Annotated in this window: 47 protein-coding genes and 2 pseudogenes (1 of these 49 running past the window's edge); 31 read left to right on the top strand and 18 right to left on the bottom strand. The window is 44.4% G+C overall.

All coding sequences use genetic code 11. The features are described 5' to 3' along the window. From ACSV5M_RS18715 to ACSV5M_RS18725, 3 genes are all read left to right on the top strand, one after another. Positions 1-380, top strand: a 380-nt coding sequence (locus ACSV5M_RS18715) for a hypothetical protein (RefSeq protein WP_439178077.1), incomplete at its 5' end; no start/stop codon positions are given. 10 nt (positions 381-390) lie between these two features. Next, complete coding sequence (locus tag ACSV5M_RS18720) at positions 391-798, top strand: hypothetical protein (RefSeq protein WP_439178079.1); 408 nt, start codon at positions 391-393, stop codon at positions 796-798. Then, positions 795-2,342: a conjugal transfer protein TraG N-terminal domain-containing protein gene (locus ACSV5M_RS18725; RefSeq protein WP_439178081.1), complete on the top strand. Its 1,548-nt coding sequence runs from the start codon at positions 795-797 to the stop codon at positions 2,340-2,342. The genes ACSV5M_RS18720 and ACSV5M_RS18725 overlap by 4 nt, the downstream gene beginning before the upstream one ends. Here ACSV5M_RS18725 and ACSV5M_RS18730 read toward each other — a convergent pair whose 3' ends face one another. Further along, a complete protein-coding gene (locus ACSV5M_RS18730) occupies positions 2,343-2,573 on the bottom strand; it encodes a hypothetical protein (RefSeq protein ID WP_439178082.1) in 231 nt (76 codons plus the stop codon). A gap of 447 nt (positions 2,574-3,020) precedes the next feature. On the opposite strand from ACSV5M_RS18730, the gene ACSV5M_RS18735 reads away from it, so the two are divergent. From ACSV5M_RS18735 to ACSV5M_RS18750, 4 genes are read left to right on the top strand one after another with little or no spacing between them, the layout of a single operon-like run. Beyond that, a complete protein-coding gene (locus tag ACSV5M_RS18735; protein WP_439178084.1) occupies positions 3,021-4,121 on the top strand; it encodes a patatin-like phospholipase family protein in 1,101 nt (366 codons plus the stop codon). A gap of 16 nt (positions 4,122-4,137) precedes the next feature. Then, entirely contained in the window at positions 4,138-5,181 is a 1,044-nt protein-coding gene (locus tag ACSV5M_RS18740) for a cyclic GMP-AMP synthase DncV-like nucleotidyltransferase (RefSeq protein ID WP_439178085.1), read from the top strand. Next, positions 5,181-6,881: a ThiF family adenylyltransferase gene (locus ACSV5M_RS18745; protein ID WP_439178086.1), complete on the top strand. Its 1,701-nt coding sequence runs from the start codon at positions 5,181-5,183 to the stop codon at positions 6,879-6,881. Before ACSV5M_RS18740 ends, ACSV5M_RS18745 begins: the two co-directional genes overlap by 1 nt. 22 nt (positions 6,882-6,903) lie before the next feature. Then, the gene (locus ACSV5M_RS18750) at positions 6,904-7,392 is read left to right on the top strand and encodes a Mov34/MPN/PAD-1 family protein (protein ID WP_439178088.1); all 489 of its coding nucleotides are present in this window, start codon (positions 6,904-6,906) and stop codon (positions 7,390-7,392) included. 91 nt (positions 7,393-7,483) lie between these two features. Here the strand turns inward: ACSV5M_RS18750 and ACSV5M_RS18755 are convergent, their stop codons facing one another. The 6 genes from ACSV5M_RS18755 to ACSV5M_RS18780 all read right to left on the bottom strand — a co-directional run bounded on the left by ACSV5M_RS18755 (position 7,484) and on the right by ACSV5M_RS18780 (position 11,567). Next, a complete protein-coding gene (locus ACSV5M_RS18755; RefSeq protein ID WP_439178089.1) occupies positions 7,484-8,359 on the bottom strand; it encodes a hypothetical protein in 876 nt (291 codons plus the stop codon). 643 nt (positions 8,360-9,002) lie between these two features. Next, positions 9,003-10,079 carry an RES family NAD+ phosphorylase gene (locus tag ACSV5M_RS18760; protein WP_439178092.1) on the bottom strand — a complete coding sequence of 359 codons (1,077 nt, stop codon included), beginning with the start codon at positions 10,077-10,079 and terminating at the stop codon, positions 9,003-9,005. Between the two features lie 66 nt (positions 10,080-10,145). After that, positions 10,146-10,424, bottom strand: a complete 279-nt coding sequence (locus ACSV5M_RS18765) for a hypothetical protein (protein ID WP_439178095.1) — start codon at positions 10,422-10,424, stop codon at positions 10,146-10,148. Positions 10,425-10,434: 10 nt separating this feature from the next. After that, positions 10,435-10,662, bottom strand: a complete 228-nt coding sequence (locus tag ACSV5M_RS18770; protein WP_439178097.1) for a hypothetical protein — start codon at positions 10,660-10,662, stop codon at positions 10,435-10,437. 48 nt (positions 10,663-10,710) lie between these two features. Continuing rightward, positions 10,711-11,187 (bottom strand): SLATT domain-containing protein, encoded by a 477-nt coding sequence (locus ACSV5M_RS18775; RefSeq protein ID WP_439178098.1) that lies wholly within the window; start codon positions 11,185-11,187, stop codon positions 10,711-10,713. Positions 11,188-11,315: 128 nt separating this feature from the next. Continuing rightward, positions 11,316-11,567, bottom strand: a complete 252-nt coding sequence (locus ACSV5M_RS18780) for a hypothetical protein (protein WP_439178101.1) — start codon at positions 11,565-11,567, stop codon at positions 11,316-11,318. An 815-nt stretch (positions 11,568-12,382) separates the two neighbouring features. Here ACSV5M_RS18780 and ACSV5M_RS18785 point away from each other — a divergent pair. Both ACSV5M_RS18785 and ACSV5M_RS18790 read left to right on the top strand, forming a co-directional pair. Next, the gene (locus ACSV5M_RS18785) at positions 12,383-13,618 is read left to right on the top strand and encodes a fibronectin type III domain-containing protein (RefSeq protein ID WP_439178103.1); all 1,236 of its coding nucleotides are present in this window, start codon (positions 12,383-12,385) and stop codon (positions 13,616-13,618) included. Between the two features lie 301 nt (positions 13,619-13,919). After that, positions 13,920-14,036, top strand: a pseudogene (locus ACSV5M_RS18790) (IS481 family transposase); the annotation flags it as partial. Positions 14,037-14,366: 330 nt separating this feature from the next. On the opposite strand, the pseudogene ACSV5M_RS18795 reads toward ACSV5M_RS18790, so the two are convergent. Together ACSV5M_RS18795 and ACSV5M_RS18800 are read right to left on the bottom strand one after the other, a co-directional pair. Further along, positions 14,367-14,489, bottom strand: a pseudogene (locus ACSV5M_RS18795) (transposase); the annotation flags it as partial. Positions 14,490-14,612: 123 nt separating this feature from the next. After that, positions 14,613-15,383 carry an IclR family transcriptional regulator gene (locus ACSV5M_RS18800; RefSeq protein ID WP_439178105.1) on the bottom strand — a complete coding sequence of 257 codons (771 nt, stop codon included), beginning with the start codon at positions 15,381-15,383 and terminating at the stop codon, positions 14,613-14,615. A 252-nt stretch (positions 15,384-15,635) separates the two neighbouring features. Here ACSV5M_RS18800 and ACSV5M_RS18805 point away from each other — a divergent pair, with 252 nt between their 5' ends. From ACSV5M_RS18805 to ACSV5M_RS18855, 11 genes are all read left to right on the top strand, one after another. Then, positions 15,636-16,400, top strand: coding sequence for a phytanoyl-CoA dioxygenase family protein (locus ACSV5M_RS18805; RefSeq protein WP_439178107.1), 765 nt, complete (start codon positions 15,636-15,638; stop codon positions 16,398-16,400). A gap of 86 nt (positions 16,401-16,486) precedes the next feature. Continuing rightward, positions 16,487-17,569, top strand: a complete 1,083-nt coding sequence (locus ACSV5M_RS18810; protein ID WP_439178110.1) for a 6-bladed beta-propeller — start codon at positions 16,487-16,489, stop codon at positions 17,567-17,569. Positions 17,570-17,766: 197 nt separating this feature from the next. Continuing rightward, positions 17,767-18,819: a UDP-glucose--hexose-1-phosphate uridylyltransferase gene (locus tag ACSV5M_RS18815; RefSeq protein ID WP_439178111.1), complete on the top strand. Its 1,053-nt coding sequence runs from the start codon at positions 17,767-17,769 to the stop codon at positions 18,817-18,819. An 11-nt stretch (positions 18,820-18,830) separates the two neighbouring features. Continuing rightward, a complete protein-coding gene (gene galK / locus ACSV5M_RS18820; protein ID WP_439178112.1) occupies positions 18,831-19,988 on the top strand; it encodes a galactokinase in 1,158 nt (385 codons plus the stop codon). A gap of 60 nt (positions 19,989-20,048) precedes the next feature. Then, the gene (locus ACSV5M_RS18825) at positions 20,049-20,969 is read left to right on the top strand and encodes a 2-dehydro-3-deoxygalactonokinase (protein ID WP_439178173.1); all 921 of its coding nucleotides are present in this window, start codon (positions 20,049-20,051) and stop codon (positions 20,967-20,969) included. A 60-nt stretch (positions 20,970-21,029) separates the two neighbouring features. Continuing rightward, entirely contained in the window at positions 21,030-22,124 is a 1,095-nt protein-coding gene (locus ACSV5M_RS18830; RefSeq protein WP_439178114.1) for a glycoside hydrolase family 117 protein, read from the top strand. Positions 22,125-22,360: 236 nt separating this feature from the next. After that, positions 22,361-23,191, top strand: coding sequence for a hypothetical protein (locus ACSV5M_RS18835; protein WP_439178115.1), 831 nt, complete (start codon positions 22,361-22,363; stop codon positions 23,189-23,191). A gap of 22 nt (positions 23,192-23,213) precedes the next feature. Continuing rightward, entirely contained in the window at positions 23,214-23,546 is a 333-nt protein-coding gene (locus tag ACSV5M_RS18840) for a hypothetical protein (protein ID WP_439178116.1), read from the top strand. 35 nt (positions 23,547-23,581) lie between these two features. Beyond that, the gene (galE, locus tag ACSV5M_RS18845) at positions 23,582-24,616 is read left to right on the top strand and encodes a UDP-glucose 4-epimerase GalE (protein WP_439178117.1); all 1,035 of its coding nucleotides are present in this window, start codon (positions 23,582-23,584) and stop codon (positions 24,614-24,616) included. A gap of 283 nt (positions 24,617-24,899) precedes the next feature. After that, positions 24,900-28,745 (top strand): TonB-dependent receptor, encoded by a 3,846-nt coding sequence (locus ACSV5M_RS18850; protein WP_439178119.1) that lies wholly within the window; start codon positions 24,900-24,902, stop codon positions 28,743-28,745. Between the two features lie 199 nt (positions 28,746-28,944). After that, positions 28,945-30,510, top strand: a complete 1,566-nt coding sequence (locus ACSV5M_RS18855; RefSeq protein WP_439178121.1) for a tryptophan halogenase family protein — start codon at positions 28,945-28,947, stop codon at positions 30,508-30,510. Between the two features lie 41 nt (positions 30,511-30,551). Here ACSV5M_RS18855 and ACSV5M_RS18860 read toward each other — a convergent pair whose 3' ends face one another. The 3 genes from ACSV5M_RS18860 to ACSV5M_RS18870 are packed head-to-tail and all read right to left on the bottom strand — an operon-like array spanning position 30,552 to position 34,047. Further along, positions 30,552-32,078: a tryptophan halogenase family protein gene (locus ACSV5M_RS18860; RefSeq protein WP_439178122.1), complete on the bottom strand. Its 1,527-nt coding sequence runs from the start codon at positions 32,076-32,078 to the stop codon at positions 30,552-30,554. Positions 32,079-32,119: 41 nt separating this feature from the next. Continuing rightward, positions 32,120-32,926 carry an alpha/beta hydrolase gene (locus tag ACSV5M_RS18865; protein ID WP_439178123.1) on the bottom strand — a complete coding sequence of 269 codons (807 nt, stop codon included), beginning with the start codon at positions 32,924-32,926 and terminating at the stop codon, positions 32,120-32,122. Between the two features lie 5 nt (positions 32,927-32,931). Then, positions 32,932-34,047, bottom strand: a complete 1,116-nt coding sequence (locus ACSV5M_RS18870; protein ID WP_439178124.1) for a Zn-dependent alcohol dehydrogenase — start codon at positions 34,045-34,047, stop codon at positions 32,932-32,934. A gap of 173 nt (positions 34,048-34,220) precedes the next feature. Here ACSV5M_RS18870 and ACSV5M_RS18875 point away from each other — a divergent pair, with 173 nt between their 5' ends. From ACSV5M_RS18875 to ACSV5M_RS18895, 5 genes are all read left to right on the top strand, one after another. After that, positions 34,221-35,081: a helix-turn-helix transcriptional regulator gene (locus ACSV5M_RS18875; protein WP_439178126.1), complete on the top strand. Its 861-nt coding sequence runs from the start codon at positions 34,221-34,223 to the stop codon at positions 35,079-35,081. A gap of 289 nt (positions 35,082-35,370) precedes the next feature. Next, a complete protein-coding gene (locus ACSV5M_RS18880; RefSeq protein WP_439178128.1) occupies positions 35,371-37,782 on the top strand; it encodes a beta-galactosidase in 2,412 nt (803 codons plus the stop codon). A 122-nt stretch (positions 37,783-37,904) separates the two neighbouring features. Next, positions 37,905-38,255 carry a glycoside hydrolase family 3 N-terminal domain-containing protein gene (locus ACSV5M_RS18885; RefSeq protein WP_439178130.1) on the top strand — a complete coding sequence of 117 codons (351 nt, stop codon included), beginning with the start codon at positions 37,905-37,907 and terminating at the stop codon, positions 38,253-38,255. Between the two features lie 186 nt (positions 38,256-38,441). Then, complete coding sequence (locus ACSV5M_RS18890; RefSeq protein ID WP_439178131.1) at positions 38,442-40,799, top strand: alkaline phosphatase D family protein; 2,358 nt, start codon at positions 38,442-38,444, stop codon at positions 40,797-40,799. Positions 40,800-41,068: 269 nt separating this feature from the next. Then, a complete protein-coding gene (locus ACSV5M_RS18895; protein ID WP_439178132.1) occupies positions 41,069-42,511 on the top strand; it encodes a carbohydrate-binding protein in 1,443 nt (480 codons plus the stop codon). 110 nt (positions 42,512-42,621) lie between these two features. Here the strand turns inward: ACSV5M_RS18895 and ACSV5M_RS18900 are convergent, their stop codons facing one another. Then, a complete protein-coding gene (locus tag ACSV5M_RS18900; RefSeq protein WP_439178175.1) occupies positions 42,622-44,892 on the bottom strand; it encodes a multiheme c-type cytochrome in 2,271 nt (756 codons plus the stop codon). Between the two features lie 173 nt (positions 44,893-45,065). On the opposite strand from ACSV5M_RS18900, the gene ACSV5M_RS18905 reads away from it, so the two are divergent. From ACSV5M_RS18905 to ACSV5M_RS18915, 3 genes are all read left to right on the top strand, one after another. Further along, positions 45,066-46,409, top strand: a complete 1,344-nt coding sequence (locus tag ACSV5M_RS18905) for an AraC family transcriptional regulator (protein ID WP_439178133.1) — start codon at positions 45,066-45,068, stop codon at positions 46,407-46,409. Between the two features lie 162 nt (positions 46,410-46,571). Continuing rightward, positions 46,572-48,023, top strand: coding sequence for a sulfatase-like hydrolase/transferase (locus ACSV5M_RS18910; protein WP_439178135.1), 1,452 nt, complete (start codon positions 46,572-46,574; stop codon positions 48,021-48,023). A gap of 13 nt (positions 48,024-48,036) precedes the next feature. Next, positions 48,037-49,491: a sulfatase family protein gene (locus ACSV5M_RS18915; protein WP_439178136.1), complete on the top strand. Its 1,455-nt coding sequence runs from the start codon at positions 48,037-48,039 to the stop codon at positions 49,489-49,491. Between the two features lie 54 nt (positions 49,492-49,545). Here the strand turns inward: ACSV5M_RS18915 and ACSV5M_RS18920 are convergent, their stop codons facing one another. The 4 genes from ACSV5M_RS18920 to ACSV5M_RS18935 form a co-directional block, all read right to left on the bottom strand. Further along, positions 49,546-50,796: an NAD(P)/FAD-dependent oxidoreductase gene (locus ACSV5M_RS18920; RefSeq protein WP_439178137.1), complete on the bottom strand. Its 1,251-nt coding sequence runs from the start codon at positions 50,794-50,796 to the stop codon at positions 49,546-49,548. Positions 50,797-50,859: 63 nt separating this feature from the next. Further along, a complete protein-coding gene (locus ACSV5M_RS18925) occupies positions 50,860-51,168 on the bottom strand; it encodes a 2Fe-2S iron-sulfur cluster-binding protein (protein WP_439178138.1) in 309 nt (102 codons plus the stop codon). A gap of 48 nt (positions 51,169-51,216) precedes the next feature. Beyond that, positions 51,217-52,386 carry a cytochrome P450 gene (locus tag ACSV5M_RS18930; protein WP_439178139.1) on the bottom strand — a complete coding sequence of 390 codons (1,170 nt, stop codon included), beginning with the start codon at positions 52,384-52,386 and terminating at the stop codon, positions 51,217-51,219. Positions 52,387-52,804: 418 nt separating this feature from the next. Beyond that, positions 52,805-53,743 carry a sugar kinase gene (locus tag ACSV5M_RS18935; RefSeq protein WP_439178140.1) on the bottom strand — a complete coding sequence of 313 codons (939 nt, stop codon included), beginning with the start codon at positions 53,741-53,743 and terminating at the stop codon, positions 52,805-52,807. Between the two features lie 212 nt (positions 53,744-53,955). On the opposite strand from ACSV5M_RS18935, the gene ACSV5M_RS18940 reads away from it, so the two are divergent. Then, complete coding sequence (locus ACSV5M_RS18940; protein ID WP_439178141.1) at positions 53,956-54,879, top strand: hypothetical protein; 924 nt, start codon at positions 53,956-53,958, stop codon at positions 54,877-54,879. Positions 54,880-54,926: 47 nt separating this feature from the next. Here ACSV5M_RS18940 and ACSV5M_RS18945 read toward each other — a convergent pair whose 3' ends face one another. Then, positions 54,927-56,810 carry an agarase gene (locus ACSV5M_RS18945; RefSeq protein WP_439178142.1) on the bottom strand — a complete coding sequence of 628 codons (1,884 nt, stop codon included), beginning with the start codon at positions 56,808-56,810 and terminating at the stop codon, positions 54,927-54,929. A gap of 25 nt (positions 56,811-56,835) precedes the next feature. Between ACSV5M_RS18945 and ACSV5M_RS18950 the strand changes: the two genes are divergently transcribed. Beyond that, positions 56,836-57,135 (top strand): hypothetical protein, encoded by a 300-nt coding sequence (locus ACSV5M_RS18950; RefSeq protein WP_439178144.1) that lies wholly within the window; start codon positions 56,836-56,838, stop codon positions 57,133-57,135. Positions 57,136-57,321: 186 nt separating this feature from the next. Next, positions 57,322-57,671, top strand: the 5' portion of a protein-coding gene (locus ACSV5M_RS18955; protein WP_439178146.1) for an MFS transporter. The gene runs 1,228 nt beyond the window's last position; the window shows 350 of its 1,578 coding nt (coding positions 1-350); it begins with the start codon at positions 57,322-57,324; its stop codon lies beyond the right edge, outside the window.

Below are 57,671 nucleotides of genomic sequence, written 5' to 3' on the forward strand. Positions count from 1 at the left end.
CCGTCATCCAGGCGCTACGTGAGGAACCGGCTCCGGAGCGTGCCTTGTTAGCCAATCGGCTGGCGACGGAAATTGCGCTGGCCCGCACGATCGAGAAAGCGCTGGTGGCGATTGATTTGTTGCGCGCCGGCCAGCAGGAAGCGAACGTCGCGGCGAACGCGGAAGCGCAAACGGCAATCAATACATCGATTCAAAAATTGCAAAGCGAGATTGATGGCATCCTGTATGAAAAGCATGTGCGTCAACAGGTTCTCGCCAGCACGGCGCGGGTACTGACGGAGCGTCATGAGCAACGTGCGGCTGGAGCGGATGCTGCCAATATCAATCCAGCACCGCCTTCAACACCGCGCATCCGCGATGGCGGCATTGAGTTGAATTGAGGTGGCTGAGATGACGGAACAATCCACCGTGACGGTGTCACCATCGGCTCCGACAAAACCGCGGTTAGCCTGGTTCAAGAAATGGTTGTATCGATTGCTGTTTCTCGTGGGTGCTCTGGTCGTTCTCGGGTTGCTGGGTTTGTGGCTGGCTCAGCGTCCGGGTGCTGTGCTGAATATCGGTAACCTGGTTCAGGATCATTTTTGGTTTCTGACGGGTTTTCGTTGGTTGTGCTACGGCGGTTTCCTCCTTGTCGTATGGCCAAAGATTGCCACCTGGTGCGGGCAACGCGATGGTGTGACTAACGCCGAACTCACACATACGATCATGTCATGGCGCCGATCATTTTTGCGCATCTTTATCGTGTATGAGCTGTTCTTTCCGTTTGATGCACTCCAGTTGATGGGGCGTTTTCTGTGATCGTGTCCAGCAGCATAGAGCTGTACACCACGGTGCTTGGCTGGTTCATGTTCAACAGCCTGTGGGACCTCTTGACAGGCACCGGCGTTGCCCTGATTCCCTTCGCGTTTATTGTGATCCGCAATCTCATTGAGGCAAGGAAAAGCCGTGATAAAACCGATATTGGTGTGCAGGCCTTTGCGCGCTCGGAGATCGAGTTATATGTCGCGTTTTTTGTATTGATTCTCTGCTGCAACCCGGCGATCAATCTCGCTCCTCAAAGCGTCAGGGCCAATATCCATCAATGCGAGGTCAATGGCGATAGTCTGACCCAAACTACCCGAGAGATCCGCATAGGACAGACAGGCACGACCTACGATCGCATCGACGCCCTGGAGTTGGACGGCCGTACACCGAAGGTGCCGATCATCTGGTATATCTGGGATTTTTTCTCATCAGGCTTGGCGACAACGGCCGCTGGCATCTTGCCGTGTCAGCCGGATCTGCGTCGTATCTCTACCGAGCTGGCCACCTTGCAAATCCACGATAAGCAGCTGCGTGATGAGACAGCGATGTTTTATAGAGATTGTTGGCGGCCCAGCCTCAACCGGTACCTGCGGGACAAGCCGCCGGCGCCCCAGGATATCGAGGATATCGACCAGGACATCATGTGGCCCGGCAGTCGCTTCTTCCTAGGACACAGTAGCTACTACGGTCACTACCGCACGACCGAAGGCCTCTGGAGCATCCGGTACGACCGCGACCGTGACAGCAACATTGTCACCCCGGAGTACTCCGATGGGCGAGGGTTTCCCTATTGCCGGCAATGGTGGTTGGATGAATCCGATGGGCTGCATGGACGGCTGCTGGATTATTTCGCGGATGAGTTAGGCAACAGCGAGGAACAGAGCACCTGGTCGGCGATCCTCCAGGTGCTCACCCGTACTAGCCAATCGACACGGGACGACCTATTACGGGCCTTGCTCTCGGCGAATACCGACATCCAGCGGCTGCAGATCAATAACAACTACCCTCGGGACGGCTTCTGGCGCGGGGCGGCTGATGCTGTCACATCGGGTGTCGCGGCAGCGATGTCGGTCCCGGATCGGACCAAGGCACGTATGTATCGGGACGCCGGACCGATCATCCAGGCCGTTATCCTCATGTTCTTTACGGTGGTGACGCCGTTGCTGCTGGTGCTATCCGGTTATCGCCTGGATGTCTTGGTAACCGCGCTGGCGGTTAAGTTCAGCGTGTTCTTCTGGACCTTCCTGTTCGCCGTGGCGGTGTGGATGGACAACTTCTTCCTCACGGCCGTCACCCAATGGGGGGATCATAGCGACCCGACAACTCTCCTTGGGGTCAGGTTTAGCAATGATTCAGGGCTGGATATAACGGTGGAGGTAATACGCTACGTGATTCGCTCCTTGTTTCTCGTACTGCCTTTGCTTTTTACGATGCTGGTCGGGATGGCGGGAATCAACGGTGGGAGGTTTGCTAATACACTTATGGATGCAGGTGGAGGGGTAGCCAATGCTTCCGACCCCTCAAGATTGGTGAAGTGACTAATCGCCAAAGCCGGACATTCTGTACTTGTTGTCCGCGTCTGTTGTTCTGTTCGGTGCATGTATCTGCTGAGCGTCGTCCCTCTCATCGGGACGACCGCCCATCAAGCCAATCGCAGTAACCGCCGCTTTCAGCAGTATCCACGCCACACTCGCGACGAGCACGACGGCTGCCACAGGGATTTTAAGAATTTTTGGGATTTTCATGTTCATGACTTCGCTGTCCAGCAATTTAGATTCCTGCCTTTAGTCTACGACATGGTGCAAAGGTGATCAACTTGTGAGGATGCAGGTTCATCCTGCCGGGGGCGCTATAATCGAATGTTGCGGCCCTAATGTCGCAGATCGGCCAAAAGCGGAAGCTGAGATGGCAAATGTCTGGCGGAATGCCCGTCGACACTTAAGCATGTGGCGTACCATCTAAATAATAGATGATGAGGGTAATAATATCCCCCAATTACCGGCTAGTTTGTAATGCGTCAATAACGCAGTCACCAGATCATCCCTACCAGCCCAATTTTAATTAAGAACTCCTCTCAAAACCGCTTTCACTCGTAGGGGAGCTATTTCAGTGATTTTGTGCCCTCAAGTCTTTTGATAACATTTTTTGATCAATATGGTTGAAATAGAAGCCATTGACCCCATATATCGTGAGCCGAATCACAATGGAAATGATAAATGACAACAGAAAGTCCGTTTCGCGTTTTATGTCTGGATGGCGGGGGTATGCGTGGCGTATACCAATCGGCCTATTTGAATACGTTCGCCTCTCGGCTTGCATCGCTTAATAACATAAGCGAGGCATTGGATGTTGGCACAGCCTTCGATCTCATAGTCGGAACCAGCACGGGTGGCATTGTCGGTTGTGCACTTGCCGCAGGTGTACCCTTAAAAGATGTCCGTGACCTATATTATAAAGAAGGTAAAAAAATATTCCCTTTTCAAGCTGTTCGTCATTTCCCAATTTTAGGTGATATTTTAATTCGCGGTTTGGGTATTGGATTAGCAAAAGGTAACCACGCGCTCAAAGACGCGTTAACAAACGCATTCAAAGAGCAAACTGTTGGTGACATTTATAGCGAGCGAAAAATCGCATTAGCAATTCCAACACTTGATATTAACCGCCACTCCTCGGTTGTATTTAAGACACAACACCTCTCCCGATCCAATGGACGGGATAATTCACGAACACTCGCTGATATTTGTCTTGCAACATCTGCTGCCCCCATGCTGCGTTCCATGGCGAAATTAGTCGAACCAAGTGGTACAAGTTCTTCAACTACTGCTGTGTATGTGGATGGCGGATTGTGGGCAAATAATCCAGGTGCGCTTGGTATGATTGAAGCGAGCGAGATTCTCCATGATCGAGGTGAGACCTCGCGCCCCATTCATTTATTCATGTTGGGTTCGCTGCCCTCACAGGGCGGTGAAGAAATTTCTGATAGAAAGCTCAATCGAACCTCGTTGGGCTGGAAAGTTGGCATAAAAGCAATTGAAGCAAGCCTCAATGCCCAAGCTGTTGGCTACGACTATATCGCTATGAAGATAGCGTCACTGCGTAACGATGGCAGCTTCGCTTATCGAATGCCAGCTCAGTGTCCATCGAATGAGCTGAGAAACTATTTAAAAAATCTTGATGATGCACGAGATAAGGCACTAAACGCTTTGGAGCGCCAGGCAATATCTGACGTTGATTGGGCATGGTCACAAATGAATTCAAATAATCCCACGAATTACATGCAGTCTTTCAGGGATGCATTACTAACTACACTAAATTGATCAGGAGACTGATGTAATGACAGATAACAATTGCAACAAAGATCTTGTGGCATATCACAATGAGAAAGTAACACTGGGTAAAAGCAGCCAAGATGCGATGCGTACACACCGTGATGCTGGGCGTACTCGATTGAAAAACGGGTTGGATAGGTTGGAAAAACCTCAACCACAGCAAGTCGATTCGCAAGGTTCATACAGCATGAAAACGATGGTGCAGGATGACGCGTATGAATACGATATTGATGATGGAATCTATTTCAAACCTGAAGATTTAACAACTTTATTTGGAATCCTAAATCTAACTCCACTAGAAGTGCGTCAGAGAGTTTGTGATGCGCTGTCTGATGATGACCGTTTAAAGAGCCCTGCTGAAGTAAGATCTAATTGCGTTCGTCAGACTTATGCGATGGGATACCACATTGACTACCCTGTTTATCGGATTCAAACAGAAGATATTGATGGAAAAGATGAAGAGTATTGTGAGCTTGCGAGTGGTGATGAATGGGTTCGCTCTGACGCACGCGCCGTAACAAGCTGGTTCAATGGAAAAGTCATTACCCTAAATTCGGGTGATGTGGTTGACGGCAGTCAACTTCGCCGAGTGGTACGGTACACGAAAAAATTTGCGCGAAGCAAAGCAGAGTGGAAAGAAAAAACTGTTTCAGGTATCACCATAACAAAGTTGGTAGTAGATCATTTCGAATCTAGCGACGGAAGAGACGATTTAGCGATACGTAATACATGGAAAGCTATTAAAAAAGCATTAGATACATCCACTGAAGTAAAACATCCGGTGCTGGAGGGCGTAAACCTGGCAGATAAGGATGACCCAGCAGTAAACTTTTTGAAGGATAAGCTAACGTGGGCCTTGGATCAGTTAAAGACGCTGGATGAATCTGACTGTTCTCAAAAAAATGCATTGGAAACCTGGGATACTATTTTTAATACGGACTTCTTTGCTGCACGTGCTCCAAAGGAAACTATCGCACAAAAATCCGCATTTGTAGTGACTTCATCGAAAGTTTCAGAACGCAACGACGACGGTAGCCGATTCGGTTAATGAACTACGAATTGGTTTTGCAACGTATCCAAAGTGAATTGGATAGTCAATTATCGGGGCGATGGTCGTTAGTTCCACCAACGACCAAGTCCCGTGATCGATTGCCTTTAAATTTATTTGCCGCTGTCTGGCGAATTGAATTGCGTGAAGGAGATGTGAATTATCCCAACATAACGTTCTTATATGTTGCAATAGACAAACATTTTCCACGCACACAACCGGTGCTCTGGCTTCCTGAATATAAACACGGAAAAAGTAAATATTGGCCACATATCAATGACCTTGGAGGGCTCTGCCTTCCGCGCAGCTCGATGAAAGATGATCCGGAAAAACGGATTATTCAACATCTGGCATGGGCGCAAGAGTTATTAAATATGGACCCGGTTGCACGCCGCAAAGATTTTGCACTTGAGGCGTTAGCCTATTGGACCCAATCCCACAGTAATCCAGAACATGTTCATAGCTTACTTTCGTTGAAAGCTGAAAGCCGACTAATCGCTTATTCAACAGATATTTATAGGAAATATTTTGTAGCAGATACGGCTGAAGAACTAGCGAAGTACTTTATGCATCTTCGCAATAACACCAACTCAGCAACTATCTACCGAGGCTATTTAATATGGCTGGATAGTCCTTGGAGTCCAGATGAGTTTCCAGAATTTGGCAATCAGCTGCTCCAGCTGGTTCCTATAGAGGTCCAAGATAGAATTTTGGTCGCAGGTAGAGACTGCCTCATTGTGATTGGTGCACATTCCAAAAACGGTGTCGTTTTTTTCTCTGCTTTATTGAAAAGTAAAAAGTTAGCAGACGTACGACGTGGTTTTAGAACAGGAACACTTTTACCAGCCCCGGTTGTGCGGCGAGCATTCCATGGGAATAGAATTTACAAAATAGATGTTGCAAGAATTGACGGTTCTTGGGTCCACGGCCGCGACCATGATTTAAATTATGAAAACTTGCGCAACAAAAAGGTTGTAATCTGTGGCTGTGGTTCACTTGGTGCGTCAATAGCTCGGTTGCTAGCACAAGCCGGAATAGGAACGCTTCACTTAATCGATGGGGATAAATTAGCTTCTTACAATGCATCCCGCCATTTGCTTGGTGTTGGTTATACTGGAGCCAAAAAAGTTGAAGCGCTTCGCACATTATTGCTAAGTGATTTCCCTCACATGCAAGATGTGACTGCCCATTATAAAAAGGTCGAAACATTAAACGAAGAAGAATTAGCGCTAATTCAAGAAGCTGATGTCATTGTAAGTGCGGGTATAACTATACTCGGTGATCTGTATTTGGATGATTGGAGAAGAGCAAACAATACTAACCTGGTACATGTTTGCGCCTGGGTCGAAGCATTTGCCATTGCCGGTCACGCTGTAGCATTGTTCGGAACTGATACTATTAATGATATGTTCGATGACAACATGGAGGTCTCTTTTAGATTATGTGACATCCCTGCTACTGCAAACCATATGGTTACTATGGCAGGCTGCGGAGATACATTCCAACCTCACGGTGCGGTGGAACTTCAATCTACAGTTAACATTACTGCGCGACTCGTGATTGATATCCTTACCAATCAAATTTCTGTATCAATGAGGCGTACGTGGTTTGGTAGTTGTAACGAAGCCCATCGACGTAACCTGGTGCCAAGAACTGAGTTTGATAATGAGTTATGCATTAAGGATTTTTTGTGGCCATGAGACTACAGACTGAGCTTAACGTATGAGCAGCCTCCAACTAATAAGTGATAATTTTATACAAGATATATTTATTGAATCACAAGTCGTGGAATATTTGATTAGAAATCGCCAACGCCATGCATGGTGTTCTGAGGCCGGAGGACAATTATTCGGTGTAATATCTGCGCAAACTCTTACTATTAAATGTGCCTCAGGTCCATATCCAAAAGATGATAGAGGTCCGCGTCATTACCGCTCACACCCACAGAGTGCACAACGAGAATTAGTTCGTCAAAATAAATTGGGAAATGTTTATCTTGGCGAATGGCACACTCATGCCGAAAAGAAACCAAAAGCCTCTCAAGATGATGCGGATGCCATGAAGAAAATTTTGGAGAACTCCAAACTCGCAACAAATGGTTTGCTATTAATAATAGTGGGGCAAGACTTATCATGTAACGCTATAAGTATTTTTTCATATATGAATCACGATCTGATCAAGTGGAGGCATTACGAATCTCTCAATCTGTAAAGTTTGGGAAGCACAAGTGCTGTATCTAATTTAGGTTTCATGAAATGTTGTTTTATTAGCTATGACAACTATTTAGCTTTTGCCGAGTAATCTATTTCGCTTTTGATATATACCAATTTGATAGTATTGAAGGCCGAATGACCTCCGCTATTTTTTCAGGCTCAGTTTGAAGCGTTAATGCCAGACCCTGCAAATACTTCTTTTCCATTGACCGGTGTTTGTCTCTAAAGTAAATCTGTTCTTTTTCAAAAAAATATCCCATCACCTCAATGTTATCGGGATCATTGTCAGCAATATCATTGATAAAGTTTCCGTTGTAAAATGGAACTGTTTTATTCAATGACTTACCGAAGGCTATGCTTTTAAGAGGATAAAGATCCATTACTTCATTCAAGCCTTGGTCAAACGTCAAAATGGCAGGAAAAAAATACCTAATATCGCCTTTTGAAGCCAATACAAAATTTTCTTCAAGTTGCCAAATATGGTATAGGTCCCACACCATACTATTAATTTTGGTAAAAAGTTTTCCCTGTTTTTTCTGTATATTTCTGAAGAATTTAAATTCTTGACCTAGTTCAAAATACTTTTTTGCTAGCAATATTTCGCGATAAGAAAGCGCCTTTAAGTCATTATGACAAAACTTTAAGTATTCCATAATTTTATTTTTATTCGAGCGTTTCGGGTTCTTCGATTGAATAGCTGCCATCTTTACTAGTTGGCAGTAAATGATCAAATATTTTATGGCCATCCATTCGACGGCCTTCTTATTTCTTCGATTCTTAAACATCGAGGCTACCAGCTTATGGGTATTTGCCTCAAGACCTTTGTTCGATAGCGTCGTTTGTATTTCCTGGTTCTGCTTTAGCTTCTCAACGTTTAACTTGCGCAATATTTCATATGCTCGCAGCCGATTTCGTATCTTTCCTATGTCTTCGCTTGGGTTAAGGTTGTGTAGATTTTCATTCATGTAAGGCTGCGGATCAACAAAGACTTTAGGTCTTGAATAAATTGAAAAACCTCAACCATGTCACTGGGAACTTTAGATACCTTTTCTTCAAAAAATGGTTCCAAGTAGCTTAATGCTTGATTATCTAACGAAATTGAATAATCAATCCTGAATTTTGATTCACCTTCTGACATCTCCCACAGCGTCTTTGTGTCTAAAATCTCTTTCAGTAGGAAACAGACTTTTTACACAGGCTGTTTTGCTAAATTGTTTATTAACTACGAAACCTGGCACCGCTCCTGTTTCTGATGAAAATATAAACTTTTATGATTGGACTTCAGGCGATGAATTTTTGAAATTTTGAATCGCCTGCTCTAAAGAAGGAGCACTTCCTATGCATTCGATTTGTCGATCACGTTCAAAAATCGGATCAATCTCATCGATATAAGGCTGATGCCTTCTGGGGACAGCTGAATAACATCCGTTGCTGAAAATTCATTATTACTCATACTGATTTTCATCCAGTTGCAGATCTCTTTAAAATAGATGCCGGAAACACGAAATCGGCCATTTGCAGACATTCCTTATGCGAAATGACTCAAATCGGCGGAAGCTCACCATCCGTTTGATTGTTAGGTATTTCACACGGAAAGTTTCCCCAAGCTCAATATTCAACTGGCCCAAAATGCCCTTGGTAACCCACTTGTGTAATTATCAGTCGATTGATAGAGTCTATTTTCACTAACTCAGCTTGTAAGGGGTGTCCAAACAACGCAAAGTTTTCGATTGTGTAAGCCCCCACGTATTTTTCTCTCTCAGGATGGTATCGCCTCAAAGAAAGACCATAGCTGGTTTCGAATGGATGACCTCCTGTTCGCATCAAACTGAAAAATGAAGGGTAAATGACTCCATCAAATCCCGCGTGTTTCGCTGCCTTTGCTATAGCTCGACATATTTCATACGAATGAGACTTGGCAAGAAACAACATGTGTATAGCCATGTCTAAACTTTCAAACTCCGTATTATCTTCCTCTAAAATATGTGTTAGATCTAAAAGACGTAACTCTCGCACAGTTATAAATGTAGCTACATATATATCATCATCTGCTGATGCGCGACACTCATGGATACAGACATCAATATCCTGCGAGCCGTACATAACTGAGAACTCAGTAGAATCCAAACGTCCACGGCCTGAAAACTCAAGTGGTGGACTATCGTATTCCTCGGGGGCAGCAGGATTATTAGGATTCACTCTGAGGCGATAGAACTTAGTGCCATTGGCAAATAATTTTTCTGGATATTCTTGTAGCACACGTTCAATAATCTTGTCACGACTGCTTTCTTGTTGGAGATCTTTAAGCGGTTCAACTTCGCCGACCATCCATAGGCGTGGCCCGTAATGAAAGAAACCGATTTTCGCAGCCTCCTCAATCAGCTTAATATCATTCTCTAACCACGCTGATGGGCTAATATCACTTTTCCCATAGTGATATTCATTGCATTGAATTACTGGTGCTGCCCCATACTCACAGCGGATTGTTGTTCCACTTACAAAAAATCGCCAAGCCAATTCTTGTATAAGCTGTTGTGTAAGTTTTTTACCACTTGAGCTGTTACAGTTTGGGCATTCTTCTGATGATTCAACACCGATTTTGTTTGAATCTATTCTTAGCCCTTCATCTCTAAAGCAATTAGAGCAAAGTAGAATTGAATCATCATCTAATATTTCTTCGGGCATCCTTCTGTTCCTTTTTTCCTGGCTGCGTAAATTCTATCCGGTGGAGCGACGCGATCCGTTTGATTGTTAGGCTGATGCAGAAATGGCTATAGACCAGTCAAACCAAAGCTCTTCTGGTGTGCTTGATATTCCTACCCAATTTACAAGAGCACCCTTTGCAGCTGCGCGAGGTGTTCGTTCCGCTTCCTCAGTATTAAATGATGATTCCTTTAAAGAAAACGGATTCAGCAATGAGAGAGCACCAAAAGTGTAAAAGTTTGTTGCCCAATAAGGCGGAAACTGCACGTGATAAGGCACAGGACCCTCTATACCATGTATTTTTATCTGGGCGAGCACGCCATTCACTATTAAAACCCTAGATTCTTTCCAGTTTAGCAACGAAACCAAATGCTTCTGGGTTTCCTTCCTCAACTAGGTCTTCGTCATAAACGAATACTTCTATTTTTTCTACTGGACCAAGCTCTAAAAGTTTTTCCCTATGCAAAGAATAATAACAGTCATCATCCTCAGCTCCGCTTAAGCCACAAGCATTTAAATCACACCAAACCATTGGTAACTTTTTTGGCGGTGGGGTGCCCTCCATACTTTGTAGCCTTAACAGCTCAATAGTGCGGACCTCTAGGTCCGCATATTAGTTTTTAGGCAATATTTTTAGCTCTGCAGCTCCGGCCTTTCTATAAGTTTTTAGCGGAATGCTTGGAGATTCTATAGCTAGCTCATTTAGTGCCTGCCGTAATGCTTTTAGGTCTCCCTCCGTGATCTCATTGCCTTGAACGCGGAAGCACTCCAGCTCTCGGCCCAAAGCACCATATTTGGCTGCGGCAGTACGATGCTTTTCGCTTCTCTCTGCATCTCCTAGGAAAGTTTGAAGTCCAGAAAGCAACGCGGCTGCGACACTGGCAAGGCCGACAAGAACTTGAATTGAATAGTCGGGCTCTTTCTGTATCGCTGCAAAAACGGAGGTGCCTACAAGTGTAGTGAGTATGACAGTAGGAACGCCCAGGAAATATTTCCTGGAACTGAAATTTCCAGCTGAATAGTAGTGAGCTGCCTGAGTCACAGACACTCTTCTATACCACTCTTCTATAAGTTCTTTCTTATTATGCATAAGTTCGGTTTTTGCTGCCCTTCAAACACTCGTTTTATATCGGAGATCTACATTCTCTTACTTCATTACGCCAATTGTAACGGGCCGCAACGGAGCGGGGCGTAGTTGGCGTACCGTTGACCACATTGTTATGTGTTGTTCCGACTGTTGAAATAGAATGCAGTAACACTGCCAATCAATGTGCCCGCGAAGGCGAGAAACTCGGGAAAATGCGAATTTTTACTGAGCGCCAGAACGAACACGAAGATAAGAACCAGAAATACGATCCCCATGGCCAGCAACGGCTTGGTTCGTTTATTTAATCGCTCAGTCATCGGCTCAGACTGCCCCAGCCCGCCACAAGTACCGCATGCCAGTCCAACGAATTCTTCTCCCTTCAAGTCGTGATACTTTGCACAGGCATGGCAACTCGAACCATTCAGGCCAGACTTGCAGACACCCGTTTCCTCGCAGTGCCGACAAGGGTACAAATTAGATCTTACTTCCTGCATTCAGATATTTCCTTGCACACGTAACGCCGCGTTAAATTGTGGTTTTGGAGAGGGTTTTATCAAGTGAGCAATTGATTTCCTAATGGCTTACGAAACTTCTTGATCCTAAGATACGCTGTATTAAAGCGGAGCCGCGCTTTTGACGCCACGGGTAATTGCGGGTCAGAAAGAATTATTTGTTATTAATTTCTCAACTCTTATATAACTGCTCGCGTTTATCGTAATGTCAATTACACGAGAATACAGATAATCATTTCATGGCTTGCCCCGCACATGCAGCTCACAAGCCTGGGACTAGGTGGCTGATCGTGCCACTCTGTCAGCGTTGTCCTACAGAAACTACCGTGTTTTTCCACTGGCACCCATAGGCCCACGGCATATCATATCTTCGTTTCGCTAAGGAGCGTCTGCTATGACAGAGCAGGGTGCGCGGAAACGGCACCAATTAACTTTGAGATTATTGGGAGTGGATACGGCGAATTCGTCCTGGAAGAAATATTTCGATCCACCCGCCTTTGCTGATAAAACAGGCACCAGAATTGAGGCTTGTATATAGTATCTATTTCATTTGAGGATCTATGGAAATCGGGGATAGATGTTGTGGTTTATCAGGTGTACTAAAAATGATGTTTTGAGTGTATGGGCGTTGGATCTATAAACGATAAGCTGTTTCGTAACGGAAAATTTATATGAAGGAGCTCCACATGAAAATTAATCTAACTAAAGGCTGGTTGGTATTTTCTAATACTCACTACGAAAAATTGAAGGGCATCTTGCAATCTACAGTGTATTGGTTTTTCCTCCTTTTTTTAATGATCACCAATAGTTCGTCGAGGGCTGAAGTAGCGCCAGTAATAACCGCAGCCTATTCGAACGCACCGGGTATGGCAGTGATTGCATATCAACATCCTGGGTCTGATGGTGTAGAAAGCTTCCGGCTGGACCAAGAAGGCGTAGGCACACGTTTTACGAGCGCTCATTTATCAGATACGTTTACTGTGCTTGGGCTCCAGCCGGATACTTCATATCAGTTCCAGATTTGTGCCGTGTACAGTGACGGCAGTGTCGTTGAGTGCTCTGAAACGAGTATCAGAACGAGAAAGCCGCAGGAGACACTGCCTGCGCAAGTTGCTCCAGAGGTTCGCTATGTTAAATCGACAGAAAATAGTGTAACGGTGGGGTGGGGCAATGTGGGTGACTATAAAAAGCTACTCGTTCGTGTCGAGGATGAACGTGGTAATTCTGACCAACGCGACGTTCGCCCTGTCGGTTTTGAGGAATTTACCTTTCCGAACATGCGACCTGGTGCGCGCTATAAATTATTGGTAAAGGGTTGTGGCGATCCTCGTTATCCTTCTTGTGGGCCTTGGTCAAAAGGAGATTGGGTCACAACGGCGGGTGCGAGTAGATGCAAATCGGGGTTTGTCTGGCGAGAAGCATATTCTGGTGATGTCGTCTGTGTTACACCAGAATCTCGCGACCAGGCAGTGGCAGACAATGCTGCGGCGTTATCTCGAATAGCGCCTTGTCGCGCCGGGTTTACTCCTCGCAAAACGGTGCCCGGTGACAATATTTGTGTTACACCCGCTGCTCGAAATCTAGCGGTTAAAGAAAAAGAACTTAATCCCGAGCGTTCAACATTTCTCGAGTGTGCTCGTTTGGCCGTTGATCGTTCACGTTACCCGAATCCGGCTCCCTGTAAGCCAGGATTTGTTCATCGATTGGCGGCGGCCAATGACCATGTCTGCGTCCCGCCGGAGGCGCGACAAAGAGTCATCCAGGAAAATGCTGCGCATTCTGAAAACAAAGGCGTGAACATCTGTATCGACGGTTACGTGTGGAGGCTAGCCACACCAAGTGACTTGGTGTGCGTTAAACCGGAGATTCGTAAACAAACCGCAACAGAAAACGCTACGGCAGCCAGCAGAGTGGAACCGTAGCAGAAACAGCTGATGACATATTTAGATCGATGCGTTCGGACATCGCCAGTACGCTTTTGTTCACTAAGACAGCGTACTGGTCATATGAGCAGCTGAGCGAATCTTTTGATTTGTTTAATCGCATTATCATGCTTTTTTACTGTGCGTTCTGGGCAGAGCTAAGAAAAATCGGGCGGCCGATCGGTCCCTATGACGAAATGATTGCCGGTCACGCGAGATCGCGGGGGTTGGTGGTTGTGACACACAATATTAAACAGTTTGAACATGTACCGAGGATTCGCCTTACCAACTGGCTAAAAGACTGAAATACTACAACAAAACGAGAACTCATCAAGGAAAGGTTTGCTGTGGTCATACAGCGATGGAAACCTTTCTTGATGGAAAGGTTTGGGCTGAAAAGAATTTAGCTCAAATCTAAACTGACAGGCATTCGTAAAAACCGGTAACTATCAGATCAGGTCTGAGTTAGTACAATTTATATCGCCATTGAGAAGATGTGATTCGGAATGTGCGAGCTTATATTGTGATCTGGTATAGTTCGCGAAGACCATATTCAACTCTGAGCTACAAAAGTCCGATTGAATTTGAAAAGTATGCTTAATTTTTTGTCCGGTTTTGTTGGGCACCACAGTAATGCCGTTTATAGCTAATTTGTGCCTTTATCCTGTACTTCCGCATGATTTTAGCTAAGCGATGTAACTCCTGTTCCTGAGCTCCAGATTTTATCAGGAGCAGCAGAATTGACTCATTTGTAAAGGCTGGGCGTGGAAACACCGAGGCGTTTGGCTACCTCAGCTGTAGAATAACCCCATTCATTAACTTGCCTGACTGCTTCGTCTTTGAATTCCGGGGTGTATCGTTGGTTGCTCATATGACTTTCTCCTATGCTCGTTGAGTAGCTTAGGCATGTCCCCTAGAGTCTTGGAAGGCCAACTATCATTGCTGATGATGATGTGTTAATAAAATAGCGGCATCATGTTGGAGGTCGAGCGAGTTATAAATCACCCAGTTGATGTGCAATTTTATTCGCAGTTGTGATTACTAGATTATGTAGTTCATCTTGTTCTATTTTTATGCTCCAGCGCGACTTCAAAGGTGAAATGGCCAGTCCGGCGATGACCTTGCCTTCTGGCCTGCCAATAAGCGCAGCAAAGTCAGTGACGCCTTCAATAAAGGGGCTTTGCGCGGCAAGACAGCCATTTTGTTTGATCGCTTCCAGTTCGGCGGTTAGTTCGGCACGTTTATTTTTGCTGAGTTTGGCATAGTCGGCATCGCGTTCCAAAATCATATCGCGCACAGCTGAGTTGCTATTGGCAAGAAGCAACTTGCCCACTGTGGTCGTCATGGTAGGGAATAAGGAGCCTTCACTCATATTGAGTGATATAGGGCTGTGGCCGCGCGCGTGCACAATAATCATAGTCTGACTTTGATAAAGCATTGCCAGATAGCAGGATTGCCCAATGTTAACTGCCAGATCTTCCATGTAGGGCAGAGCGCATTGGCGCATTTGATCAATCGGCGAAATACTGCGTGATAAGTTGTACAGCTTGAGTGACAGCCGATAGCGCCCCGATAGTTCATCTCTTACCAAATAACCCCGAGCTTCCAGGCCAACCAGCACCCGGTAAATGTCATTGGGATTACGGCCTAAGCCTTGGGCGATTTCCGTTTGTGATTTCGGCAGCTCCTGAGTCACCAGATATTCCAATATATCCAACCCTTTATCCAAGGCGGGAACCGCATATTTGTTGGTTGCAGTCGTCAATGTCGTTCAGTCCTGTTGTCTCGATTTGTCGGGGATGAATTCAATCATAAATCCCAATTCCCTATAAGTACCCCTCAAAAAAGCCCTATCTTTTACCAAATAGGCAGAAATTAACAGCTTTTTGTATAAATTGACGTATTTTTATAGGAATATGATATTTATATATAAATAAAGAGCTTGCTTTTTCCATTATGTTAAATGATGATTGTTAACAATGCGAGCCTGCAGAAATACCTCCTTGGAGACTAGATAATGAATGCAAAAAAACTGACTCAAGAACAGATTGAAACCTACCATCGCGATGGTTATGTGATTGTGCGTGGTTATTACTCGCTAGAAGAAATCAAACGTTTACAGGAAGCCGCATTTAATGACGACTCATTAAATGAGCGCGCGTGGCAAAAAAAGGACGGAACCGGAAAAGTGAGTAAGGTTTGTTTGTGGCAAAAAACCGGCGATGATTTTTACAGCATGTTCTCCCGCGGTCGCCGTTTGGTAGATACCGCCGAAACCCTAATTGGCGAGCCAATTTATCACACCAGCACCAAAATTATGATGAAAGAACCCTTTGTGGGTGGTGCCTGGGAGTGGCATCAGGATTTCGGCTACTGGCATCGTGACAACCTAATGCTGTATCCAAAATCATTGAGCTGTATGGTGGCGATTAACCGTGCAACGGTAGAGAACGGATGTTTACAGGTATTAAAAGGATCGCACCATTTAGGGCGTTTGGATCACAATAAAACTGGTGATCAAAAAGGTGCTGATATGCTGTTTGTGAACGAAGCAATGAAATATCACGAGCTGATCAATGTGGAATTGGAGCCGGGCGATACCTTGTTTTTCCATTGCAATTTGCTACACAAATCCAATGAAAATCGCTCATCCGAACCGCGTTGGTCAATGATTTGTGCCTACAACGCCATCACCAATCAGGCGTTCCAGGAAAACGAAGCTATTTATTATCCATTGTACCCCGTTGATGATGACGCCATTCTGAACTGGAAGGCTGCATAGTTTTTTGAGTAGTGTTGTTGGTTATTGCTCTGCCGGAGTAGTGTTCGGCAGAGATTTTTATTGTTTTATTCGGAGCTTGCCCGCCAATGATTAAGAAAAATATTCCCTTACCCAAATCCAATATTGATCCACATGGTCTGATTGTAGGGCAGGGCGATTTTCAATATCGCGTTAACAGTCACTGGGGTTTGCTTGATGCGCAAAAAACGCCGGTAGAAAATTGCCATGGCTTGGCGATAGATTCACAGGGGCGCATAGTGATGGTGACCGATCATCCGCGGAATAACGTGATTGTGTATAACAAGGACGGCAAATTGCTAGATGCCTGGGGCACCCAATTTCCAGGAGCCCATGCGCTGCGCATCGTTAATGAGAACGGTGAAGATGTTGTTTATTTGGTGGATAGCGGCTGGGTGCTCAATCGCAATTGGGATGGAAAATCTACCGATGATTGGGCATCACCCTATAATAAAGTGATTGCGCAAAGCGGCTTTATTGCCAAGCTCACCTTGGATGGCCGTTTGATTTATACCATTGGCCATCCACAAACTATTGGGGTCTATCGCCCAGATCAACCTTTTCGCCCGACCGACATAGCGGTGGCGCCCAATGGCGACCTCTATATTACCGATGGCTACGGCTCGGATTATCTGCTGCAGTATGACGCCAACGGGCGTTACATTCGTCATTGGGGTGGCGGCGATAATGCTAATCCTGCACTCAATTTAAAAAACACCCACGGCATAGAAGTGGATTTACGCAATCCACAAGATCCGCATTTGATTGTGAGTTCACGGGCAGAGCGAGTTTTAAAATTATTTGAATTAAATGGCGAATATCGTGGCGTAATCGATGCAGCAGGTGCTTATATTGGTGGGCCAGTATTTAAGGGTGATTATTTTTTCGCTCCAGTTTGTTGGTCGCATATTGACGGAAAAAATGCTGATGATTCAGGGTTTATCAGTGTGTTTGATCGGCACAACCGTGTCGTTGCCAATCTCGGTGGAACTCGACCGGAGTATATCAACAATCAATTGCAACCGATGAAGAGCACTTGGGATGTGTTCAATCATTGCCACGCACTGTGCGTGGACGAAGATGAAAATTTGTATGTTGGGCAGTGGCGAGCGAATCAAACTTATCCTTTTAAGTTGGAGCGGATTTCCTGATTGTATTTATACAGCCGAGGCTGGTATTCACCCACCTAAGGGCGGAAATCAGGATATATAGAGCGCTATCGCGGCCTGATGCAACACGGGAAAGATGAGCTTGTGTGATTTATCTGCTAAATAGTGCTTGTTATTACTTCGTCTCATGGTGTAAATTGTTGACAATGTTCAATCATTGATAGTAATTGGATAGGTATATGGAGCCTGCGTTTGTATTGAGTGACCATCCTCATCGTCGATTTAATCCGTTGACAGGTGATTGGGTATTAGTATCGCCCCATAGAGCCAAGCGTCCTTGGCAAGGTCAAATTGAGGTGCAGGGGGCGGACGATAAACCGGCATATGACCCAACGTGTTATTTATGCCCAGGCAATACTCGCATTAACGGCACAGTGAATGAAAACTACGTCGGCACTTATGTATTCACGAATGATTTTGCCGCGCTGGATTCGGAAGACAGGGATTATCAAAGCTATAGCGATCTATTCTGTGCTGAGAGCGAGCGCGGTACCAGTCGTGTTATTTGTTATTCCGAAAGTCACAATAAAACATTACCGGAAATGTCCCAGGCAGCGGTGACAAAACTGATCGATACATGGTGTGATCTGTATCACGAGTTGGGTGAAGATTATTCGTGGGTTCAGATTTTTGAAAATAAGGGCGCTATTAATGGCTGCTCTAACCCCCATCCCCATGGGCAGGTTTGGGCAACAGGTTCTGTGCCTACCTTGCCGCAGCGGGAGGATGAAAAGCAATTAACATATCATCAGAAGCATCAGCGGCCGTTGTTGCTGGATTATGTACAGCAAGAGTTGGAGTTTAAAGAGCGTATTGTGGTGCAAAATCAGGATTGGCTGGTGGTAGTGCCTTATTGGGCCAGCTGGCCGTTTGAAACGCTGTTGTTACCCTTGCGTCATGTGCCAGATATGCTGAGCCTCTCATCGCAGGAACGCGAATCGCTAGCAGATATTTTGATTCAATTAACGATTCGTTATGACAATCTATTTAAAACCTCATTTCCTTACAGCATGGGGTGGCATTGTGCACCCTTCACGTCTGAAGATCATAGTCACTGGCAGTTACATGCACATTTTTATCCGCCTTTGTTGCGCTCAGCGTCAATAAAAAAATTCATGGTGGGTTATGAAATGTTAGGTGAGGTTCAGCGGGATATTACACCCGAGCAAGCGGCGCAATATCTGCGCGATCAACCTGCTATTCATTATAAAAGCGCTGCATCTGCAGGTTAGAGGATTTTGTTATGAGCATGTTGGAAAGTGTTACTCGTGGTTTTACAGACCACTTCAATCGGTTGCCTGATGTTATTTCGAAAGCGCCAGGGCGCGTTAATTTGATTGGTGAGCACACTGACTACAATGATGGTTTTGTGCTACCGGCAGCGATTGATTTTTTCACGTTGGTTGCAGTCTCAGCACGTGATGACAATTTAATCGAAGTGGTTGCCCTTGATTACGCGGAACAAGATGATCGCTTCTGGGTTGATGAAAGCTATCGAGATCATCCCACGCAAATGTGGAGCAATTACGTCCGAGCAGTAGTACGCACACTGGTGGATCGGGGGCATCAACTCAAGGGATGCAATTTAGTGGTCTCAGGCAATGTTCCGCAGGGCGCCGGACTAAGCTCTTCGGCTTCTTTGGAGGTTGCGATAGCGCAGGCGGTATTAACGGTTGCAGATATTCAACTCCCTTTCACTGAATTAGCGTTGATTGGTCAGGCAGCAGAGAATAATTATGTAGGGTGTGCCTGCGGGATTATGGATCAATTGGTATCTGCTGGTGGTAAACAGGGTCACGCTTTATTGATTGATTGCCGCAGTCTGAAAACCACTCCAATCCTTATGCCGCCAGAGTTGTCAATTGTGATTATCAACTCCGGTGTAAAAAGAGGATTGGTCGATAGTGAATACAATTTACGTCGTGAACAGTGTGCAGAAGCGGCGAAATTTTTTAATCAAACTGCTTTGCGTGAGGTAACCAAAGAAGACTTTTTTGCGGCTGCGGATCAGTTATCTGATGTGGTACGTAAGCGTGCGCAGCATGTGATTGAAGAAAACGAGCGCACACTGAAAGCAGCTGAGGCGCTGGCTACAAATAATGTTGCATTTTTAAGTCAACTTATGGCTGAAAGCCACATATCAATGCGAGACCTATTTCAGATTACGACGCCTGAAATTGATCTTTTGGTTGCAGCGCTTGATAAAGAATTAGGTAATGAAGGTGGTGTGCGTATGACAGGTGGCGGGTTTGGTGGGTGTATTGTCGCTCTCATGCCAAAACAAAAGTTATCAATCGTTGCCCCCATTCTTGCTGATTACCAATTGAAAACCGGATTAATTGCAATTCCTTTTATTTGTACGCCTGAACAGGGTGCCAGTCTGGTGTCATTGGAAGGTTAATAGCATCCTCGCTCTTCTTGTACTGATAACGGCGGGTATGAGGATTATATCTTGGGTGAAATGATTGCCATTGATTGGGGCAGTACTAATTTTCGGCTACAGGTGGTTAATACCTTGGGCGATATTATATATAGTGTCATCCGGCCTATTGGTATTAATCATTCATCACGTACTGAGCTTGAAGTATGTTTGATCAATACAATTGAGCAGTTACCCAAGCAATTTTTGGGCATGCCAATTGTAATGAGCGGTGCAGTAGGCTCCAATGTAGGTTTATACGAAACGCCTTACATTGACTGCCCTGTTAACCCGTGTCGATTAGCAGAACATTTAGTTAATTTTCGAGTGGGTGAATTGAACACCTATATTGTTCCTGGCATTAAAACCCAGGCGCGCGCAGGATTGCCCGACGTTATGCGGGGAGAAGAAACTCAGATTCTGGGTTGGATGCAACAGGCGACCAAAACAGAATTTAAAGAGGCGTTATTGTGTTTACCCGGAACCCATTCGAAATGGGTGCTATTTAAGCGGGGGGAAATTGTGGATTTTTACACTGCATTTTCTGGTGAACTCTTTGAAGGTTTATGTACGCAGAGTTTGTTGGTTAGCGGTGCGCAAGTGCATGATGATGTAGCTTTTCACCAAGGCATCAAAGCCAATCTGATGAATACTTTTTTATTGAACTTGATTTTCAGTACGCGTTCCAGAGTGTTGGCTGGTCTGCATGGCAAAAATGTGAGTGCCGCATATTTATCGGGTGTGCTAATTGGTGCTGAGGTAAAAGCGGCAATAAATCTTTATGGTAAAGGAAAAAAAATACATCTGATCGGTGCTGATCACTTAGTGGATAGCTACGCTACAGCGATTCAGATTTATAATGGAAAATCGATTAAGCATCAAGGAGCATTGATGGCAGCCCGGGGAGCAAGCCTATTGGCGAATCTATTTTCAGTGAATCATTCTCTAGAGCGTCGCGCATAATAGATACCCGGAAATTATAAGAATGATTAAAGTCATAATTTTTACAAAAGTGAGTTAGATATGGGTGATGCTTCAGAAAAGAAATTAAGTAAAGCCAGTCTCCGTGCGATTGAGCGTGGTTATGACCAAAAAAATGCAGATTGGGTATTTGAATTTGATGTTAAACCTTTGGGGGGGGATTTTGCCTACCAAGAAGGCATGATTCGCCGCGATCCTTCGGCGGTTATCAGTGTTGATGGTTTCTTTCATGTTTGGTATACCAAGGGTGAAGGCGAAACGGTTGGTTTCGGCACCAGCAACCCAGATGATAAAGTATTTCCTTGGGATAAAACCGAGGTTTGGCATGCCACGTCAAGCGACGGTTGGGATTGGAAAGAGCAGGGGCCTGCAGTTGTTCCGGGTGCGCCAGGCTCTTATGACGATCGCGCGGTGTTTACGCCTGAAGTATTGGCTCACGAAGGTCGCTATTATTTGGTATACCAAACCGTTAAGGCACCGTATTTAAATCGCACTAAAGAATGTATTGCTATGGCGAGTTCTGATTCGCCTTATGGGCCTTGGCTGAAAAGCCCGGCTCCAATTTTAGTTCCAGCGGATAATGGTGTTTGGGACGGTGATGAAGACAACCGTTTTCACTGTAAAATTCGCGGTGATTTTGATAGCCACAAAGTACATGACCCCTGTTTGATGTTTTACCAGAATAAGTTTTATCTGTATTACAAAGGCGAAATTATGGGTGAACGTATGAATTTTGGTGGGCGTGAAATAAAGCACGGAGTTGCTATCGCCGACAAAATCGAAGGCCCCTATATTAAATCCGAGTTCAATCCGATCAGCAATAGTGGTCATGAAGTTGTTGTATGGCATGTGAAAGGCGGTATCGCCAGTTTATTGACTACCGATGGGCCAGAAAAAAATACCTGCCAATGGTCACCTGATGGAATTAATTTTGAAATCATGTCGCATATCAAAGGTGCTCCGGAGGCATTAGGTTTATATCGCGACCCAGCAGCCGATACTGAAGACCCGATCGCTGGCTTGGCTTGGGGGCTGTGCCACAAGTACGATTCCTCATGGAATTGGAATTATATTTGCCGCTTCAAAACTCGCCGTCAAGTATTAGATCCGGGCACATTCCAGAATGTCGCTTCATAGTTACATCCTCAAATGAAATTTCCCTTTGCGCTGCGATAACAAATTTCGTAGCGCTTTTTTTATATATCTTCTATTTCAGCGTTGTCTTCTCTTAATTTTATTTCCGGCTAAGTATGCATTAACAGCTCCTATTCTGACATTGCAACCTATGGATATTAGAGCTAACATGTAAATTGTTGACAAAATTGAGGTGGTTTATTTTGCGTATAATAATATTAATTGCTGCGATGTTTGCTATGAACGTATTTGCCGGAACCCCGACAGTTATCACTTTCGGCTCGGGAGAGATAGTTCCTAAAGAGGAAATTTATGAATACCATCTGTTGCGCCTTGCGCTCGATGCCACAAAGGCTGAATACGGTGAGTATGAAATTAAGGATTTGCCTCGGGGGGACGTCCCTACTTACTCGCGCCTACGTGTTTATGCGGAAGATAATCAATTTGAAAATTTTGTATATAAAGATTCTGCATCCAATGAAATCATTGAAAAATTACGCGGTGTCGAGTTTCCAGTGGATTTGGGTGTGACTGGTTATCGCATTGGGTTTGTTTCTCCTGACTCCAAACGAAAAATAGCTGCAATTGAAAGCCTAGAAGAGTTACTACGCCTTAAAATCATACAAGGCCGCGGATGGTTAGATGGTGAGATTTTAAGAAAAATCGGATTTAAAGTGGTTGAGGGCGGAAATGTCAAAGGCTTATTTTATATGGCGGCGAATGATCGCGGCGACATTTTCTTGATAGGTGCCAATGAGTTGGAAAGAGAATGGAGAAAAAACCAGGACGTTGAGTATTTAAATTACGATGAAAATATATGTATTTATTATCCCTTGCCAAAATTCTTTTTTGTAAATAAGGATAATAAGAAATTGGCTGAACGAATTGAAAAAGGTTTGCTCATTGCGTATCAATCTGGCTCTGTTAGGAAATTGTGGGATGAATATTATGGCGAAGCCGTCAGGTTCGCTAAACTGAGTAAGAGGAAAATTTTCAGGTTCGATAACCCATTAATAGATTCGTTAGGAAAAGATTATGAACGATTCATAATAAATCCTGAATTGCTATGATGATTCGACTTTGGAGTTGTTCATGCAGTGGCAATTATTATATGTAGCAAATCCTGCTGAATCAGCTGATCGATATCAGCGTTTATTTTCTGCTCGTGTGAGAGCGTTAAAAGATAGCTCCGGTGAAAGCAGCTTTTTTATAACCATGGGTGATGTCGCGATAAAATTGGCTGGCGCTCAGGGTGTTAGTGGTGGAAAAAAGCATATTAGATTATGCATCAAAGAAAGAATGATACTTTCTATTATCGATAGATTAATCGAAGAGAAAGAGATATTTCAGGTGGAGTCCATTAGCGGAAATTTATTCTATAAGGATATTGATGGTAATGTTCTTGAAATACTTTGTATTGAATGATGCTTTTCGAAAGTTCTTTCTACATAGGATCCGTGATGAAATCGTACGTTGGGAATGTTTTGGTGACTGGTGGGGTGGGGTACATAGGTAGCCATGTTTGCATAGAATTGATTAATAGTGGCTATTTTCCCATTGTGGTAGATAATTTATCAAATGGTAAGATGGAATCGCTTACCAGAATTGAAAAGCTTACGGGCGTTAAGCCAGATTTTTTTCAAATAGATATCAATGACAAGTCAGCTTTGCATCGAATTTTCGAGAATTATGCAATAAGCTGTGTTATGCATTTTGCAGGTTTGAAAGCTGTAGGTGAATCCGTCCAAATTCCCATCAAATATTACCGCAATAATGTAGCAGGCAGCTTATCTTTGCTGGAGGTCATGGAGGAATGTTCGGTATTTGATTTTGTTTTTAGTTCTTCGGCGACGGTATATGGTGATCCCATTTCGTTGCCAATCAAGGAGTCCTTTTCTTTGTCTGCCACTAATCCGTATGGCCGTAGTAAGCTTATGGTTGAGGATATAATGCGTGATATGGCTAAAGCATCGGGCAACCAGTGGAACTTTTCAATTTTGCGTTATTTTAATCCTGCCGGTGCTCATGAATCGGGGTTAATAGGAGAGGACCCTAAAGGCATACCTAATAATTTGATTCCTTATATCGCTCAAGTGGCTGTAGGTAAACGCGAAGCGCTCACAATATATGGTAACGATTATGCGACATCTGATGGCACTGGTGTGCGTGATTACATACATGTGGTGGATTTGGCGCGTGGACATGTAGCTGCTCTCAAAGGATTGGTCCAGCAAAAGCGAGGCTGCGCGGTATATAACCTGGGAACTGGCACAGGCTATTCTGTGTTAGAGATGCTAAGGGCATTTGAGCGGGCTTGTGGTAAATCAATACCCTACACGATTGGTGGGCGGCGCCCTGGCGACATTTCCAGTTGTTATGCGGATGTTTCCTTGGCGAGAGAGCAGTTGGGGTGGACGGCCGAGTATAATATTGAACGTATGATGATAGATACTTGGCGCTGGCAATTACGTAATCCTAATGGTTTTGCCGAATAGATTTTTATATGCTTGCTGTTATGTTTTGGGGCGCCTTTGGGTGCCCTTTTTTTTATCTGTAGATTGGCTGTTTCTCAATCATGGTGGTAGCGCGGAGCAGTTGTGTTACTTTTTTTCACACCGCCAACCTCTCTTTTAAAATTGCTAACAATCTACAATATATTATTGACAATTAAAGATGTCCGAGTAGTATTGTAAATGGCGTTAAAACTTAGGTTTTGTGTTCGTCATTAGGACGTGGACGACATAAATAAAAATAAATACTTTACATGGGGGCTTCACGATGTCAAACATCACTCACCGCCTTAGACTTACGGCGTTATCAGCGGCAATATGTGCAGTAAATAGTGGTGCTGTCTACGCGCAGCAAGAAGCGGATGCTGAGCAGCAAGATCAGGTTATAGAAGAAGTTCTGGTTACGGGTATCCGTAGCTCAATAAAGCGGTCTGTCGACGATAAACGTGAGGCAGGCAAAATTGTTGATACGATTAACGCTGAAGATATCGGTAAATCGACTGACCAGAATATTGCTGAAGCATTGAACCGTGTTTCAGGGGTGAGTATGAATACCTCTGATGGTGAGGGAACAACTGTCTCTATCCGTGGTGCAAACGCAGATCAGACCGTTGTTACGATGAATGGCACAACCCTGGGTTCTACAGGATTCTCGCAAGGAGTAGATCTATCCGCTTATTCTGCAGACATTCTTTCAAAAATTGAAGTAATCAAGACTCCATCAGCTGACGATGAAGAGGGGTCTTTAGGCGGACTTGTAAATCTAACGACTCGAAAACCATTGGATATTAACGAGAATGTTCGTACGGTTTCATTGCAGGGCGGGCTTGATGATCAATCTGATGAATTTGACCACAAATTTGTGGGTACGTTTTCTCATAAATTTGCAGATGACACGATAGGCGTGCTTGTGACTGTTAACGATGAGCAGAATAAGCTGAGTCGTGAGCAGTACCACGCACAGGATTTTAATGCATTTGGCTCGAACGTCTATACTGATTCAAGTACTGGTACTATTTATGCAAACACAAATGCGATTGCAGCAGATGCCGCTTCTGCCGCAGCTGCAGGTCGTGCGCCGACCTTTGCTGATGCTCAACCTGTAGATCCTTATACCAACCCGTTGTTTTGGACTCATGGTGGGGCGCCTCACAATCAATCAATTGTTCAAGGGCTTGCTCCTGGGCAGGTGGGATACCAGCTTCACGAGAATACACGTAAACGTCAAGGCGTTGACCTTTCCGTTCAGTGGCAAATGAGCGACACCACTGACATCACCTTATCAGTAAACCACAGTACAACAGATGTTGAGAATCGCTCCGATGGCGTGTTTGTGCAGACATCTCGCATGAGTAACTTCATTGATGGTGCCGCGCAACAAGGTCTGGGGCTTGGCGGTCCCTTTTTAAATCGTACCACTTTCTATGATTCAAATCCGGTTGAACTCGGGGGAACAGCTGGTGGAGATCCTACCGATAACGATCAGCTGCAATGGACTGATCCGCAACAAAATTGGCATGTTCTTGATCCAAACACACGTACTTGGACAACGATGCTAAATCGTGGAAGCATCGGCTCCATTGAAGCATCGGTTAACAATTACGAAACTAAGAATTCGCTTTATGCTCTTGAGCTCAATCACGATTTTTCAGATCGGTTGCGCATGGTTGCGGGTATATCTGCTAATGAGTCTGAGCAGACCCCCGAAAACAATATCTATCTAACAGCAAACACGAGCCGAGTGGTGGGGCCGTGGAATTTGCATCACGTGCCCGCAGATATTCTTAACCCTGCGGGATATGACTGCTCCAGCGGTGAGTGCCGCTTGAATGGGGGCTATACGGAGCCGGCTTCCTTGGGAGCTATAGTAGACCTTGATCCAAGCCTGAATGATCTTTGGGATAATATCGGTACATCCGGTTTTGACCCAGATGTTCTTGAAAATCATACGCTGAGTTGGATTCAGTCAACAGTGACTGAAGTTAGTGATAAGCAAGAAACAGCCTACGTTGACTTTGACTTTGATATCGATACGTTTGGTCTTACAACAGTGGAGTTCGGAGCAAAATACACACATCGGGAGAAATTTGTTGATAACCAATCGGGCACCCCGCGCCCGAGTGACGAGCGTGTGCCGAGCATTAGTCCTTTCACAGGTGAGACGTTACTAATAGATGCAAGCGCTATCAACCTCATCCAGGTAACGAATTTTGCAGATGGAAGGGTTTCCGCTGACGGATTTATGAGTGGCTTGGGTTATCCTGAAGACAACATTACTGATGGTTGGCTTCGATTTGATCCGGTGGCTGCTTTGAATGCGGTGACTCAAGGAGATAGATCATTCACTATTGATAATACCCAGACGCGCGGCGCTGAGTTTGATAATGTGGCTATATATCTAAAAACAAATTTCTCTTTCATTGATGATCGCTTAAAAGGTGATATCGGTTTGCGTCACGTTCGTACAGAAGTAGAAACTTTTGGGTATGCAGGTACTGTTTTCGGCACGACAAACGCCAATGGTGGAAGGGTTATCGACCCCATTCGCTTGCACAGAATGCGTGAGATCGGAGTTGACGGTATTCAATGTCCGGCCCTGGCTGAAACACCGAGTCCTTTGGATTATGGCACGGACTCGATTTTCTGGCAGCCACAAAACGGCAGTACTGATACTACTTTGGGAACAAATTACGATCTTGTAAATTTCACTGAGCGCAATCGTTGGGCGCGTGTGGATGGGACTGGCTTCAATACCAATGGCACTCCGTTTTTCTATGGGGATGATACACCGATTGCTGCGACCAATAATGGACTATGCTACGACCCCATACTCGAGCAAGGCGTTATACCCGCTTCGTTCTTTGAGCGTAATCTCATTCGTTATGCCGACATTTCTACTGATTTGACCTACCCATTTGATGAAAATGGCATGCGACAAACTACTGAGAGTGGCAACTTGGTTTCGTATGATCGTAGTCGTAATTCAGTGGCTACTACCGATACTCATACTTATGATATTACGCTTCCCAGTCTGAATGTCAGCTTTGCGGCAACGGATACATTGATCGCTCGTTTTGCTGCGTCTAAAACAATGGCTCGCCCGCCCATTGATGATTTGCGTGCCGGAGTTCGCACGATTGAGGGAAATATTTTTGGCTCAGGTGTTGGTTTGCGTCCGGATTCAACGGTTCAACTATACTCTGCGAAAATTGATCCGCTTCAGTCCACTAACTTGGATCTTTCGCTCGAGTGGTACTTTGATGATTCCGGGCTGCTTTCAGCAAACGTTTTCACAAAAGATATCAAAAATCTCATAGAGGTTGAAGATTTCACTTCGTATATTGGGGATTTGCGCAAAACGGCGGCCAATCCTGAGGGCACCACATACGATAGCGCTAACGCAATATACTCTGTTGAGGGTGTGGGAGAAATACCGTTGCTGTTGTCAGGTGCTGACTTGGATGCTTGTATGCCACGTCGTATGCAAGGTGAAGATGCATTGTCCGGCACACCTGAATTGGTCTACGGATCTAACCCTGATTATCTCTGCAATCTCTATACGGTTACTCAAAACATCAATGCGGCAAAGGCAACAGTTAAAGGCATCGAATTGAACTATGTTCAAAACTATGACTTCCTGCCCGGATTTTGGTCTGGCCTTGGTACATCCATGAACTTTACCTACCAAAAAGGCGAGTATGAAGAATCGGGCGAGGTGATCCCAGGTGCACCGCGAGAGTCCTATAATGCGACTATTTATTGGTCTCAAGGTGGTCATCAGATGCGTCTTGCTTGGTCGGGCTCAAGTGATGTGCTGGAACAAGCAGCATTTGCCGGTGGTTCGCGCTGGAGAGAAGGTCGGGAAAGTTTAGATTTCTCTGCTGACTATGCGCTGACGGAATCTGTTAGCTTGCAATTTAATGTGGCTAACATAACGGATTCACCGGTGCGCACTTATTTCACTAGTCGGACTCTCGTACTCCCCGACGCCGATGGTAATCCCATCACCTTTGATGAAGGTTCGGCGATTAATGGCGATGCGACTACCAGTCGTACCCTTGATGAATATACTGTTGGCAGGACTTTCCGTGTAGGTATTCGTGCGGAATTCTAACTAGTGGATAAATGTAGAAAGCGATAGTTTTTTAATGTGTTAAAATTAAGCGCGTTGGGAGTTAATCTCAAGGCGCTTTTTTTGTTTGCAGGTGCAGCCTCTTTGTAGTGCGATACTATGCTTCTTCAAACGCGTGCGTTAAATCATAGAATAAATAATCTATAGGCATACTGTTTTGATATCTAAACGATTTGTAATAGTGGGTGGCGGAACGGCTGGCTGGATGACTGCGATGCTATTCCAACGAGCTTTTCAGGATTGTTCAATTACGCTTGTTGAGTCCGATAAAACCGGGATTATTGGTGTGGGTGAGGGCTCTACACCTGCATTAAAAGCGTTTATGGATGCTATCGGGATTAATGAAAGGGAATGGATACCAGCTTGCCAAGCAACATTTAAATCGGGAATTTCTTTTAAAAATTGGTCGACAAAGAATGGATTTCGGGAATATTTCCATCCTTTTTTTTCCCATTTCGATAGAGATCATATCAAAGCACTTATATACAATTCTGGATTGAGGCGTGCAGGTAAACATGTGCATGCGCATCCTAATATATTTAGCTATTCTTATTACTTGGCGTCCGATTCACTTTGTCCAATTACCCCATACTCTTTCCCATTTGAAGTTCAGTATGGCTACCATTTTGATGCGGGGATGCTGGGAAATTTTTTAAAAGAAAAATCCATTAAGCGTGGCGTGGTTTGGAAAAGTGCACATGTGGAAAACGTGGTATTAAATATGGACGGCGATATTTCACATCTTTTGTTCGAAGATGGAGCAATACTCGATGGTGATTTTTTTATAGATTGCAGTGGGTTCGCGTCGCTAATTACTGGCAAAGCGCTCAACACGCCCTTTATTTCTTATAATGACACTTTATTTAATGATCGAGCTATCACATTGGTAACCCCAGTTGAAGAGGTTATCTCAACGAAAACTTTATCTACTGCATTAAACAATGGCTGGGCCTGGCGGATTCCTCTGCAAAATCGCGTGGGAAATGGTTACGTGTACAGCTCAGCTTTTTGTAGTGATTCAGAGGCAGAGGCTGAGTTGCGCACCCATTTGAAGATGGAGGATGAAGAAGGTGAGGTCCGGCATCTAAAAATGCGGGTTGGTCGAGTTAAGGCAATGTGGAATAGAAACTCTCTGGCAGTTGGTCTTTCGCAAGGTTTTTTAGAACCCTTAGAAGCGACCGCATTGGCGCTTGTTCAATTAACAATTGTTCGTTTCGTTAAATTATATAAAGCGGGTGGTTACACTAATCAATATGCAGAGCACTTCAATAAAGAAATAGGTGAGGCATTTGATAATGTGAAAGAGTATATTCACGCGCATTATCTGACCTCTGATCGTGAAGATACTCCGTACTGGAAGGCCTGTCGTCGTAGTGAAATTTCGCCTCGGCTTAAGCTTTTGATGGAAGCTTGGTTGAATGGGGAGAATATCAGTGTGGTGTTACAGAATACCGGTCTTAATCGCCATTACAAAGTAAATTCCTGGCTATATTTGTTAAGCGGCATGGGGATATTTCCACCAGATGATCAACTTAGAAAAGCTAGCTCACATGAATTGACTAAAGTGCCACTGGATACAATTGTAGATTTTTTTGAGCGTTGCGCATTAAATCATATGTCGCAAAAGGAAGCTTTGGAGATTATGCGGGCCGGCGCTAGCCCATTTGATGTAGAAAGTCGGAACAAGGCAGGTATGGAACATTCTCTGGCGCGGTTACTGGGTCTTAATTTTGCTGTTTCGTCCTGAGATAATTCTAGATGTTTAGATGTTTTTGGCGGGGTAAAGTGCTAACGATACGTTGTTGATCGTAGGGTATCCAATATTGTCTGGTGTGAATCAGGGATTTTACTTACCTCACTTCTTATAGCGTATGATACGTTCTGTAAAAATTGAATATAGACAGATGCTTTTTCTGCAGGCATAGAAAACTTTGTATAATCGCGAAAAAAATTTTGGCCGATCAATACTTCCAGCCAGCTATCAGTCCCAAAGATAGTGCTGTTGGGTGGAGATATCCAGCCGGTTTCAGAAAACTCCTCAATCAACATGTTTAACGATGCGGGACGCACTCCCAGTTTCCGTTCTTTCCAAAAGAAATCATTATCGCGTTGGTTGCAAATGTAATGTAACATTAAAAAATCACGTATTCCGTCAGTTTCGGCACACCAAGACTGATTAAATTTCTCTCTGCCGATATCATTTAGTTCCTTGTTGTCGATGCTATCTCGCAACTTTCTCGCATAGGCGATAATTAGATGGATACTAGTGGATTCCAGTGGTTCCAGAAAGCCAGCGGATAAACCTATAGCCACACTATTGAACATCCAAGGCGATGACAGTCTCCCGGTCGTAAATTCTATTTTGCGCGGTGTAGTTAAAAGCTCGCCTTCAACATCATCTAATAAATGTTGCTTAGCTGTATCGTAGTCCATATTTTTGGAGCAATACACAATTCCGTTACCGGTGCGGTTCTGAAGTTGAATTTCCCAACGCCATCCTGCTGCGTGTGCTATAGAGCGGGTATACAAGCGAGGTGTGCTATTCAACTTGGTTTGCACTGCAATAGCGGTGTCACAAGGCAGGTAGGCTTGCCAATTCTCAAAATCTGCATTTAATGCTTGTTTATTCAGAGCGCCATCTATGCCTGAGCAATCTACATAAAAATCAGCGCAGAGTCTTTCTCCGTCTTCGGCAATGAGCGCTGTTATTCCACTCACATCCGTCTCAATATTCACTATGTGCTTTGAAACGTGTGATGCACCATTGTGTAAGGCTTTTTCTCGAAGCAAGCGAGCCAGCAGTGATGCATCAAAATGGAGGGCATAAAGTAGGCTGCTTAAGGGATAGAAAAGACCGCTTGTTTTTTCTGGTGCCGCTGCACCTCGTGAAAATTTATTTGAATAGGCCGCGACTGCAGAAGGAATAAAAGGTGTGAGTTCGGGCTTCTTAAAGTATCTAGCGGTACTTAACCAAATCTTAAAAAATTCGGTTTGTCCGAAGTTGTGTCCCATATTGCCAAAACTATGCATATAGGATTCGCCTGGTTTGGACCAATTTTCGAATTGAATGCCGTATTTAAAGGTTGCCTGGCAATGTTTAATCAGATCTTGGTCGCTTAACTCAAGATAATTTAAGAGGTCGTAAATGGTCGGAATACTTGCTTCACCTACGCCTATCGATGGGATATCTATTGTATCAACTACTTCAATCTTGTAACCATGGGTCTGCCAATTTTTTGATAAAACAGCACCTGTCACCCAGCCGGCGGTTCCTCCGCCGAGAACAATGATCTTTTTAGGTTCGCCGATTGACATGGATGGTGTCCTGTATGGTTTTGTCTCGCTACCATAGAACGCTATTCAAACGTTCTTTCGATCGTATCAAAAAAAGCGAAGGTCTTGGTGATGTGTTGATGCCAATAATCCCAAGAGTGGGCGCCAGGCAATGGTTCTAAATGGGCATTAATGCCGAGTTGTTTCAAGTGTTCATCGAAGGCAAGGTTGCCTGGATAAAGGATATCTTCAGTTCCACAATCAAAGCGAATCGGAGGAAGCTGCGTTTTGTTGACTTTCAACCAATACAATATATCGCCTTCATGCGGAGAATGAGTTCTATAAATCGATAAATCTTCTCCGACAAAGTGCGACATTTCCTGAATGTTTGTTATTGCTGAATGTGCCGATATACCTTTGAATCTATTGGAATATTTAGCCCCTAAACGCAAAGCACCATAGCCACCCATCGATAAACCAGCGATATAAATATTGGATGTAGACGAAGCGGATGGATTAGAAGCTAGAACCGCATTGATAACGTCCTCTACAATCCACCTTTCATAGTCTTCACCATTGGTTAATGGTAGATAAGCCGAGCCGGCATAAAAGCCACCATCGGAGGGCATAACCAGAATCATTTCAGTTAAGCCGCTTTGATTATACTGCTGAAGGTAGGCTTCGTGGACACCGCCCAAGCCTGACCAAACCCAATGATTGCCATAAACACCATGCAACAAAATTACAATTGGCAAATCTCTACCTTGTGAATGTGCATTAAATACACTGATGTCGCAACGTCTTTTAATATGAGAACTCTGCACTGAGAGATGCTGAAAGTGGAAAGGAGTATATAAGGGGTTGGATTTCTCAATTCTAATGATAGCCATTAATGCTATACCTCGTCGTCAAAGATTATGACGCCTTTGGCGATTCGGCCATTGATCAAATCATCAAATCCTTGAGCGACATTCTCTAAAGAATAGGTCCTGGTTACCAGTTCATCCAATTTCAACTTTTTAGACGAATAAAGATCCATAATCCGCGGGAAATCACGATCGGGATTGCACATCCCGTAAAGGGGATTGATATAAATCTTGTCCCACTCAAAAAGCTCACAATCGAAGTCAATATGTTGTTCTATGCCGCTTACCTGAACGGCTATACCGGCGCTGCGAATTAACTTAAGTGGCGCCGACCCAAGCGCGGGAACAGCTGTACATTCAAAAGCATAATCAGCTCCACGGCCATTGTTTATTTCTTTCACCGCGACTGCTACAGTATCAAAATGTATGTCATCTCGTGCAGCGACCACTCCATGTGTGGCGCCAAACGTTTTGGCTTGCTCGATACGTTCGTTGCTAATGTCAATGGCTATAATTTTCGCTGCTCCCGATAATCTAGCCGCTTGAATTACATTCAGTCCGACACCGCCGCAGCCGATAACAGCAACTGAGGAGCCCGCTTTAACCCGAGCGGCATTAACAACCGAGCCCCAGCCTGTCATAACACCACAACCGATGATGGAGGCAGTGGTGTAGGGTATATCGCAATTGATTTTCACAACAGCGGATTCCTTAACTATCGTGTGCTCAGACATGGTTCCCAAATGAAAAGATCTTTCAATGGGGGATCCATGATGGCAGCTTGCCTCTGGGTGAGCGTGGCCGCATAAGCCAGAACCGCATACAGGGGAATTGATTTCACAAATATGCGCATTGCCTTCGCGACACTGGAAACAGCGTCCGCAGGGAATCGCCCAGTTTAGAATCACCTTATCGCCAGCCTGTACTTTAGTTACACCCTCACCCACTGAGACAACAATCCCCGCTCCTTCATGGCCCACGATAAAGTGTTTGTTCCAATTGTTAATGGAATCTAAATCCGTGTGGCAAATTCCGGAGGCCTTTAATTTAACGTGGACTTCACCTTTGGCTGGTTCGCCCACCTCAATAGTTGTTAAGCGGAAGTCTCCCTTGCCATTAGAAATAATCGCTTTAGAATTGATCATTAGTAGCTTTTCTCCTGGTGTATTTGATTGCTGGGTTGATGACACTTGCATTTACAGGCAAGGCGTCTGCCAAAAAGTGATATAGACTATTTAAACTACCTCAGTTGAAAATCCATCTACGGATAACATGACAGAATCTTTGTACTAAGTATGTTAAATATCGGAAAATGAGCATGAACAAAAATAACGTATATTGTGAACCGTTTTGCATACAAAAAGGTTATGAGTTTGAGGTTCACCATGTGGTTTACTCTAAAGACTCCCCTTATTCCTGTTTTATGCATTTTCACGAGGTTCATGAACTCATTGTTTTCGATACGATTGATGGGGCTTTTTTTTATAGTCAGGGAAAATCCATATTGCAAGATCAAGACCTTGTTTTTACTCCGGCCTTGGAGACTCACGATTTTGAGTTATCTAATCGTGCCAAATCCTGGTACATCATCCAGTTTTTACCATCGGTTTTACTTGATCCCGGCCTCGTGCAGGCTGATGCCTTTTTTAAAGGGGGGATGCACCTTCGCTTGCAGCGTGAAGACGCCGAAGCCATTCAAACAATGACACGATGGCTATTGGATAGCTATCAATTGTCCCCTTCTAGTGATCGTAGTAATGCGTTACTGCGTTTATTGCTATGTTGGGTGGCGGAGCGGGCAGAGCCAGTCAAGCCACCGCATTATGAGGTTATTGTAAAATCCGCAAGCTACGCTAAGCTCACGCCTGTTGTTAATCTTTTTAGGCATAATCAATGCGTTAATCTTTCTTTAGAACAGGCTGCTGCTTTATGTTGCCTATCACCTGCTTACTTCTCACGATTGTTCAAGAGCGTGTTCCGCTGTAATTATTCTGATTACAATGTTAAGCACCGCTTATATAGTGCGGCGCGTCTATTGAGTCAGAGTAATTTTTCGGTTACCGATATAAGTTACGAGCTTAGCTTTTCCAGCCCATCGCATTTCATTGCCCAGTTTAAAAAGCAATTTGGAGTTACCCCTAAAAAGTATAAAACCACTCTTGTGCAAGCTAGAGTCTAATATGGTTATTCATCCCGTATATTTCCGTTAGTAGCTCTCCTATTGTTTTACTATAACAAGTTAATTTTTTAAAAATATCACTCCTGGACTTAATAATGTCATTTATTTGACATGAGCTGCCCTTTGCTACTGTCTGTAACCATACGGTTTGATAATGTTTGTCCTTGGTGTATATTGTCTAATGTTAACAAAGTGGCGCAATGGGTTTGCATTGCGCGAATAGCATTTGATGTAGATGTGTCATTAACTATAACTATTTATTATATAAGCGAGAAAATAGGTGGCTTTCATGGGTTTGAGCATCAGGGTACATAAGTCTTTTTCATTATTCTTTCCGCGGGTGGGGCTTTGTGTTGCTTTGCTATTGCTGGTGGCATGCGAGGATAAGGCAACGGAGGCTCAAGCGAAAAATCAATTGGAACATCAGGTATCCACATCCTCAAGTGATGTAGAAGGCAAATTATTATTCGATTTTGAAAGTGCTGAGTTACCGGCTGAGATCAGCTTTTATAATTCTACCGGTGCTTTGGTTAAAACAACTGCAGTCAATGGGCAAGTATCCTCAGCCCTTAAAGTAAATTTTAATTCATCCGCGCACGAGTACACCAGTATATTAATCAATCCAAAGGAATTCGTTTGGGATTGGAGTGAGCTGGGCGAGATTAGCTTGGCTTTCGACATTCGAAATCAGGGTGAGCATTCGGTGCAGCTTTTTTTAGATGCCGCCGATACTGCAGGTAACAGTTTCACACGCAGCGTCAATGTTCCAGCTGGTACGAGCCGGGTATATTACGCCAAGCTAAGTGGCCATGATATGGTCAGCGCTAATCCCGACTCAAAGGTGGAGTTAAATGCCGCATCAGGCTTGCGCGGTAATCCACCAACATGGGAGGGCGACGATGTTCAGTTTATATGGATGTGGGGCGTAATGAACCTGGATGTATCATCCATCAAACAAATTGCATTGAGCGTGCAGTATGCGCTACATGACAAAGAGGTGATATTAGATAACATTCGCGTTATAAAAAATCCCCCTATGAACACGGCCTTTCTAACAAAGATAGTCGACAAATATGGTCAGTCAGCGAAAATTGATTTCCCGGGTAAAATTCATTCAGATGCACAATTAGCAGAGGTAACTGCGAATGAGTTAAAGGATTTAAAAGATGGTGAATCCTTGGCTGATCGCTCGACTTTTGGTGGGTGGAAAAAAGGACCCAAACAAGAGGCTAGGGGGTTTTTCTATCCCAAGAAAGTCGATGGAAAGTGGTGGTTGGTTGATCCGGAGGGTTATCTCTACTTTGCCACTGGATTGGACATTATACGCTTGGCCAACGCCTATACTATGACTGGGTACGATTACGATCCATCCACCATTGAACAGCGTAGTGCCGATGACCTAACGCCGGAAGACTCGAAAGGAAAGATTCTCATCTCTGAAGCTGCACAAAAAACCCGTCATCTGGTTTCTAAAACTCGTGCTGATATGTTTGAGTGGTTGCCTGAGCATAGTGATCCATTAGGTAATCACTATGATTATAACCGCGACGCTCACTCAGGCCCGCTGAAAAAAGGCGAAGCATTCAGTTTCTACAGCGCCAATTTAGAACGTAAATACGGCGAAACTGAACCTGAATCTTACCTCCGACAGTGGGAAAAGGTGACTGTTGATCGCATGTTAAATTGGGGATTTACCTCTTTGGGTAACTGGACAGATCCAAAATTTTATAACAATCAACGCATTCCTTATTTTGCCAATGGTTGGATTATTGGAAACTTTAAAAAGGTTTCCAGCGGTAATGATTTCTGGGGCGGCTTACCAGATCCATTCGACCCTCTATTCAAAGAGCGGGCTCTGGTAACCGCTAAGGCAATTTCTGAGGACGTCAATAACAGTCCCTGGTGTGTCGGTGTATTTATAGATAATGAAAAAAGCTGGGGGCGTTCAGAATCCAAAGAGTCTGAATATGGCATTGTGTTAAATACGCTGACGCGCGATGGGGCTGAATCGCCCACCAAAAATCGATTCACACAATTGATGAAAGAAAAGTATTCGACTATCGACGCCTTGAATAGCGCTTGGGGGCTCTCTTTAGCCTCTTGGGATGAATTCCAAAAAGGGATTAAAACAGGCATTAACAATGATGTTCAGTTGGCCGACTTTAGCCTGCTGTTTACCCATTACGCGGAAGAATATTTCAGAATTGTAGAGGGTGCTCTGAGCCAGTATTTACCTAATCATATGTATTTGGGGGTACGCTTTGCGGATTGGGGTATGCCTAAAGATGTTGTTAAGGCTTCTGCAAAATATGCTGATGTGGTGAGTTATAACTTCTATAAGGAAGGGTTGACCGGAAGTAAGTGGAAATTTTTAGAAGAATTGGATAAACCCAGTATTATTGGTGAGTTCCATGTAGGCACAACCGAATCAGGTTTATTTCACCCTGGTTTGGTGCATGCGGGCAATCAACAAGATCGGGCGAAAATGTATAAAGAATATATGCAAACAGTTGTTGATAATCCTTATTTTATTGGCGCTCACTGGTTTCAGTATATGGACTCTCCAGTTACTGGTCGATCCTATGATGGTGAAAATTACAACGTAGGCTTTGTTACTGTGACTGATACCCCCTATGAGCCCATGGTGAAGGCAGCCAAAGAGCTTCATAGCGAAATGTATGAGCGGCGAGCAAACAAATAGCATTGCTAGGTAACGTCATTAAGCAAAGGAGCTAGTCAGTAATGGCTGGCTCTTTTTTTACACCGTAAACGAATAATTAAAAATAAAAAAGCAGGTTTCTTTATGCTTAAAAAAGCAACGATATGTATTTTTTTATTTCATCAGTGCAAGCCTATTGCTCAGATAGTGCCTCTGGAAACCAGCCTTGGTTTGATTCGGAACAGATTTTTGAAACGCGCACTGAATTATTAGTCAGCGCCATGACGCTGGATGAAAAGATAGCGCAGTTATCACATGCAGCACCTGCTATTCCTCGGTTAAATGTGCCTAAATATAGCTGGTGGAATGAGGCCTTACATGGCGTGGCGCGCAATGGAAAGGCGACAATATTTCCTCAGGCGATTGGCTTGGCGGCGACTTTTGATCCCGATCTTGCTCAAAAAGTGGCATCGGCGATTTCGGATGAGGCGCGCGCAAAGTATAAAATTTCCTAATCCATTGGCAATAATGGTCAGTATGCCGGTCTTGAGCTCTGGATGCCCAACATTAATATTTTTCGCAATCCGCGTTGGGGTAGGGGTAGGAAACTTATGGTGAAGCCCCTTTGCTAACCGCAGCTATTGGCACTGCATTTACAGATTATTTCTCAATAAAAATGACATTTAATGAGTAGATGATATATGTCTAATATTTTTTCACGTCGCGACGCATTAAAACTGGCGGTTGCTGGCTTGGCAACTAGCACCATTGGCTGTTCACTAAACACCCACAATGAAAAGCCGGTTAAGCACCAGCTACTGGATTTCCCTGTGTCGGATAGCTGGAGCAATAGTCATGATCGCATATGGATTGGTGGCGAATATTGGGCAAACCCTATGGAGGACTGGCGTATTATTAATGGTGCTGCTGAATGTTTAAGTACCGGTGGAAATCGTAGTATTCACTCATTGACCCATCAGCTCACTAATTCATCGGGTGTTTTTTCTACTTCTGTGCGGATAAAAAAAGTCGCCCTAGGTGAGCAGGACGGTGGCGCAGGTATACGTGTTGGTGTGAACAGCGATATTAGAGAATATCGCAGTAACTGTTTTGTACAACAAGGCTTTGACGCCGGCATTATTCATAATCATTTGGCGCTGGGGAATAAGCGCATCGAATTGCTTCAATCATTGGGCGATGCTGAGGTTGAATTAAAACTTTCAGGCGAGCCGCGTATTGGTGTCTATGCATTAACCCTTGAAGCAAGATTGGTGGAGACAGGTCAATTAATTGGACAATTAGATGACCTGGTCGCAACTGAGAGCATCATGGGTAATGTTTGTGTGGTTAGCAACTTTAGCCTTTCTTCGGAGGTGTCGGCAAACCCCAAAGGGAGCCGCTACAGTTTTTCAAAATGGATAATGCAAGGTGATGCATTCAACTATGCTCCCGAGCAGAAATTTGGCCCCATTTTATGGACCATGTATACACTCAATGATACCCGCACAGACGAAGGTTTTGTGTTGAAATTGAGTGTGTTAACTGGCCCTATGGGAGAGAATGATAGCAAGGAGGTTGAGTTGCAAATTCAACAATCTGGCCGTTGGGAATCTTTGGCGCGCGCTGAGCTTGATCCAAATGCCTGGTTGGCGACCTTTCGCATAGCTCATTGGAATGAAAAAGAGGATGTCAGCTATCGCGTGGTTTATCGCGAGCAGCGTCGCGATGGTGGTCATTTGCCAGACTATTTTTCGGGTACTATTAAAGCCAACCCTATAGGGCGTCCATTGCGTATGGCGGCACTTACTTGTCAGAACGATTATGCATTTCCCTACGCACCTGTTGCGAATAATGTGGTTGCTTTGAATCCAGATCTTATTTTGTTCTCTGGTGATCAAATTTACGAAAATCACGGTGGTTTTGGTTTTATTCGAGCACCGGAAAAGCCGGCGACCTTAAATTATTTGCGGAAGTTTTATCAGTTCGGATGGGCATTCAGAGAGGCTATGCGTCATTCGCCCACTATTTGTTTGCCTGACGATCACGATGTGTTGCAGGGTAATTTGTGGGGTGAAGCGGGCGCGGAGGCACCGGCTGAGGCACCTATAGCAGGCAATGTCGATGCCTGGGGTGGTTATGTCACCCCGGTATCTGTGGTGAATCTGGTGCATAAAACACACACGGCGCATCTGCCAGAACCATTTGACCCAAGACCCATAAACAGAGGGATTAGCACCTATTACACCGATTTGGTTTATGGCGATGTGAGTTTTGCAATTCTTGCCGATCGGCAATGGAAAAGTGGCCCTGAACAATTAAATATTCAAGTGGGGGTTACGGGTGAGGGCGAGCCACCAGCTTATATTAACCCCGCTTATGATCGTCCGGATTTGCAATTGTTGGGCAAGCCCCAGGAAAATTTCTTAGCACATTGGGCTAAAGACTGGCGTCATCATTCATTGAAAGCCGTGTTGAGTCAAACCGTTTTTGCGGGAATCTCCACACATCAGCCCACTCCGAATAATTATCTAAAATATGATTTTGACTCTAGCGGTTGGCCCGCCAGTGCCCGCAATCGTGCCATAGCAATTATGCGTGAATCCAAAGCGCTGCATATTTGTGGTGATACTCATCTTGGCTCTTTGTGCCAATATGGCGTAGATGCGCAACGGGATAGCAACTGGGCCTTTTGTACCCCGGCTATTGCAGCCGGTTGGCCGAGATGGTGGCGGCCAGATGATCTAGCGCTTAATTACACTAGTAGGCCCTCTCACGGTTTGTCACAAACCGGTGAATATTTGGATAGCTTTGGCAATAAAATCTATGTTTATGCCGTTGCCAATCCGGAGGTGGGTAAATCCGCAAATCGCTATATTCAAGCTCATGAAAAGGGCAGTGGTTTTGGGTTTATTCTTTTTGATACCAAGGCCAAAACCTACACCATGCAAGCCTTTCGATTTTTGGTGAACATAGCGGATAACAATCCGGCTAATCAATTTCCCGGCTGGCCTGTGGTGATTCATCAAGAAGAAAATATAGGGGTAAATAAATTGGCTTAGCCGTATATTTTCCTAAGCTCTTGATTTAATAGTTTTATTTTTACCCAGCCGAAGTCTATCTGGCGCGGCTTTTCTATTTAGGTCAACGGGTCATTTTATAACCTATTGAAATTTGTTAACAATTAACATATATTGATTTGGAGAGGGCTTAGCATCAGGTGGCTCTGCTGACATAGACGTCGAGATAAATAAAAATAATATTTATGTTTTCCTTGATTTTCTGCGAAACGTTTATCCAGAACATAAAAATAATCTTTTGGAGAATTGTTATGAAAAAAACTGTTCTAGGGCTTACAGCCCTTATGTCATCTATTGTTGCGATGAGTGCTTCAGCTGCGGATTGGGATGCATACCCTGTCCCTGCCAACCCCGGAGCTGGAAAGGTTTGGCAGTTGCAGCCACAATCTGATGAATTTAATTACAACTTTTCTGCAACCCCTTCTGCAGCCACCTTCGGTGGTAAATGGACTAACTTTTATCACAATAGTTGGGAAGGGCCTGGCCCAACTAAATGGCGGCGTGAGAATGTCGCTGTAAGTGGTGGTCAGTTGCAAATCAAGGCAACAAGACTAGCTGGCGAGACTAAAACATACGACGTTGATTTGAATTTGGATGGTGTAAATGAACAATTTACATCACCGGCTACTCGCGCAGGATGCATTACCTCAACGACCAGAGTTAGGTATCCAGTGTTCGTAGAAGCGCGAGTGAAAATCGCGAATGCTGTTATGGCTTCGGATGTGTGGCTGCTAAGCCCAGACGATACTGAAGAGATTGATATTCTCGAAGCATACGGAGGTAAGGCTGCTCGAAACGATTGGTTTGCGCGTCATTTGCACTTGAGTCATCACTTATTTATTCGTAATCCCTTCACGGATTATCAGCCGCGAGATGCTAGTACTTGGTATGCTGGCCAAGGTACGAACTATTGGACTGATAACTGGGTAAATATAGGTGTTTATTGGGCTAGCCCAACCCGTCTCGAATACTACGTGAATGGTCAGTTGGTTAAGGTGATGGATAAACTTAATACGGTGAATGGTATTGATGGAATCGATCCTTGGAATATAACTGGTGGTAAGGGCATTACCAAAGAGATGGATATCATAATCAACATGGAGGACCAGAATTGGAATGCTGCTCAAGGTCGGCAGCCCACCGATGCAGAAATTACCAATGTAAATAACCACACCTTTAAAGTTGATTGGATCCGGGTCTACAAGCCTGTTGCCTCAGCTACCAGCAGTGCTCCTGCGACCAGTAGTAGTTCTAGCAGCGTCGCAAACAACAATGTCCAGTTAATCGATTTTGCGAGTTATTATGATACTGGTAAATCTACAGCTCCAGTGTCTGGTGATAATTACATTGGTTTTAACAAATCGGGCGCCGGTAATATTAATTACAACACCGTTGGTGACTGGGCTGACTACTTGGTGACACTTCCAAGTGATGGTAAATATAAATTTGAAATCATTACAGCATCACCTATGGCCACCAATGGCATTGGTGCAAAACTCAGCATTGATGGAATTTATGTCGGCACTATTAATGTGGGTTCCACAGGTGGCTGGGAAGTGTATAGCGCATTCGCACTTGCTAATAATATCCCCATTGGTGCTGGCACGCATACCGTTCGTATAGAAAGTACAGGTACAAGTGCTTGGCAGTGGAATGGCGATCAAATCCGTGTAACGCGAGTTGGTAATCTTTGATTAGACCGCCAAAGTAGATTAACAAGGTTAGGTGATGACAAATACCCATGCTTTATCAAGTATAGGTATTTGTCAGTACACCAAGTAACTGCTAGTGAAATTGGCTTTTATTAGTTCTGAATCCTATCTGTTTGCTGAATTGAATGCAGCTTTTTTATATAAGTTTGTGCTTCATCTATACGTTTTTCCTTATATAAATAATTAATTAGCAAATTTAAATTATCCGGACGTTGTTCTGGTGCTTCTATTAATACTTTGATTGCCTCTGATCTGCGCTGAAGTTGCTCCAGCGTTAAGGCATAAGCTTGCAAATAACTAAGGTTAGTGTTGTCTAATTCAGTTGCGCGGCGCAACGCTTCTTCAGCGGCGATGTAATTTTTTTTACGAATTAAACTTAACCCAAGAGCGTAGTGTAAGGTTGCATGGGTGGGGTTTTTGGCGATTCCCGCCTGTAAAATCTTCTGCGTTGCATCTTCTGACCCCTGAGTTCGGTAAATATCCGCTAGGTTTAAATAGGCATTGGCAAGCAGGGGTGATAATTTAATCGCTAGTTCGTAGGCGGCTTTAGCGGCGGTGATGTTTTGTTGTCGGGCGTAAAAAATGCCCAAATTCATTTGTGCTTCTGGTGTATCAGCATTCACTTGTTGGGCTTTAATATATTCCGCAAATAATGTGCTCAGTTGTAGTTGAATATCCTTGTTTACTTCTTGAATATTAATGTCTGCTAACAATCGTGCTACCTCTAATCGCACGACTTTAGTTTTATCCTTGGCCAATGGTAATAAATAATCTACGCGTTGAGCGACTGGCAGCGCTGCAAAAAAACTTACTGCCGTCTTGCGTACCAATGGTTCCTTGGCTGTTAATTGCTGCTGAGCGGTGGCTAAACTTGCTGCTGTGGGTGGCAGTAAACTCAGTGCAGTGGCTTGCGCCAGGGCGGGTGCTGTGGGGCTGGTCGGGGAATTGATAAGTTTTATGAGTGCTTGTTCGGCGCTCGTCTGCCCCTGTTGCGCAGCGTGAATGGCTTGGCCGTAGTGTGCGGGTAAGGTTTTATTCTGTTTTGCCAACCAACCTTGTAGTGCTGTTGCAGCCCAGAGATTTGTTTTGTTTTGATGGCAAGTAACGCAGGCGTTAGGCGTACCTAATGTATTGCTCAAGTCGGGGCGTGGAAGGCGAATGCTGTGATCGCGGCGTGCATCGACCATCATATAATTCGTGCTCGGCATATGGCAATTGACACATTGCGCACCTTTACTCTTGGCGGTGTGGTGGTGATGCTTGGGTGTGTCAAAATGGTCGGGTGCGTGGCACTGAGTGCACACTTGATTTCCAGGTGCGCGCAACTTAAGTGAGTGAGGTTCGTGACAATTGCTGCAGGTCACCCCTTTATGAAACATGTTGCTCTGCAAAAAAGAGCCCATTTCAAATACTTCATCGCGAATTTGACCATCGGGGTAATAGAGCGGCTCTTCCAAGAGCGATAAATCAAATGCATTATGAAATTCTGCGGCTGGGGCGCCATAAGGCAGTGTTTCGCCAATTTGTGCGCGTCGCCCATGGCAAGAGCCACACACATTTATTTGAGTATCATCTCTCTCTCCGCTGTGAACCAAGGTCGGCCGTTCTTGGGTTTTTAGCCAAGCGCCAACAGGGCTAAGCGACACATCAAAACCACTATAGGGATATTGTTTAGCTGAATCATTTTTTACTAATTGAAAGTGCTTTTGGCCTGGTCCATGGCAGGCTTCGCAACTCACATTGATCTCTGACCAGTGAGTGCTGTAAGTATTATTGGTTGCATTGTAATTGCGTTCAAGATTGGTGGAATGGCAGGCCGCGCAACGACTGTTCCAGTTAAAGTATGGGCCAGTCCAGTGCAATAGATCATCGTGTGGAATAGCTTCATTAGGGTAGAGGTGATACCAGCGTTGTCCTCCATCTTCTCTAGGGCGTGAGTCCCAGGCAATGTTAAGTGCTTGATATCGGCCATCGGGAAAGCCGATCAAATATTGTTGTAACGGAAAAAAGCCAAAAGTATAGCTAATTCTAAAGTGCTCTCGCTCCCCTTGGGCATTATCAGTCTCTACCCAGTATTCGTCTTTTTTGCGATAAAAACGGGACCTTCTGCCAAAGTGTTCAAATACTTGGTTATTAAAATTCCCTAACACCGATTGCTTGGATGCTTTACGCATAGCCCAATCGTGATCGGAACCTTGCCATTGTTGATATTCTTTTAGATGACAGCTTTTACAGGTATCTACGCCGATGAATTTTTCAGAAGAGGCTACATTCTTCTCATGGTGATAGTTTTCCGCGCTAACATTTAGAGCGAAACTTATTAAAAGCAAAAATCTCAGAGCAGATGTACTAAAAGCATTCATAATGGTCACGGATTTTAAAAATCGTTAAGGGTCCTAAGCAGTGCAGCTGAGAATAGAAAGCTAGCCTGTAATCAGAGATCTTAATAATAATTTATTATTGCTGCGATTTGGTAGGTGTAGGCTAGAGTGCAGCTATAGTGAACGAATAAATTATTTTGGAATTGGCCATTATTATGATTGATATTCCGCTTAACACCTTTTTTTATATCTTATTTCCAATATTATCAGCACAGCTGATACTAATGGTGTTGGTTTACTTTTCGTTGGTGAGTAAGCTAGTTTTGTCTGGTTATGGTTATCATCTGTGCTATCTCCTTGGTTATGTCTTTTATCTCCTAGGTAAGGCATTGCAACATTTTGCTGAGGAAGATTCAAAATTAATTATTCTATTTACTCGTGTACTCGTGTTATTTGCTCTGGGGATTCCCTCAATGGTGATTGCTACAGCCTTGCAAACCGGAATTCAAGTGACAAGAACTTGCCGATGGCTGCTGTATTTATTTGGGATGCTGGCGACGACTAGTTACATTGTCATAATGGATGCGACTGTTGGGCAACTGTTGTTGCCTGTTGGCTTTGGTGTGCTGCTGCCGTTTACCCCTAGTGTTAAGTTCGCGGAATGGAGCTTGGCGCTTTACCTTGCTCTAGCATTGATTGCCCCCTGTTGTTATCTGCTTTATCGACAGCTCAAGGGGCGGCGCAGCCCTGTCGCATTAAGTTTTCTAGCAGGTAGCGTTAGCTTCGGGCTATTTCATTGCGTGACTACGTTGTTTCAGCAAGCCTATGGGTTGCTTTACGTGGGTGCCATAGTGACTGCTTGCTGTTGGTGCTGGGCGGTGTATCAGGATATTCGCTACACCAAAGGGCAGGCAGAGCTGCTGCAGGAGGAGTTGCAGCTATTAATTGGCTCGGGCAAAGGCGCTTCAAAACAAGAGATCGATACCTTACTGGGACAGTTGGAAGCTAACACTTGCGGGAATCTTGCGCTCTATAAACTTAAAGTGCGTGAAGCTATCGATCGTCTAACCGGTTTAGGGATTGAGGCCGGGGGCAATCTCGATCATCTTTTGGCGCGCAATCTGGAGCGCAACCAAGCACTCGAGCATAGTGCGGATCTGGCCTCAGTGCGTGCGCTCATTGCGGATGAGGCCCTGGCCTTTTCCTCCTTGCTGACTCAATTGCCCAGGGAGCGGGAAAGTTCAATTGTTGCGCGTGCTCAGGAGTTTATCAGCCAGCATTATCGCGAGGAAATTGATATGGCCCGCATTGCTCAAGCGCTTAATATCAGTCAGTCCTATCTTATGCGAGTATTCAAAAAAACTACTGGCCAAACGTTGAATCAGTATTTAGTCGGCACGCGAGTCCATCAGGCTAAAAAATTGCTTTTGGTGCAATCTGTCACTGCTACTGCCTTTGATGTTGGCTTTAACAGCGCCAATTATTTCAGCACTGTATTTAAAAAAGAGACTGGTCAAACACCGGTAGATTTCCAGAAAGCGCATCAACAGTCATTGTAATTAGTGAAAATATGCTTCTTTTACCGGATTATTCATATCAATCAAGTGGTTGTGGCATTGTTCAGGATTTTAAAGGGCGCAATGCAGGAATTTGAAGGTCAAATTACAGGCTGAGTAGTAGGCTATCAGTCATGATTAGTCCCTTGCTGCGAGCCATATACCATGCTTAAGAATAAGTACAACGCTGTTTTCAACTATTTATCTTACCTGGGCTTATTGTTGTTCATCGCTAGCGCTTTGCCATCTCACGGTGCTACGCCACTCAAGCCTAATATCCTTTTCATTCTTGCTGACGATGCCGGTTTTGCCGATTTTGGTTTTCAGGGCAGCACTGAAATTCCTACGCCCAATTTGGATCAATTGGCCCAGGAGGGTGTGGTTTTTAAGCAGGCTTATGTCAGTGCCTCGGTCTGTGGACCTTCGCGCGCTGGATTGTTAACGGGTAAATATCCCCAGCGGTTCGGTTTTGAGGAAAACAATGTACCGGGCTATATGAGCAGCTCAGGCGCCACAGGTGATGATATGGGCACGCGTTTGGATCAGTTGACTATGGCTAATTATTTGGCTGAACGCGGTTATCGCACCAGCCTTATAGGTAAGTGGCACCAAGGTAATGAGGATAGGTTTCATCCACTCAAGCGGGGATTCGATGAGTTTTTTGGCTTTCGCGGCGGTGCGCGCAGTTACTTTCCTTTTACTCAGACGCATCCCAGTTCGCGCCGGGAAGATTTTCTAGAGCGCAATTTCAATAATTACGGTGAAAGCTCCCTCTACCTGACTGATGCTCTGGCGAATGAGGCTATCGAGTTTATCAAGCGCAATAAACATCAGCCTTTTTTTACTTTTCTATCTTTAACTGCACCTCATTATCCAATGGAGGCAGAGCAGGGCGATCTTGATCAATTTCCGCATTTGAGCGGGGAACGAAAAACCTATGCTGCCATGATGTTTAGCATGGATAGGGCTATAGGGCGAGTGTTACAAGCACTGCAAGAGCAGGGGTTGAATGATAACACCTTGGTGATATTTACCAACGATAATGGCGGGCCCAGCGATCACAATAGTTCGATTAATCTCCCTTTGAGTGGCACCAAAGCCAATTTGCTGGAGGGCGGTATTCGAGTGCCTATGATTATGCGTTGGCCGGGTATAACTCAGCCGGGCAGTAGTTATAGCCATATGGTCTCCACACTGGATTTGTTGCCCACTTTTTATGCCGCCGCTGGGGGCGATGTACAACAGGTTACAGAATTGGATGGTGTCGACCTTAAACCCTTTCTGCAAGGAAAGCACACTGAGCCTCCCCATAAGAATTTATTTTGGCGGGAGGGGCCGATAGCAGCCCTTCGGCAGGATGATTGGAAACTTTTGCGCTTTCCTGATCGTCCGGCAGAGCTTTACAACATTGCAAAAGACCCCTCCGAATTAACTAACCTGGCGCTAAAAAATCCATCCAAGGTCAGCGAGCTTTATCGACAATTGTTTGTTTGGGAGTTAACGCTGGAGCGCCCCGCATGGCAACTTAAACCCGAATTTTTAGGTGCGATAATTAAGCGCATGGATGATTACTGGCATAAACCGGTACAACAAGATGCCTTTAAAATCCGTGACTGACAGGAGAATCAAAATGATTAGATTAGGTAAGCTGTTGGTACAGCACGTGCTTATACTGACGATAAGTTGCAGCGCCCTAGGCGCGGATAACCGCCCGAACATTGTGGTAATACTGGCCGATGATTTGGGCTATAACGATGTTGGATTTACCAATGGTCAAACTGAAATTCAAACACCCCATCTCGACGCGCTGGCTAATGAGGGGGTGGTTTTTGAAAACGGCTATGTAACCCATCCCTATTGCGGCCCGTCCCGTGCCGCTTTAATTACTGGGCGTTATCAGGCGAGGTTTGGCATGGAAAACAATGTGAGTTATTCCCCCGATGACAGATACATGGGGCTACCGCTAACTGAAAAAACCTTTCCTGCACGACTGCAAGAATTCGGCTATAAAACCGCGCTTTTCGGTAAATGGCATTTAGGGGGTGCGCCACATTTTCAACCCAATGAACGCGGCTTTGATTATTTTTATGGATTCTTGGATGGCGGCCACAATTACATGCCCGGAGAAGTTCATCTTGGGGCCGGGGGTTATTTATTGCCAATAATGCGCAATCGAGATGTGGCGGAATTTGATGAATACTTAACCACCGCCTTAAGTCGCGATGCAGTGCGTTATGTTGAACGAGCCAGCAAAGAGCAGGCGCCATTCTTTATCTACATGAGTTACAACGCACCTCATGCACCGCTCCAGGCGCCGCAAAGTTACATTGATAAATACACGCATATTAAAGATGAGAAGCGTCGTATCTATGCCGCTATGGTAGATGCCATGGATGAAGGTATAGGCATGTTGATTGATGCCTTGAACAGAACCGGAGAGCTTGAGAATACTCTGCTTTTCTTTTTAAGTGATAACGGTGGGCTTTATCCATATTCCTGGTGGCCGAACTATACTTGGGCCGATAATAGCCCTTTTCGTTTTGGAAAGGTGGCACTTACGGAAGGTGGTATTCATGTTCCTTTCATTGCTCATTGGCCCAAAAAAATCACCAAAGGAAAGCGTTTGAACGGATTGGTTTCCTCTTTGGATATTGCTGCTACCTCTCTAGCGCTAGCGGGAGCCAATGTTCAGGGTGCCGAACTCGATGGAGTCAATTTAATTCCCTACCTTACTGGTAGCAGCAAGGTGTCGCCGCATAAGGCGTTATTTTGGCGCATGGAAGAGTCAGATAATTTATGGGCAGTGCGCACAGAAAAAGAAAAATACCTACACCAGCCTCTACCAGGTTTAGGTCTCGCTTTTTTTGATATGGTTAAAGACCCGAATGAACAGCACAATATTTTCGGCCAAAGACCTGAACAAGAGAAAAAGTTAGCCAAACTTTGGAATGACTGGAACAGGAAAAATCGGCCTAATTTACTATTGCAAAACGAAGAATATGAAAAGCGGCGCGCTAGTTTCTATGAGGCTCTGTATCAAGAGAACTTGAAGGACGCACAAAAACCACAGTGGTATATCAAATAAAAATAAATCTTGCCACTTACATTGAGCGGCAAGATTTTATTGGCAATGAACAGTTTATTGCAATTGTTCTAATGTTAATTCGCGATTTCTGTCCATCAATGCGGTTTTGTTGATGCGCGTTTTAGCCTTGATTATTTTTGTCCCCATGACATAGGCTTTGGCGTTGTTGATTGCATCTACCGCCAGCAACTCATCGCCGGAAAAATACCAAGCAGAGAATTTCTGATCTGAATTGTGCTCATGCCGAATAATGACTTGGTCATAGCCAGTTGAAAGCCCTACCATTTGTAATTTTATATCGTATTGATCCGACCAGAACCAGGGCAGCGCATTATAATCTTGCGCTCTTCCACAGATAGCCAAGGCCGCTATTTTTGCTTGATCAACGGCATTTTGTACCGACTCCAAACGTATATAACGTTGATAATGGGGATTAAAATGATAAGTGCAATCGCCAATGGCATAGATGTTTTCATTGCTGGTACGTGCTTGTGCATTGACACAAATACCATTTTCAATGATTAAGCCCGCTTGTTCTGCGAGAGTTTTATTTATCCGCACCCCGACACCTACAATAATGATATCGGCTGAATATTCTGTGCCGTCACTGGTAATTACTTTATTAACACTAGCATTCGTGGTAATGGCACTGACATTTTTATTGGTAAGAATTTTTACGCCATGAGACTCATGCAGCTGTAAAAAGAAAGCCGACAGTTCAGGTGCGGTGACACGGGCAAGAATACGATTTTCACGCTCAAGCACTAGCACTGATGCTCCTAATTTTCTTAGCGAGGCCGCCGCTTCCAAACCTATATAACCGCCACCAATAATCACAACACGTTTGCTTGAGCTCTTGTGAATCGCGGCCTTGATGGCCAAGCTATCCTCCAGATTGCGCATAAAGAAGAGATTATGCGCATCAGCTAAACCGTTAATTGCGGGTACTATAGGGCTTGCGCCAGTAGCGAGAATTAATTTATCGTAATGGAGTTCATCGCCATTGTGGGTAAAGATTTTTTTTGCGCTAGCATCTAGCTGAGTGATCTTAACGCCTAACAATAATTCGATGCCGTCTTGTTTGTAACTGGCTTCTGGCTTGAGAGCCAATTTTTCGATTGGATCATCGCTGGTAATATAAGTTTTTGACAGCGGTGGGCGGTGATAGGGCAGTCTTGGGTCGCTATCGATAAGTATAATTTTCCCTGCCCAGCCCTCTTTGCGCAGGGAAAATGCGGCGTTAGCACCTGCATGGCTGGCGCCGATAATAATACAAGTTGGTGTTGTAAGCGGATGCTTATTCATAGCGAATGACCCACAATTAATGATTTATGTTTGTTTGGATGTTGTTGATAGCGGTTGGTTGGGTTAGCCAACCACTTCAAGTACCAATCCATCCACCTCTGGATTGATATCAATTTGGCAACACAACCGGCTGCGCTCATTTGCATTATCGTCCAGCTCCAACATATCTTTTTCAATTTCACTGGCAGCAGTTAATTTAGCGGCATGCTCTGTTGGAACATAAACATGGCAGGTCGCACAGGAGCAGACGCCACCGCAGTCGCCGCCAATACCTGGAACGCCATTGTTAACGGCCAGCTCCATCGCAGTGCCGGAAGTCGCTTCCAAGGTGATGCTGTCTTTAGTGGGGGTAATAAAAGTGATTTTTGCCATTTTGCTGTCTCGCGTAAAAGTGTTGAATTCACGGGTTAAATTAAGAAACTATTTGTATAGTTGCAGAAGCAACTTGTGGTAACCCACCTTGCGCTGAAATTCACCCCAGTCTTCAATATTTTCCTGAGCATCACCCAGAGTGATTTTATTGACTTTTTGGCAGAGTTCATCCAATAGAATTTGCATGATTACCCGTGCGTGGGTGGCACCAAGGCAATTGTGATGACTAAAGCCAAAACCGACATGCGGATTCAATTTTCGATCCAGCACCACCTCGTTAGGATTTTCAAAAACCGTTGCATCGCGATTGGCTGAAGCCCAGCAGAGCGAAATCCGAGTATCATTTTTGACTGCGTGTCCACAGACTTCACTGTCTTTAGTGGCGACTCTGCCCATATGGGTGAGGGGGGAGAAATACCGTATTAGTTCTTCAATCGCACGGTTATGAATTTCAGGCTCTTTGCGTAAACGTATCAGCGATTTAGGATTTTCCCCCAAATAAGCGAGAGTATTGGTGACCATATTGATTACAGTATCGCGGCCTCCAGCAAAGGTAAGAACAATGATTCCCTTAATTTCATCGTGAGTTAATTTTCTTCCTTGCACATCAGTGGCTAATAACACTGAAAAAATGTCATCGCCGGGAGATTTTTCCGCTTCGGCTATTTTTTTATCAATATAGTTATAAAGCACCTGGGCTTTGCTTCCATCTAATGGATTGTCTTCGCTGCGAAATACGTGGGTGCCCCAGCTGATAAATACATCCGCTTCTGCATGAGGAATGTTGAGCAATAGGGTTAAGGCGCGAGATTGTAGTGGCAGCGCGAAATCATAAATTGCTTCAATGGAATTCTGTTGTAGTGATTCCTCCACCAACTCCGAAATTTGTTGACGCAAGCGCTGGCGATAACTTTCTTCCAGTGGCCGTTTAAACCAAGGCTCTAAAAAAGCACGGTAATCGCCGTGTAGGGGGGGGTCTACTTCAAAGGGAACCTGACGAATATCGCGAATATTAACTTCAGACGGCACCACGATTCTGCCGGGCGTGGCGGCAGAGCTAAAGGTTTTCCAGTCGTGCGCACATCTTCGTAAATCTTTATGACGTAGCACCATCATCACCGGGTCATTCTGATCATCCACAAAACCAATACCTTGTTCAAGACGGGCTTTTTCAAAAGGGTCGGGAATAGCGGGATGATTGAAGGGGCACTTGCTCATGGGTGAAGTCTCCAAACGACCATTGATAGATTTTTTATGATAAAGGAGAGGTACTGCGACTAATACTCATATAAGATGAAAAAGTATCACAAATTTGACATTCTGTTGCTAGGCGAAACAGAATGAAAAGAGAGAATTTTATTTTCTGAGAATGAAAAGCATCAAACTCTTAAGGTCTAGCCGGAAGTATAATAATTGTTGCGCTTTACGCTTTCTTGAAGGGAATCTGCTGGCTTCTTTTTTGTCTCAGGCCGTATTTAATTTTTCTAACCTCAAGCAAATGACTATTTTAAGATTTGGATAATAATGATCCAAGCATACGTCTTATTGTCCGCGATCTTTTTTCATCGTTTATCTGGCGCCGCAGCTACGCTGGCAGATGGGAGAGTGAAGCGATTCCAAGATTGTTATTTTTCTACTAGCTTGATAGGTTTTTCAGGTAACGGGCGAATAGGTTCTTGTTCAGAATAGCTCCTCTGTGCTGAATCACTAAAGCAGATATTTTTGATGCAAAACGGATAGCACTTTCGGGGTCTAGCCCGCGAGCACGAGCAGCAAGATAACTACCATTAAATGAATCACCAGCGGCAGTAGTATCGATAGCTTGATCAACTTGGGTAATAGCGATTTCTATTTTTCCTTTGGGTGATTGGTAAACAATAGGATTAGGGCCATTTTTAATAATAACTTCATCAATATCATAATCGTCTAGAATTTCGCAGACCGCCGTAGTGGAATCTAATTGATAAAGATTTTTAAAATCCTCCAAGCTTGGCAAAACCAGGTTGCTGGCACGAAAGGCGAGCTCATATTGAGATTTGCAATCTTCAACTGAAGACCATAATTTTTCTCGGTAATTAGGGTCGAAGATTATCAGAGATCCCTGCTTCTTTAGCCAATGAATGAAATCCCAAAAAATAGTACGACTATCTTTTTCTATGATGGCCAGTGAAATTCCCGAAAAAAATACTTGATCAGGAATTATAAAGTTATCGGCAGAAAACTGCTCTGTATGTAAACGCATGACGTATTTTGCAGCTGCGTCGTTGCGCCAATACTGAAAGCTACGCTCCCCACTGCTGGTGTTATTTATCATATATAGGCCCAGGCTTTTGCTTGGGTGCTGATAAATTAACGAGGTGTCTATGTCCTCTTGCTGCAGAGCGGTCATTAAGTCATTACTGGGTGCGTCCATGCCCACCGCGGTCATAAAACAAACCTGGGTCTCTTTCGGCGCGCAACGTTTCAAATATACGGCCAAGCTATGGACATCCCCCGCGAAAGATTGCTGCCATAAACCTGCGCCAGCAGGACTTAACTCCAGCATGCTTTCACCAATAATGACTATTCGTTTCATATTTTTTCGTTATTTGGGCAAAGTTGCGACTAACTATCAACTGATCTATTCTATATTGACAAAACTGAAATGTAAATTGTTGACAAAATTGTCATAAGGGTGCATTGATGGAGGTTTTAGACTAAGCCTAGGGTGTGCGTACAGCTGGCGACGTTTGCACACGTAATGAGTATGCTGATCTAGCATATATTGGTTATTGGGAGGAGGGGGGGGTGTACTTAAACCTGCGTCAGATACTCAGAATCCTATGTTTATCGGGAATAGGAGCTTCATATGAGTGTGTTGGTGCACAAGTTGTACACTACCGTCTTCCCAGTAGCCCTGCTGACCAGTACGAAAATTATACTATTGAGTTGTTAAAACTGGCGCTTGATAAAACCAGGTTGAGTTATGGTGATTATGAGCTTCAGCCTTTGCCGGCTGGTGTTACCAGGTTGAGAGCTAGAAAAGCCGTCGCCAGTAATGAGTATCCTGATTTAGTTATTGAAGATAGTTACGCTGGAGTTCCGATTCCTGATGTGACTTATATAGCATTTCCTGTGGATTTAGGAATGCTGAGCTATCGCGTCTGTTTTGTGAATCCTCAAGTAGCTCAGCTTGTTGCAGTTGTGGAAACATCGGATGAGTTAAAGCGATATCGCATCTTGCAGGGTATTAATTGGGTGGATACCCAGGTTCTAAATAGCAACGGATTTAATACTTTCGAGATGTTTGCGTATAAAAGCTCTTTTCGCATGGTGGCATCTGGTCGTGCAGATTTATTTTGTTTGGGGGCCAGTCAGGTTATGAATGAATACCTGCAGAATAATTCCAGTCTGCGGTTGAGTATTGATGAGAGCTTCTATTTCTACTATAAGCTGCCAAGATTTTTTTTTCTTAATCGTCAAAGCAAAAAATTAAAGAGAAGAATTGAGCAAGGATTGTTAATTGCCTATCACGATAAAAGTCTTCAATCTCTATGGGAAGAAAAATTTTTGCCTAGTTTGATTTTCATAAAGCTAGAGAAACGGAAAAGGTTTGAAATCAATAATTCAATAAACGATGAATTAGATACAGGCTATGAACAATATTTTTTACCACTTTCAGGTGTTTTTGAATTGGTTACATCGTCACCTAAAACTCACCTGAAAAAATAAAAAAGCCATACCCAGACGAGTATGGCAAACATTGCGACAGGGAAATGCTAGAGCTGGTGCTGAGTGGCGCGGCTGTAGTGAAAGACCCGTATTGCAGCCGAACTTATGTAACCTCCTTCATCAGGAAAAGTCACTTCTACTTGGTTGCTGTTGGCAAGTATAGAGTAGGGAACTGGAATTTCAATTACCCCAAAAAAATTCTCTCTACCTTTACCAGCATGATATTGATCATAGCCGCGATAATCTTCAGGTACCGCGATGGCTTGTCCATTCACGGTTACTTGAGGGCGTAAAGATTTTCCATGAGGGCGACCTATACCTAGGCGTAAAGTGGCAGAACCATAATCACCAGTTGTCAGGCTGGAAATTTCAAAGCCGATACTGTTATTAGCACTAATGGCCTTGAGGTATTCGGTGGCATAGATTTTTTGCTCATTTTTCGTCTGATCAATAACTAGATGATTAGCATAGCCGATCTTGATTATCATAGTACCGTCTGCGCCAATGGTAAGAGTATCAGGAAAATCGGTGAGAGCCGTCTCGGTCAACAGCGGTGTTAATTCACTATCGCGATGAAAATGTTTAATCTTCGCATTGACAAATTCCGGATTATGTAACGAGAAATCCTGTAGTTGAAAGGTGACATCGCTAAAGTCAAGATTGTTCACAATGACATAAAGATCCTGGTTATTTACATAAGCATTCACTACCAGGTCAGGATCGGAAGAGCTTATGTCAATGCGTGTGCCTTTTACTTCTGACCAAAGTTGATAAAATTTTATCAAATCGGTGAACACCCACTCCTCACCTGTATCACCTGGTGCCTCTTTACGTTGTCGCAAAAGACGATCATTGTAGGGTACTCCATTTACGCGTCCCCACTCTGCTTTTAGGGGTATAAATGGAATGGTTTTTAGTATGTTGTTGGGGCGTTCAAGAAAGCTCATCAACAAACCATTAATGGCGACCATGCGGATACCATCTCGTTGCGGAGTCCAGGGGTCGTAAAACATGGTATGAATGCTGGCCCCATATTCTGAAATAATGAGTGGTTTGATACTACCGAATTTGATGGTGTCGTAATGCTCAATCAGATCCAGGGTAGCTTCGACATTGCTGCCGCGGCGATATTTTTCGCGGTTGTTGTGAGCGGGAAAATCGTACAGGTGAATAGAATAAAAATCCATATTCTCACCTGCGATATCCACAAATAACTTGTCACGAGTCAACCATTGTTGAAAATCATTTTTATCGTAATCAGGAAAGGCTGTTGTGTAGCCGCCGACTAGAACATCGCTGTTCGTTTTACGAATCTCCGCTGCTACGGTGTTGTGGAAGTGGAATATTTTTTCTACAGCTACAGGGGTGCTAGCTGCATCAACAAGATCGTATAAGGGCTCGTTCATCACTTCTATAAGGCGCGGCTTGGGTTGACCTAATGTATCTTCTGGTCCTTGATTAAAATATTTGGCTAGAAATTGGCCCATGTAATGACCAGTAGCGGTTCCAAATGGTTCGCTTGGGGTGTCAGCTTGTGAAAATGCCCAGCCCTGGGTTGTCGTCTTGCCATCCGGCCAGTAGGGGTGTTGTTGTGCTGCTATGATGCTGTCTGTTAAGCGATTTTCGAATCGGCTAATACTAGTGTAATTCGCACTATTGTTGTAAATCCAACGGGTGTCTCCCCCCTTGGTTGTGGCGTGGCTTTCGCTTACGAAGCCGGGGCGATCAGAATCCTGATTCAATTGACTCAATTGCCATGCCATGGCGCCGGTATCACGGCCAAAATACACATCGTAACCCTCCATCACGTCTCCAATCAGATCGGCTGATGCATTCGGTGCGTTCAAGCTTTGTTGGTTCAAACCCTGCCAATCTGGATCGGTGTTAGTGGAGTGGATGGTGATAAACTTGCTCCGCTCAAAACTATCCACACCGCCTACCTGATGCTTGATATCGATGTTGAAACTTATTATTGGGAGGCTACTAGAAGCAGCGGAAGACACACTATTACTAGTTTGGCTGCTGGCTGAGCTTAAGCTGGCAATCGCGCTGGACGAGGGCGAGCTGGTCGGGTTGAGTATACTGCTGGAGCTGCTGGAGCTGCTGGAGCTGCTGGAGCTGCTGGAGCTGCTGGAGCTGCTGGAGCTGCTGGAGCCGCCACAGGCGCTTAGAAGGAAGACAAAGAATGTTAATAAAAGTGATCGTGTTGGGTATATATTTTTTTTATTTTGCATAATGAGTACCTGCTATCTGTGATTATTGCTATTTTCCCAAAGGGCTACGCTATCATTCTAATGTGCTTGTGTAAATGTCAATTGTTAACAATGGGGATGTGTGTTAGCCTGCCATAGGCTATTCTTGGTGAATCCGGTTGCTTGAATCTTCAGCAATGGTCGCCGGCGGCACTTTTGCTTCCATAATAACGAATGAGTGGTATCTCTTATGTACAGCGCAAATCGCAACGCCTTCTTCTTTTCCTTTGTTGTGGCTTTGGGGGGCTTTGTATTTGGTCTGGATATAGCGTTAATTTCTGGCACTATTAAATATATTATTGCGGAATTTAATTTATCTGCATTCCAGGTAGGAGCCATAGTTGGTGGCGCTACTGGTTTGGGTTCCATTGTGGCGTTGCTATATGCTGGCTATTTTTGCGAGCGGTATGGGCGCAAAAATACCTTAATCGTTATTGCTGCTTTGTATTTGATTTCGGCCGTAGGCTCGGCCTTTGCGATGAGTTTTGAAACCCTCTTCGCTGCTCGCTTTTTGGGTGGATTGGCTTTTGCCTCACTGAC

The organism is Cellvibrio sp. ARAG 10.3, assembly GCF_051846955.1.
Classification (GTDB): Bacteria; Pseudomonadota; Gammaproteobacteria; order Pseudomonadales; family Cellvibrionaceae; genus Cellvibrio.

What these genes read in the sequence shown, in the direction of transcription:
- ACSV5M_RS18720 (WP_439178079.1), top strand. Translation starts at nt 391, where the DNA reads ATGACGGAACAATCCACCGTGACGGTGTCACCATCGGCTCCGACAAAA.
- ACSV5M_RS18735 (WP_439178084.1), top strand. Translation starts at nt 3,021, where the DNA reads ATGACAACAGAAAGTCCGTTTCGCGTTTTATGTCTGGATGGCGGGGGT.
- ACSV5M_RS18740 (WP_439178085.1), top strand. Translation starts at nt 4,138, where the DNA reads ATGACAGATAACAATTGCAACAAAGATCTTGTGGCATATCACAATGAG.
- ACSV5M_RS18745 (WP_439178086.1), top strand. Translation starts at nt 5,181, where the DNA reads ATGAACTACGAATTGGTTTTGCAACGTATCCAAAGTGAATTGGATAGT.
- ACSV5M_RS18750 (WP_439178088.1), top strand. Translation starts at nt 6,904, where the DNA reads ATGAGCAGCCTCCAACTAATAAGTGATAATTTTATACAAGATATATTT.
- ACSV5M_RS18755 (WP_439178089.1), bottom strand. Translation starts at nt 8,359, where the DNA reads ATGAATGAAAATCTACACAACCTTAACCCAAGCGAAGACATAGGAAAG.
- ACSV5M_RS18760 (WP_439178092.1), bottom strand. Translation starts at nt 10,079, where the DNA reads ATGCCCGAAGAAATATTAGATGATGATTCAATTCTACTTTGCTCTAAT.
- ACSV5M_RS18770 (WP_439178097.1), bottom strand. Translation starts at nt 10,662, where the DNA reads ATGGAGGGCACCCCACCGCCAAAAAAGTTACCAATGGTTTGGTGTGAT.
- ACSV5M_RS18775 (WP_439178098.1), bottom strand. Translation starts at nt 11,187, where the DNA reads ATGCATAATAAGAAAGAACTTATAGAAGAGTGGTATAGAAGAGTGTCT.
- ACSV5M_RS18785 (WP_439178103.1), top strand. Translation starts at nt 12,383, where the DNA reads ATGAAAATTAATCTAACTAAAGGCTGGTTGGTATTTTCTAATACTCAC.
- ACSV5M_RS18805 (WP_439178107.1), top strand. Translation starts at nt 15,636, where the DNA reads ATGAATGCAAAAAAACTGACTCAAGAACAGATTGAAACCTACCATCGC.
- ACSV5M_RS18810 (WP_439178110.1), top strand. Translation starts at nt 16,487, where the DNA reads ATGATTAAGAAAAATATTCCCTTACCCAAATCCAATATTGATCCACAT.
- ACSV5M_RS18815 (WP_439178111.1), top strand. Translation starts at nt 17,767, where the DNA reads ATGGAGCCTGCGTTTGTATTGAGTGACCATCCTCATCGTCGATTTAAT.
- galK (WP_439178112.1), top strand. Translation starts at nt 18,831, where the DNA reads ATGAGCATGTTGGAAAGTGTTACTCGTGGTTTTACAGACCACTTCAAT.
- ACSV5M_RS18825 (WP_439178173.1), top strand. Translation starts at nt 20,049, where the DNA reads ATGATTGCCATTGATTGGGGCAGTACTAATTTTCGGCTACAGGTGGTT.
- ACSV5M_RS18830 (WP_439178114.1), top strand. Translation starts at nt 21,030, where the DNA reads ATGGGTGATGCTTCAGAAAAGAAATTAAGTAAAGCCAGTCTCCGTGCG.
- ACSV5M_RS18835 (WP_439178115.1), top strand. Translation starts at nt 22,361, where the DNA reads ATGAACGTATTTGCCGGAACCCCGACAGTTATCACTTTCGGCTCGGGA.
- ACSV5M_RS18840 (WP_439178116.1), top strand. Translation starts at nt 23,214, where the DNA reads ATGCAGTGGCAATTATTATATGTAGCAAATCCTGCTGAATCAGCTGAT.
- galE (WP_439178117.1), top strand. Translation starts at nt 23,582, where the DNA reads ATGAAATCGTACGTTGGGAATGTTTTGGTGACTGGTGGGGTGGGGTAC.
- ACSV5M_RS18850 (WP_439178119.1), top strand. Translation starts at nt 24,900, where the DNA reads ATGTCAAACATCACTCACCGCCTTAGACTTACGGCGTTATCAGCGGCA.
- ACSV5M_RS18860 (WP_439178122.1), bottom strand. Translation starts at nt 32,078, where the DNA reads ATGTCAATCGGCGAACCTAAAAAGATCATTGTTCTCGGCGGAGGAACC.
- ACSV5M_RS18865 (WP_439178123.1), bottom strand. Translation starts at nt 32,926, where the DNA reads ATGGCTATCATTAGAATTGAGAAATCCAACCCCTTATATACTCCTTTC.
- ACSV5M_RS18870 (WP_439178124.1), bottom strand. Translation starts at nt 34,047, where the DNA reads ATGATCAATTCTAAAGCGATTATTTCTAATGGCAAGGGAGACTTCCGC.
- ACSV5M_RS18875 (WP_439178126.1), top strand. Translation starts at nt 34,221, where the DNA reads ATGAACAAAAATAACGTATATTGTGAACCGTTTTGCATACAAAAAGGT.
- ACSV5M_RS18880 (WP_439178128.1), top strand. Translation starts at nt 35,371, where the DNA reads ATGGGTTTGAGCATCAGGGTACATAAGTCTTTTTCATTATTCTTTCCG.
- ACSV5M_RS18885 (WP_439178130.1), top strand. Translation starts at nt 37,905, where the DNA reads ATGTATTTTTTTATTTCATCAGTGCAAGCCTATTGCTCAGATAGTGCC.
- ACSV5M_RS18890 (WP_439178131.1), top strand. Translation starts at nt 38,442, where the DNA reads ATGTCTAATATTTTTTCACGTCGCGACGCATTAAAACTGGCGGTTGCT.
- ACSV5M_RS18895 (WP_439178132.1), top strand. Translation starts at nt 41,069, where the DNA reads ATGAAAAAAACTGTTCTAGGGCTTACAGCCCTTATGTCATCTATTGTT.
- ACSV5M_RS18900 (WP_439178175.1), bottom strand. Translation starts at nt 44,892, where the DNA reads ATGAATGCTTTTAGTACATCTGCTCTGAGATTTTTGCTTTTAATAAGT.
- ACSV5M_RS18905 (WP_439178133.1), top strand. Translation starts at nt 45,066, where the DNA reads ATGATTGATATTCCGCTTAACACCTTTTTTTATATCTTATTTCCAATA.
- ACSV5M_RS18910 (WP_439178135.1), top strand. Translation starts at nt 46,572, where the DNA reads ATGCTTAAGAATAAGTACAACGCTGTTTTCAACTATTTATCTTACCTG.
- ACSV5M_RS18915 (WP_439178136.1), top strand. Translation starts at nt 48,037, where the DNA reads ATGATTAGATTAGGTAAGCTGTTGGTACAGCACGTGCTTATACTGACG.
- ACSV5M_RS18920 (WP_439178137.1), bottom strand. Translation starts at nt 50,796, where the DNA reads ATGAATAAGCATCCGCTTACAACACCAACTTGTATTATTATCGGCGCC.
- ACSV5M_RS18925 (WP_439178138.1), bottom strand. Translation starts at nt 51,168, where the DNA reads ATGGCAAAAATCACTTTTATTACCCCCACTAAAGACAGCATCACCTTG.
- ACSV5M_RS18930 (WP_439178139.1), bottom strand. Translation starts at nt 52,386, where the DNA reads ATGAGCAAGTGCCCCTTCAATCATCCCGCTATTCCCGACCCTTTTGAA.
- ACSV5M_RS18935 (WP_439178140.1), bottom strand. Translation starts at nt 53,743, where the DNA reads ATGAAACGAATAGTCATTATTGGTGAAAGCATGCTGGAGTTAAGTCCT.
- ACSV5M_RS18950 (WP_439178144.1), top strand. Translation starts at nt 56,836, where the DNA reads ATGTTGAAACTTATTATTGGGAGGCTACTAGAAGCAGCGGAAGACACA.